The sequence below is a fragment of the Paraburkholderia lebeckiae genome (genome assembly GCF_050436325.1).
GTDB classification, from domain to species: Bacteria; Pseudomonadota; Gammaproteobacteria; order Burkholderiales; family Burkholderiaceae; genus Paraburkholderia; species Paraburkholderia tuberum.
Window position 1 is genome coordinate 2,301,623 of record NZ_JBNDLZ010000003.1, and the last position, 57,671, is coordinate 2,359,293.

Here is a 57,671-nt window from a genome sequence, read left to right on the forward strand (position 1 = left end):
CGCGCCAGCTTGTGCGCCAACGCCTTGCGTGCGACGATCGGGTTGGTACGGGCTTTCTTGCGTTCATAAAAACGCCTGGCCTCAGCGCAATAGCGCTGGGCGAAATTGGCTGCTTCCACGAACGCCCAGCACAGGTACCGGTTGCCGTTACGGATGTTGCCTTCGCTTTTCTTCTTGCCGTTGCTGGTGTGGCAGCTGCCCACGCAGCGGGCATAGGAGGCGAAGTTACCGACGTTTGCGAAACGCTCAATGGAGCCGGTTTCCAGCGGGATGACCGTTGCCAGGATCTGGCCGATGCCGGGCACGCTGGTAAGCAGTGCATACTCGGCGCGCGGCCGAACTTTGTCGGCCAGCCGCTTTTCCAGCACTTCGATCTGGGTGGAAAGCGTCGAGACGACGGCCAGGTTGGCCTGTATGGCGAGCGCGACCTCGGCCGGCAGTCCCATCTGCTCGATGGATTCGGCCGTCAGCCGCAGGACCTGACTACTGGATATGCGCATGCCGTGATGCCGAGCCGTGAGGTTCTCGATCGCAAGCATGTGGCTGGTGCGGCTGCGGACCAGCTGCATGCGCTTGCGGGCGAGATCACGCACGCTGCGCGCTTCGAGCGGCAGGATCGTCCCGGTGGGGAGGATGCCCAGTCTCAGCAGCCGGGCCAGGTAACGGGCATCCGTCTCGTCGCCACTGTGCTTGAGCCCGTCATACTGCCTGATGGCCGTTGTGTGGGCCAGATGGACCGTGAAGCCTGATGCCTGCAGCCCGTCAACCAGCCAGTACCAGTTGAACGTTGACTCGACGACCACGCCCGCGAGCGTTTCTTGCCACGGGGCAAGAAACGCGAGAATCTTCGGGAGCTCGTTGGGAAGGCGCTTTTCTGCCACGATCCGGTCCGTTTCATCGATCACCGTGACCACGCTGTTGTTCGAGTGCAGATCAATGCCGCTATAGTTCATGATGAGCCTCCTTCCGGTTAAAGCGGTTCGCAAACTCACTTTAACCCCGCCGCCCGAGAGGGCGGCGGTGGGAGGCCCGCTAGATGATTTTCAAGTTCCGCCGTCTGCTGCTGCGCTTTGAGCGCATCAGTGACGTTCACTATGCGTTCAAGACGCTTGCCTATACGATGATCAACCTGCGCCACTACTGCTGAACCAGCGCGTGGCTCGCACTTCACTGACGGCGCCATGCGCCATGATCGCTCACGCCTGTTGCGTTCGCATTCCTGATCATAATGTACATTCGATATCGAGATGCCTGTCGCTTTTCACAACGATGTGCCTGGCTTCGCACGATCAGCAACGGCCATCGTAGTTCTACCGTTCGCAATGGACGGAAACCCGCAACCAGTTGTCTCACATGGCTTGTATTCCTGCCCTCGAGCTAGTAATGACCAGATCGTCCGGGCTATCTTGTTTGCCAGTGCGACTGCTGTGATGTTCGTTCCGCGTCGGCCTTGCATCTCAATGTTCCATTTTGAGAGGACATCGCTGTGTCTGCCGGCCTGCTGAACAACAGCTCTCGCGCCATGTACCAGCAGCATGCGTAGGTACCTTTGAATCCACGCTGCGCCAAGACGTCGTTCTTCTTCATCGTCACGTATTTCGGAACAATTCCCGGATTGCGGCGCTCAACCTCATCAAGGGCGTCGCGATGATCCAAGAGCGCGGTCACCTGTTCGACTACGTTCCACGCTAAGAGCACCTCGAACACCTTAGGGATGAGCGGCGTCGTTCCCGCTTGATCACGTCCGCCTTTCAGGCCAACTGCCGGTTTGTCGGGCCAAGGATAGCTGTTCATCGGCGTGCTCGTGAACTGACTTAGCTCATAGATTCGCTCGACAATTCGGCGCTTTTTGAGATGCTGCAGCTTCGACGTAGGTCGTGCCTGTGAACCGGATACATCTCCTTTCATCTTCCCTCGCTGCTTCGGCACACGACGATGTTGAAGATAGGTCGAGCAAACTAGCGGCGTGACCTCGTTCAATCTTCTGAGTCCCAGGCCAGCAACGTATTGGAGAAAATCGTTTGCGCCATTGAAGAACTTCACCAGGGTAGCTGCCTTGGGTCGCTTCCGCCCCGCGCAACCGCGGCGAAGGTACCGATAGACAATGGCCTTGGCTGCGTCCTCAAACGCCGCGGGTACGGTCTTGAAGTCTATCTTGCTTCTAGACCGTGATGTGCGCGTCGTAGCTCCGACTGGTCACCAGACAGGATCGCCGTATAGCTCTCGATTGAGGGCACCCCATTCGTTTGACTGATGAAGACCATCGGGCGATTCCTGCTCGCGGGCGCGAGATATTCCGCCAAGGTACCAGGGTACCAGCGAAAAGTTCCTAACACCGTCTAGTCTCCATAGGCACGAAAACATAGCCATGTCCGCGCACGGTCTGGATATACCGCGGCACGGCTGGATCGGGTTCTAACAGCTTGCGCAAGCGAACCACTGCGGCATCCACGGCCCGCAAGGAGACCGTGTCTTCGCGCGAGTGGGACACAGCAATCAGACGCTCCCGTGACACCGAGATACCGGCATTTGTGGCTAGCTCAGCAAGCATCGCGTATTCAACTGTATTGAGAATACGAACGTTGTTGCCTTGGCGCAGACTTCGCGCCGCAACGTCGAAAACGTACTCGCCAATCGGTATGAAAGCAGTTGAATCGCGTGGCGCTCCGGGACTGAAGGCGGCGCGCCGCAAAACGGCTTTCACTCGTGCGAGAAGCTCTCGCGCCGGGTACGGTGTGCTCAAGCAGTCGTCCGCGCCCATCTCCAGCCCGACCACGCGTTCAATCTCCTCGCAACGCGCCATCACCAAGATGATGGGAATTCGATCGCCCGCTGCGCGTAAGTTACGACAAGCACGAAGTCCCGACATCTTCGGTGACCCCACGTCGAGCACGATCAGGTCGGGGCGCACTCGGTGAATGCGACGAAGCATTTCGTCTGCGGTGGCCATCGGCGTGACAACGAGTCCATGTTTCTCCAGGTAGCTACAAAGCATGTCCCTTTGCACAACCTCGTCCTCCACGACGAAGAGGTGATAGGGACGCACGTTATCTATAAATTCAACGTCTTTCATTGATTCTTTATGCAGTCGTGGCCAACGGTCCTGTGCGCCTCCTGAATGACACGGCAGCTGGCAGAGCCTGCTCGCAGTCTGCTGCCCTCGGAGCGAAACAATGCGCCGGAAGGTGCACGATATACTCCTCTGCGCCGGCCGCAACCCGCAGGCACCCGACCGGCGACGGTCGACATTAAGGCGGAAACCGGACGGGGGCGACGAAAAGGAATCCATGGTGTCGCGGAGATTTCAGCCATCGTAGACGCGCCATAGGTTCAACGCGGTTTGGCAGCGTTAAGCTGGGTAAAAATTTGGGGATCAAGTCGCGCCCCAAAACGGCGAGTACCTCAGTCGTGCCCTGCGTACGCCTTTTCGACCATGACCTCGACCTCACCGAGATGTTGCCTTTGGACGTGGGATGAACCAAGTTAGCGTCTCGTGTGGGAGTGCAGTCGATCGAGCTGCGCGTTGCACGCGGTATTCGCGTCGGCGCATGCGTCGGATTCTGAGATACCACCTGATCGTGCTACCACCGGCCGCGTCGGGCGACGACGCGTACGCATTCGCCTGTGTCGGAAAGCGGATGTCCGCATGAGGCTGATCGAAGCGAATGAGACTCTGCGGCAGCATCCGAAGCTCGTATTGATGATGCGGCGGCGAACACGGGAAGTCGATTGACGTCACCGGCACTCGCTGCCCGGTTAGCCACGACCGCAGCGCATAAGTCGACAGCAGAAAGATTTGATACGTCAGGATCGAGCAGGTTGAGGCGGGATCGCGCTGGCGAAACCGCAGATGCAACTCCGCCCTTTCCCCCGTACGCTGCATCGAAAACTGGACGACGACGGGGGCACCAGCTTCCATCTGCGCTCTGAGTGTGTCCGGCGTTCGCGCTTCATTGCATCGGCGACTCCACCAACGAGTGCGGCGACGCGGGCCAGCTAGCAGTCTTTCGGCTCAGTCACGATGACGTTACCGAATACGCACACGCCAGCCTGGACGCCCTTCCCAGCACGGCTTTCAACGTTGCGATCTCAGCGTAACTGAACTGTTCAGTGTATTTATATTAACGTGGACGTCTCCAATAACGGTACTGTACCGTATCGCAACGAGGACAAGAGGCGGGAGATAGATAACGATGACGATGCGCGACCAACAGCTTCTAGCTCATCCATACGGCAATTGCGTCCCGATCGAGGTATCCCAAAAAAATGAAACAGTCACCGCCCCCCCCCCCCCCCCCCCCCCCCCCCCCGCGCCGTCGCCGGCTTCCGTCGCAGAAGCGCGCGAGCAACGCGGCTCGCGCCCGACTGCTCGACGCCGCGCTGCGGCTCACGGCTGAAAAAAATATGGAAGGAATGGAAGGCGTTGCGAGCAACGAAATCACCGGGGCCGCCGACGTCGGCTTCGGTTCGTGGCGGTTAAAACTCAATCCCCGGCCAAAGCCTTGAGGCTAGCAATCAACTCGCGCTCCTTGTCGTCCAGAGCTTCGCTGTGGAACATCGAAAGATCGTGAAGCGCTCGCGACACGGCTTTGATCGAGTGCGGTGCCGACGGTAAAATCGGCCACGAATGGAGCAGATAGCTGAGTGGCGTGATCGCGCGGCGTTCGCACCAGCGATCAAAGAGCGCGATGCAGAGGTCATCGGCCTCCTTTCGCAAGCAGGAATCGTCGTTCCCGCTGCTGCTGCGAACATCTGCCCCGACAAGCTTGTATGTGCCGGCATAGTTGCGGTGGCGGTGTTGTTCCATTTCCATCCCGCTGATTAGCACGTCGATTCCTGTATCATTTTAGTCCGCCAGAGCTGGGGCATGACACCGCGTACTGATGCCCCGGCCGCCCGGACGTGACGATCGGCGGACTTTTGAGACGGACAAAGGCGGTTTGCCGTTCTGCGCGGCGTGAACATCTCTTCCTTCGACTCGAAGTAGTTGCACAGCGTGGCCTTGGATACGCTAGCCCGTGCCGCAATCTCCGACATCGATGCCTGCCCGAACCCCAATTCGCTGCACACCTCAAGTGCGGCATCGACTTCAGTACCGCCACGGCGCCCTGGCGTTACAAGGCAATTCTGGCCGGGCGCTGATACGACCTGCGGCTGCCAATCGCATCGATACGAAGACAACCAGCTGCACAAAATTGAAATGAGAAGAACGTTCCTGGTACTGTTCGCGCTCCTTTCCAGCACATCGGTGCTTGCGCAAAGCGATCTGCCTCAGCGATTGCCTCGCAGAAGCCAGCGTCCGCCAGACAACCCTCCACGAACCAGTTTTCACAGGGTGGGCCGCAGCTTCCGCAACCTCCACAGCTTCCGCGGCTTCAAACCAGCTCCCGCGCAAGTCCCGACCCGGCTTCCGAAACAACCCGTATGGCTGCGCAACCGACGCAGCCATACCCGAGAGACCCGCGATTGTCGCGCTACTCCGATTCTGTTCGTCGCGGTAGGCGTGCCCCGCCATCCGGGCATGATCCGGAGTAGTCGTCCACTGGCCCGTTCATCGTGACGATTGGCTGCGGAACAGGCTCACATACCCATGTCAGGCCTTGCAAGCGGCGGATTTCGCCGACGGGGTGTGGGCTGGCCCGCCCACCTGGCGACACGGTGACGGTTCGCCTGCTGTCTCACACGGTTCACGACCGCCCAGGCGCCTGTCTATGCTGTGTCAGTCCTGTCCGTCGGTCCATATGCGGCGAGGAAAACATCGACCGCTCTTTGAACAACTTTGGCGATGTTGCGGGAACTGGTATCCGCCGGCGCGCCAACCAGGCACAGCTCCAGCAATTCCGCATCATATAGCCCGTGCAGATGCGCGGTCGCGACCTCTGCGTTACAGATGCGGAGCTCCCCGCCGTCAATCGCCTGCTGCAGGAAGTCAGTCACCACTTGCCAGGCGAGCTTCGGCCCACGGTCGTGAAACAGGGCGCCGACGTTCGACCGGCCGCCTTCCTGATGCGCGAGACGGCGCACCGCCAGTACCTGTGGCTTTAGCGTCGCGGCGAGATAGTGTTTGCCGAATTTCAGCAGTGTCTCGCGAATCGGCAGCGAGGCCTTGAGTACCTCCGTCGCCACCTTGGCTTCCACCGCGGCGGCCAACATGACGTCCGCGAACATCACTTCCTTCGACTCGAAATAGCTGTAGAGCGTAGCTTTTGATCCGCCTGCCCGCGCGGCGATTTCCGACATTGATGCCCGTTCGAACCCCACTTCGCAGAACACCTGGAACGCGGCGTCAACGATCGCCTGCCGTTTTTCTTCTGTCTTCACTCTCATTTTCAATGCCCTCCTTTTTCTGTCTGCAAGCCCGATCAGCGACATGGCCGGCGGCGACGCCCTTGGCCGGCCTTATTTCAATGTTGTCATCCTACCATACCTGAACCGTACAGTTTGTTATTGTTGACATCGCCGACTTGGATAACTAGACTGTTCAGTATTGTAAAAGGGAGCAAGGGAGGAGGGATGATGCAAGAGAGCACCGACGTTGCGATGCAGCACAAACGAGTGAGGCTGGCCGTCGCGTTCGCGGTGAGCGCCTGCGCGCAACTGCCCGACATGCCGCAGAAGCCGGTAGCGAAAGACATCAGCAGATATGAGACGGCGCACAGTCTCAGCGCGGACGGCGGCAAGCAGGGCAGCACGGCGTCTGCATGGCCCACTGATCAGTGGTGGCTCAGCTACAACGATCCGCAACTGAACGCGCTGATTGGGGAAGCGCTCCAGGATGAGCCGACGCTGGCGGCCGCCCAGGCGCGGCTGCATAACGCCGAGGCGTCGGCGCAGGTGGCGGGCGCGGCGCTGCTTCCCGAAGTCAGCGCGGACGGCTCGGTCCAGAAGAAAAAGCAGAGCTACAACAACGGTATTCCCTCAGATTTCGTTCCCCACGGGTGGCGCCCCTACGGCAGCGCCGAGCTCAACTTCAGCTACGAGATCGACTTCTGGGGCAAGAATCGCGCGGCGCTGGCCGCCGCTACGTCTGAGCTCGACGCCGCGCGCGCCGATGCGGCACAGGCCCGCATGGTTCTCTCCGCGTCGATCGCCGCAGCCTATGCCGACCTCGCGCGTCTATTCGCCGAGCGCGACAGTGCGCAGGCGGCATTGCAGGTCCGCACGCAATCCGCGCAGCTGTTCCGGGAGCGTTTCGCGAACGGTCTGGAAACGCAGGCCGGTGTAAAGCAGGCCGAGTCGAAGCAACAAAGCGCGCAGGCCGACCTTCTCGCGCTTGATGAATCGATTGCACTCGAGCGCAACCAGATCGCCGCGCTGATGGGCGCCGGGCCCGACCGCGGCCTGCGCATCGCACCGCCGGCCGTCGATCTGACGCAGCCTGCCGGGATGCCCGCCAACCTTGGACTCGGCCTGCTTGGCCGCCGTCCGGACGTGGTGATTGCACGCCTGCGTGTAGAGGCGGCGGCGAAGCGGATCGACGTCGCGCGAGCCGGGTTCTATCCGGACATCACGCTTGGCGCGTCGGTCGGCTTCCAGTCGCTTGGCCTGAACATGCTGACGAACGCGGCTTCGCTGGCCGGCAACTTCGGTCCGGCGATCACGCTGCCCATCTTCAACGGCGGACGTTTGCGCGGCGAACTGCGCGGCGCGCGGGCGACTTACGACGAGGCGGTCGCGAACTACGACGAAACGCTGACGAAGGCGCTGCACGACGTGGCCGACGTTGCCGCAAGCGAACGCGCGCTGGCGGACCGGCTGCAAGCGACGCAGGCCGCCTACGACGACGCCGCCCAGGCGCACCAGGTCGCGCTCGATCGCTATCGAGCCGGCCTTGCCGGTTATCTCGAAGTGCTGAACGCCGCCGACACGATGACTTCCGCGCAGCGCCAGCTCGCCGATATCCGGTCGCGCACCTTCTCGCTCGATGTCGCGCTCGTGCGCGCACTCGGCGGCGGATATCAGGCCAGCACGCCGGCCGCGACCGATGCAGCCCATCCCAACAAGCAAAGCTGATTTCAAGGACTCCGATCATGTCTGAAACCCAATTCGTCAAAACCAGCGAGTCGCTGATGCCGGACTCGCCCTCTTCCGCTGTTTCCGCTGCGCCCGCCGATACCGGTGCCGCGGCCGGCGCTCCCCCTTCGAACCGCAAGAAGCTGTTCGCGCTGCTCGGCGGCGCCATTCTCGTCGCCGGTCTCGCCTACGCAAGCTACTGGCACTTCATCGCGTCGCACCACGTGTCGACCGATAACGCCTACACCGCAGCCGAAGTCGCGTCGATCACGCCGGCGGTGAGCGGGATCGTCAGGAGCGTTCCGGTCGTGAATACGCAGCAGGTACATAAGGGCGACGTATTGGTGGTCATCGATGACACCGACGCAAAGATTGCGCTCGCGCAGGCTGAGGCCGATGTGGGCCGCGCCGAACGCAAAGTTCGCGGCTATGTCGCCACAGATACCCAGCTGAGCGCGCAGGTCAGTGCGCGCGCAGCCGACCAGACCCGGATGGCCGCGCAGATCGCGTCGGCCCAGGCTGACTTTGACCGCGCGGCGATCGACCTGCAGCGCCGCGAGGTGCTGACCCACACCGGCAGCGTATCCGGTGAAGAGCTGAGCAACGCCCGTGCTGCATTTGCCACCGCCAGGGCAGCGCTCGACGCAGCGCGCGCCGCGGCCTTGCAGGCGAAGGCAAGCCGCGACGCCGCAGTCGGCTCGCTCGAAGCGAACAAGGTGCTGATTGCGGACACGACGGTCGAAACCAATCCGGAAGTCCTGCTTGCACGCGCGAAGCGCGATCAGGCCCGCGTCGATCTCGAGCGCACCGTGCTGCGCGCGCCGGTCGACGGTGTCGTCGCGAGCCGCCAGGTTCAGGTGGGGCAGCGCGTTCAGACCGGCACGGCGTTGATGTCGGTCGTGCCGATCGAATCCGTCTACGTCGACGCCAATTTCAAGGAGACGCAGCTCGGCAAGGTGCGCATCGGTCAACCGGTGGAACTGGAGTCGGACCTGTACGGCAGCAAGGTCGTCTATCACGGCAAGGTCACGGGCCTGGCCGGCGGTTCAGGCTCGGCGTTCGCGATGATTCCCGCGCAGAACGCGACCGGCAACTGGATCAAGGTCGTGCAGCGCCTGCCTGTGCGCGTCAGGATCGATCCGGCCGAGCTTCGCACGCACCCGCTCGGCATCAACCTGTCGATGGAAGCGACGGTCGACACGCGCGGCGGCAACGACGCGCCCGCTCACTAAGGATCCGCCGCCATGTCTTCCAGTCAGGTCAATGACATCGCATTGCCGCCGCTGTCCGGCTCCATGCTGATTCTCGCGGCGGTGATGATCGCCGCCGCCAACTTTGTCGCGGTGCTGGACAGCACCATTGCGAATGTGTCCGTAGCGACCATTTCTGGTGCACTTGGCTCCTCGACCAGCCAGGGCACATACGTCATCACGTCCTATGCGGTGGCCGAAGCGATCACGGTTCCGCTGACCGGCTGGCTTGCGAGTCGCTTCGGAACGGTGCGTGTGTTCATCACGGCGCTCATCATGTTCGGACTGGGTTCGGCACTGTGCGGGATGGCGACGTCGCTCGGCACGCTGGTGCTGTTCCGTGTGTTCCAGGGGCTCGCGGGCGGCCCGCTCATGCCGCTCTCGCAAACCCTGCTGCTGCGCATCTTCCCGAAGGAGAAGACCGCCGCCGCGCTCGGCCTGTGGAGCATGACGACCCTGCTCGCGCCGGTGATGGGCCCTGTACTGGGCGGCGTCATCTGCGACGACTACCACTGGTCCTACATCTTCTTCATCAACGTGCCGGTGTCGTTGATCTGCGCCTACGCCGGATGGATGCTGCTCAAGCGCTATGAATCCGAGAAGATACGGATGCGGATCGACACGGGTGGACTCGTGCTACTGGTCATCTGGGTCTCGGCGCTGCAGATCATGATCGATGAGGGCAAGGACAAGGACTGGTTCAGCTCGATGGAAATTCGCGTACTGGCGGTGACTGCGGTGATCGGCTTCCTCGCCTTCCTCATCTGGGAGCTGACCGAGCGTAACCCCATCGTCGATCTACGGGTGTTCCGCCATCGTGGCTTTGGTGCGAGCGTGGTCACCATGACGCTGGCGTTCGGCGCGTACTTCGGCGCCACCGTGCTCACGCCACTGTGGTTGCAGAACAATATGGGGTACACGGCCACGTGGGCCGGGTATGCCACGGCCACGACGGGCATCTTCGCGGTCGTGTCCGCGCCGCTTGCTGCCAAATTGTCAACGAAGTTCGATGGACGCTGGCTCGTGTTTGCCGGCGTAATGTGGCTCGGCTCGGTGACACTGTTCCGCACCCATGCGAATTCGGATATGGACTTCTGGCAGGTGGCTTTGCCGCTGTTGCTGCAAGGCGTCGGCCTGCCGTTCTTCTTCGTGCCGACGACGAGCCTCGGCCTGAGCAGTGTCGACGAGCCCGAAACAGCTTCGGCGGCGGGGCTGATGAGCTTCTGCCGGACCTTCGGCGGAGCGATTGCCACGTCGGTCGTCAACACGTTGTGGGAGAACAAGACCAAGTACAACCGCGCGGAGCTGTCGGGCCTGGTCGATCAGGCTGGCCACTATGCGTCCTCGCTAGCGGGCTCAGGCTGGAGCGCACATCAGGCGCAGGCTCAGATCAGCACCGTGGTCGAGTCGCAGGCGGTGATGCTCGCCACCAACCAGCTTTTCTTCAGCATCGCATGCTGCTTCGTCGTCGGCGCACTGGCGATCTGGATTGCGCCCAAACCGACGCGTGTGGCGGATACGTCGCAGGCGCATTGAGCGCGGGGGGCGCGCGGGCGCGCCCCGCTGATTGATTGGCGACACTGATGACCCCTCCCCGATACGCCGCAGTCTTTTTTGCGCTGTCACTTGCGGGCCACCCGAATACCACTCTCAACCATGCCCCCGACTCCCTATCAGCGCCAGGCCCTCGTCTGGAGCGCCATCGCCGCTGGCCTCGGTATCCTTCTATGGATCTTGCGACCGGTTCTCACGCCATTCCTGCTCGGTGCGCTCGTCGCGTACATATTGCAGGCGGGCGTCGAGTGGCTGGTGCGCCAGCGTGTACCGCGTACGGTGTCCGTGCTCCTGATGATGCTCCTGTTTGCATCGCTGCTGACGCTACTGCCGCTACTTGCGTTCGCCGTGATCCACAAGGAAGGGCCCGAGCTCGCGAAGAACATTCCCGTCTTCATCGCCGGCCTGAACGCGTGGCTGCAACCGAAGCTGGCACTGCTGGGCGTCAGCTACTCACTCGACCTGCCCGGAGTCCGCCACCTGCTGACGGGCGACACAGTCGGCGACGGCCAGACCGTCATACTCGCCGCCTGGCGGTACGTGCGTACAGGCAGCAACGTCGTGCCGCCCGTGGTGAGTAACGTCGTACTCGTGCCGCTTGTCCTTTTCTATCAGCTTTACGACCGGCACCAGATATTCGCGCGGATGGAAAGCTTTGTGCCGCGGCGCTGGGTCGGCAAGGTCCGGGGACTCGTGACCGAGATGGACCAGATGCTGTCGCAATACTTGCGCGGCCAGTTGCTCGTGATGGGCGTGCTCGCCGTGTTCTACCCGATCGCGTTGACGCTGGCCGGCCTCGACATCGCGCTGCCCATCGGGCTCTTCACCGGCTTGGCGGTGTTCATCCCCTACGTGGGTTGCGCCCTGGGACTCGCCCTTGCCCTTCTTGCCGCACTTCGGCAGTTTGGCGGCTGGTACGGCATCGGCGCAGTCGCAGCGTGTACGGAGTTGGGCAGGTTCTCGAAAGTTCTTTTCTTGTTCCCAGACTCGTGGGTAACCGCATCGGTCTACACCCGCTCGCGGTCATCTTCGCCCTGCTTGCGTTTGGCCAGCTTTTTGGCCTTTTTGGCGTGCTGCTCGCGCTGCCAGTGAGTGCGATCCTTGCAGCGCTGCTGGGCGACCTTCGGCGCCGCTACGTGGCCAGTGCGCTGTATAAGGATTGACCGCGGGTTTGTCCTGAATGCCGGTGCCGCCCGGACAATGCGGGCGGCAGCCGGATGATCAGTGCGTGGTTTGTGCGGCGTGGGTCGGCCCGTATGCGGCCATGAACACGTCGACCGCTCTCTGGACGACCTTCGCGATGTTGCGGGGGCTGGTATCGGCCGGCACGCCAAACAGGCAGAGCTCCATCAACTCCGCTTCATACAGCGTGCGCAGATGCGCTGTCGCGATGGCTGCGTGACAGCTGCGCAACTGCCCGGCGTCAATCAATTGCTGCAGGAAGACAGCCACCGTTTGCCAGCCGAGCTTCGGCCTGCGCTCATAGAACAGGGCACCGACATTCGACCGGCCGCCTTCACGATGCGCGAGACGGCGCACCGCGAGCAGTTGCGGTTTTAGCACCGCAACCAGATAGTGCGTGCCGAAACGCGCCAGCGCATCGCGAACCGGCATGGAGGCCTTAAACAGTACGAACGCCGCTCCGACTGCCTCCTGCGCGGCGGCGGTCATGAGCTCAATGAACATCTCTTCCTTGGATTCGAAGTAGCTGTAGAGCGTGGCTTTCGACCCGCCTGCCCGCGCCGCAATCTCCGACATCGACGCCTGCTCGGACCCCACCTCGCTGAACACCTCAAACGCGGCGTCAACAATCGCCTGCCGCTTTGCCTCCGTTTTCCCCCTCTTCTTCGGGCTCTCCTTTTGTTTATGAGATCGAGCGACGACGCCGCCGGCGGCAACGCACCTGACTGATCTTCCATTTCCAGTTTGGACTCTATCATAACTGAACTGTTTGGTCTATTTTCGTTGACGGCAACAGCATGCTTCTCTATACTGTACTGTATGGTTTGATAATGCAGATTGATCATGGACACCGAATAGTTATGGACCATCTCGAAACGCTGCGGACTTTTTGCACCGTCGCCGAAATGCAGAGCTTCACGCACGCCGCAAATAAGCTCGGCGTCTCGACGTCAATCGTCTCGCGCGCGATCACGGGGCTCGAAACCAGGCTCGGTGTACGTCTTTTTCAGCGCACGACCCGACACCTCGCACTCACTGAAGCCGGGGACGAGTTTCACGCCGGCTGCTCGCGCGTGGTTGCTGAACTGGACCAGCTCGAAGCCGGTACCGGGGAGCGCGCCCGGGAGCCTGCGGGGGTACTGCGGCTCGTCGCCCACACCACCGCGGCGCTGATCGAGCTGCCACCGCTGATCGCCGGGTTCCGTGCCCGGTATCCAGCCGTGCAGCTCGAATTGACGCTGGCGGAACGGCCAGTTGATCTGATCAGGGAAGCCTTCGATCTCGGCATCGTGCTGCCGTACATGCTGACCCGCGCAATTCGTCGAGTTGCAGACAGCGATCCAGCAACTTTCAGCTCGGGTGGACAACTTTCTGGCCACGTCATTGGTTCCCGGGCGCGCGAAATTGCAGGCCCAGCTTGACGTGCTCGGTCCTGCGCCGGCTCCGGGCACCAGTGTCGAGACGCCCGCGGTCGCGGAGCAGCGGGTCGCTATTGCGGCACAGCGGGCGCGGCTCGACGCCGAATTCGGGCAGGTGGAAACCATCAGGGAGAACCTGCCAAACCTGACTACCCAGATTGGCCGGTTGCAGCATGACTATTTGAAAAACCAGCTCGCCTTTCGCTCCGGCAGCATTCTGGGCCGTGCGTTCTGGGCCCCGCTCTTACAGACCGAACCGACCGACCGTGACCGGCTGAAGGCATTCAATTCGCTGCTTACCGGTCAACTGCAGTCGGCGTGGCAACCGGGCGAGCGACTCACGATCGTACTGATGCTGCTGCTCGCGCTCGGAGCAGCGACGGCAGGCGCCCACCTGCTCGAACGGGCACTGCTATGGTTCTGCCTGCACCGCCATCCTGAAGGCCGTTTGCGACGCAGCGCGATCGCGCTGTCGACCACGCTCACCAGCGTGGCGGCCGCTGCATGCGCAGTCCGGCTCATCTGTCTTGCCCTGACTCATCAGCAGCCACTAAACGCCAACCTGCAGGATTTCGCCAGCGAACTGATTACGCTCGCTCTGACCTGCGCCATGATCGCGGGACTGGGCAGGGCGCTGCTGTGCCGTGACCGACCCTCGTGGCGCCTGACGGTCATGGCCGATCCGGTGGCGCGCGCCATTCAGCCATTCCCCAGGATACTTGCCGCGCTGCTCATGCTCTCCGGCACGGTAGAGCAGTTCAACAGAACAGTCGATACCAGTGTGCAGATGACGCTGCTCGGACGCGGGATGGTGTCACTGGTGGTAGCACTGACCATCGGCGCTGCCCTGCTACGGGCGAACCGCGTACGTAATGCGCTGGCCGCCGCAGGAGAAACGCCGGAGGCCCGCTCGACCGTCGCGGGGTTGATCCATGCCGGTGTCGCCATTGCCGTCGTGGGCTCGCTGCTTTCGCTGCTGACCGGCTACGTTACGGTTGCACGATTCCTGACCTATGAGCTCGTCTGGTTTGACCTCGTCCTGTGCAGCTTCTACCTGCTGAGCAGGCTCACCCAGGACGTCTGCGAAAACCTGTTTTCGGCACACCACACCAGCGGCAAAACCATCAAGCAGCTATTCGGGCTGGACGACATTCACCTCGAACAGGCTTCGACGGTGATGTCCGCGGTGGGCCGCAGCCTGCTGCTGGCGATCGCGGTCATCGCGCTGCTGACCGGCGGCTTCGGCACCACGCCCGCCGGCCTGGCTAGCAGCATCCTTGAGATCGTCGGCGGCAACTGGCTGCGCGGGCTGCACATCGTCCCCGGACACATTGTCAACGCAGTTCTCACGCTGGGTGTTGGCCTGTACCTGCTCCGGTCCGTGCGCAAATGGCTAGATCAGGAGTTGCTCCCGAAAACCGGTATGAGCGCCGGCATGCGAGCCACCCTCCTCGCGCTATTCGTCAACACGGGCCGGGTGCTTATCACGCTGCTGACGCTGTCCATACTGGGTGTGCGGTGGACGAGCCTCGCATGGATCGTCAGCGCGCTGTCGGTTGGCATCGGCTTCGGGCTTCAGGAAATCGTCAAGAATTTCATCTCCGGGCTGATCCTGCTGACCGAGCGCCCGGTCAAGGTCGGGGATATCATCAGCATTGCGGGCGTCGAGGGCGACATCCGCCGCATCAACGTTCGCGCAACCGAAATTCAGCTCGCCGACCGGTCCACGGTTATCGTCCCGAATTCCCACCTCATCTCGCAAAACGTGCGCAACGTGACGATGGGAAACCGGACCCAGGGTGTCGCGACTCTCACGCTTACCTTCCCGTTGAACATCGATCCTGAACAGGTGCGCGATCTTCTGCTCGCCGCCTACCGGGCGCACCCGTCGATGCTGGACCATCCGGCCCCAACGGTCGTGTTCAGTGAGCTCTCTGCCGACGGCATCACATTGAACGTCACCGGCTATGTTCGCAGCCCAAGAATAGTCGGCGATACGAGGAGCGACCTGCTGTTCGACATTCTCAAGCGGTTGCGTGCGGCGGCCATTACGTTGGCGACCCCGCAGACTGTAGTTATTCGAGACCTGCGGGAAGCTGACACTTTTGTCCATGACCTCTCTCCTGACCGGAAAGGCGGAGTCAGCACCGGAGGCGCACATGTGAACATATAGGTAGAAAGATCCTCGCGGCTACACGTGGACAAGGAGCCAGTCGGCGCTAGGGCCGAGGGTACAGCCGCGAAGTTGCTGACGCCGTGGTTGCCGCCTCCGAACATCCACAGCTGTTGCAGATCGCTAATTCTGCTAACGGTGCCCATAAGCGCGCTAGTGCCGTCCGTTAATTGTGCTAGCGTGGCTCTTTTATCGGAACGCGAACACCCCGCCCTGAACGACTAACTAGGCGCAGGATGACACTTCTGCTGTCGACATCCACATACTCACTTCATTAGGTATCCGACGTAAATCAGAAAATCCCACACCGGATGGCATTTTTGTTTTCATCAATGGATCTGTACTCCCGAGCATCAAATACATTACCGTAGTTTCGCTTGCTATCGCCTGTAACTCGCGTTTCTGTCGCATCGATCGGCAGCCACATTATGAGGACACGCCGAACGCGCTAGCAGAAGCAACGAACATCCTGATGCTCACCCGTTGCCAGTACGCAACGGGGTGACGAACTGGCAATCTTGCCTCGTCGCCGTACCTGCCCTTTCATCAGTCTCCTGTTACCGAGGTCTGGGGACCGTCGGCCGACCAACGCTGCTCGAGTTCCGCGCGGGTCCGTTCGAGCTCGGCGACGATCAGGGTTTCATCGGGAAGCACCGTCTGGTATTCGGCGGCAAGTATCTTGTTCGGCAGGTTGTCGAGCGCGTATCGCGCCTCGGCCGCACCTTTCTGGGCACACAAGATCAGCCCCGACCGGCGGATTTTCCCCAGGCTTGACCCAGTGTTCGCGCGCGTAGTTCAAATAGAGATGCATCTGGCCGGCATCCGCCTAGCTGAATTTGCCCACCTTCAGGTCGATGATCACCAGACATCGCAGGCGCCGATGGAAGAACACCAGATCGACACGGAACCAGGTGTCGTTGATCCTCAGACGCCGCTGCCGGCCGACCAACGTGAAGTCGTCGCCAAGCTCGAGCAGGAAGTCCGTGAGGCGTTGGATCAGCGCCGCTTCGAGGTCCGAGTCCGAATACTCATCCTTGAGATCAAGAAACTCGGGGACAAACGGATCGCGAATCGCCTCCTCCGCCGTCAGCACCTCACGCGGCTCGGCATCAGCTGCTTTCCTGAGCAGGGCTGCCTTGTTTCGCGACAGTGCGAGCCGTTCATAGAGCTGGCTGCCGATCTGCCGGTCGAGCTGCCGCACGGACCAGCCTTCGCGCAGCCCCTCGGTTTCATAGAACTTGCGTGCGTCGGCCGTTCTCACGGAGGGCAGACGAACGTACGCGGACCACGGTAGCGGAAATGCCCGTGCGATGGCGCCGAAGTTGAGTCCGTTCGCCGCGGCGAGACTGGAAACCGATTGCCCGCAGAAAGCGCAGACAGCGTCCGCACAATCCGGTCAGCGGACCACGCCAGGTAGAACGCCCGCATCTGGGCGAGGTTCCGGCCGCCGAAGCCACGACCGAGCCTCACCGACAGATCCGCCCCCAGCCGTCGGATCAACGCCTCGCCGTAGCTGGCGCGCTCGACCCCGCCCTGCTCGAACTCGACAATGCGCCGCCCGACCGCCCAGTAGCTTGCGGTCATGATCGCATTGACACTACGCGCCGCTGCTATACGCGTCGCCGCAATGACGTCCGCGATATCCTGCTGGAGATCCGCGTACGCGACCGGCTCGACCCCGTCTTGCGTCATGAGCCTTCACCGCATTCCCGAAGGCCTTGGCGGCGGTGACAACGGCGGCTATGGCGGTGAAGCTGTCGCCGCTGCCGGCGGCCACCACGTCGCCGAGTTTCTGCTTGTTCATATAGAGTGCCTGAAATGCGGGATCACACTGGCACCCTACCGCATCGTCCGCGCCACTGGCAATCCGCGTCATGCGTGTGTCGCGGAGACGCAGCCATGCCCGGGTCGGTGAGCGCGAAATCCAAACGGGAGAGGCCCGCTTGAGGAGTCGCCGCATCTAACGACAGCACTTGCGACGATTGATAACTTTCCGCAGGTCGCAACACGCCCTCTGTCGCACGATCATCTACGTCTCAGTAGTGTTGTAAGAAGCGGCGCCTGCAACGTGGACGCTATGAGCGCGGACGACCGATGACCCCGGGGGAATTGATTCGCCCGGTCAGGCGCCGTTCACTGCATCCTTGAACGCCTTGCCGGCCGTGAACTTGACGGTCTTGGCGGCGGCAATCTGGATTTCCGCACCGGTGGCGGGATTCCGCCCCTTCCGCGCGGCACGTTCACCTGTGGAAAACGATCCGAAGCCGATCAGCTGCACCGTGTCGCCCTTCGTGACAGCCGTTGTGATGGTGCTGAGCAGCGCGTCGAGCGTTTCAGCGGCCAGCGCCTTGCTGGTGCCGGCTTTTTGCGGCGAAGGCGTCGACGAGGTCCTGCTTGCTCATGGTGATGTCCTTTAGGTTCGGTTGGAATGCCGCACCCTACCCGATTCTCGCACCGGTGCGCATCCGGCTCCGGAGAGGCGCCAACGGGCTGGCCGTCATTCAGCCAACCTTGCCCAGCGGTGGCATGGCCGTGAAAGGTCACCCTTTGTGGGGTGGCCCGGTATCCCGCGGTGCCAGCGATGGGATCGCTCATCGACGATCACGAACGGCGCACGCCCACCACCCGTCCCCGCAATGCAGCCGTCACACGCTTGCGCGCCGGAATCCGTTGGCCCGGGATGCAATATCGCCAATTGGAGCGACGGGATCTCCTTCCACTCCCTCCCTTCCTGCTGACGGCGCGTCGGCGACCGGCGTCCTCGCCCAACTTCGGGCGTGGCCCGCCGTCACGCTCGCCGTGCCATCACGCGCCGCAGTTCGCGTGCCGAACGCGCTTTAGGCGGCTCCCCACGGCGCCCCCGACGAGAGCTATGAGCGACTCGGTCGAGTTTTGTCCCGCTGACAGTTTTGATAACTGCTATTACCAAGACCGCATTTAATGATTTAGTCTCGGAACTCCCCTGCGCCAGGTCCCCGTTAGGGCCGGTCACCCGGTAACACGCCTGAGCTGCCGCTGAGAGAAGGGAGTCCCTTCCCTCTCCCTTTCCCCATAGCGCCGTAAAGTCGCCGCGCGACGCTGAGCGTTGCGTCCCGCCGCTCAACCCGGTGTCGGCGATCACGGGCACGCCCCCTCACCGCGCTTAATGATCATAAGCCGTTTATTGCAGCGCAAGTTGATGCCACCCGGCCTTTGCGCCGCGGGTGTCCGATCCAACAAGCGATCTCCCGAAAACACTCACCTATCGTCACGGCGGCCACGTGCCGGAGTTCCGGCGAATGAGCTCCGACGCAATCGTCAGTCCTTGCTCCGCATCCAACAGGAAGCGTGGCAAGCCAGTAAGCCGCGTCTCGGCGAACCGCGCCTCGGCGGGACGTCATTGACCGCGCTGCATGGCCGGTTTGTCGCGAAATGAAGGGGTACATAGCCACAACTATCGACCCCCTTCATTTCCGTGTCTCGCACCGGTTGGCCTAGTCCAAGCCTATGCGACGCGGCAGCGGTAACAACCGGGAGTGTCGACACTCAAAGCTGAACGGCTTCATGAAGCGACTTTCTAAAACAAACTGCAATGCAAATGCGGCTATTAAGATAAGTTTTCTTCTATTAATAGCGGCATTTTCGTAACGTAACCTAGGCGATGCGACGCCAGAGAGATGGTGACGCCGCCGATCCGGGATGCGGTGAAGACCTTTCCGCCGTTACCTTCAAGAACTTTATGTGTCACCTCTTGTGGGAATGACGTCGGCCTAGTCGAGCGGTCCCGCATGCTTTGAATTCAAATCGATTGCCTGCGTCCCGTCTCGGGGGCCGATTAAGCATAGTATAAATTTCGCGCAGCGCTATCCGATTTACTGCGATGCGCGGGACGCCACGGCTTTTAGGCTCGCCATTAAATGAGTATCAATCTGTTGGGATTTCTGGACATGGTCCATGACCGCCTGCGTGTTGCCGTTGAGCTTGCCAATTAGCCGTTTGAGCTGCTGCATCGCATCACCAAGAGCCGGGTTAAGCCGCAACGCTTCAACGCGAACGGACACCTCCATATCCACGCTGCAAATTGAATGACTTATTCCCGAGTGAAAATGCGGCCCGAATGTCCGAGAGACGAAACGCGAATGTCGCTTCATGGCCGGGTCCTGCCTGTTTGGGATCCGCAGGACATGACCCGTTCGAATCAGTCCCGCTGCGCAATCACACCTCCGCTACAGGACAATCATCTCGGCGGAGTGGTAACGTCGTGTCGACAGAACCCCGCGTTTGTAAGGTCCCTGTGCCACACTTTGATGTCAACCTATCGTCGACGCAGGTGAATGCGATGGATCAGCTACATACTGCCATGACTGCCCCCATTCTTTGCGCCGACTCGGCGGTGTGGTTTTCCGCCTATGGGTTTGGCTGGGGATACTGCGCTTTCGCGCTGCCGTTTGAAGTCGTTTGTGAAGAGCTTGGCGCTCACAATGAGACTGTCCAACAGGTGCGACTCGCGTTCGAGTTGAACAAACGCCGAATTCTAAGGACCGTGCAACAGTATGAAGCAGCATCTGCAACAGGCGAGCGCATAACGCTCTCGGTCGCAGATCTTCAGCGCCGGACGCCCGAACTCGTTTACTTCGGAGCATAAATGCCGACAGACCGCGCTCGGCCGACCTCTGCCTGACGGCGATCGGCCGCACGCGACCCGCTGCGGCTACTAGATGCCGATGCACTTCCACGGCCGCTTCCAGCGGTCCAACCGTCGCTCGCTCCCTTGCGACGACGGTCAAGTCCATAAACGGTCGCGCATTGCCGACAGAGGCTGCTCGGCAAACGTGGCGCCGATGTCAGCTTTCCCAAGAGACCAAAGGATCACGTCCGATCTTACCGACGTTTGGCGAGCATCTTGGAAGGGACATACATGCAGACTGAACTGCCGATTTGAAAGGACGCGGTCAGCGGGGCGGTGAATTGCTGAAGCCGCATCGGATGCCGTATACACGAGTTCGTACGCGGTTGCCTCAGCATGCCGACAGCATGCCGGCACCGGTGCGCGTGGTCGCAGCACTGGGTATTGAGCCACGAGCAGACGTTTCAAAAGAGCCATGAACCCTCAGCCTTCGGGTTTAACCGCATTTGTGTTCGCTGGCGGCGGCAGTCTCGGCGCGATCGAGGTTGGCATGCTGCGCGAATTGCTCGAACGCGGTGAGTATCCAGGCTGCGTGGTAGGCGCCTCCGCGGGCGCGATCAACGCAGCGTATTTCGCCGGACGGCCGGACGGCGATGGCGTCGCAATGCTCGAAGCGCTATGGTGCAAGATCCGGCGGCAGGACATCATGCCGTTTTCTATGCTTGGCCTGCTCGCGATGATTCTGCGCAGTCGTCCTCACCTCGTTGAGGCGAACGCATTGCGCCAACTGCTGGCGACGCATCTGTCGTATGATCGGATCGAGCAAGCGACCGTGGCGCTTCACATCGTCGCGACCGATATGCTCACAGGCGGCGAAGTCGTTCTTTCGACCGGTCCCGTCGTGAACGCTGTGCAGGCGAGCGCAGCGATACCCGGCGTGTTTCCGCCGGTGCGTATCGACAGTGTGGATCTCGTCGATGGCGGCGTCGCCAACAACACGCCGATCTCGGTAGCGGTCGCGCGTGGTGCGACGCGCATCATCGTACTGCCAGCCGGCTTCGCGTGTGCGCTGCATGCGCCGCCGCGTAGCGCGATCGCGCAAGCCATGCATGCGCTGACGCTCGTCATCGCGCGCCAGCTCGTTCGCGACCTGGAATTCTATTCGACGCGAGCGCAGATCTATGTCGTTCCGCCATTGTGTCCACTCGATGTTTCGCCCTACGACTATACCCAGTGCGCCCAATTGATCGAACGGGCCGCGCAGAAAACGCGTGTATGGCTCAGTGATGGTGGCCTCGAGCGCGCGTTGATTCCCGGTGAGTTGCGCGAGCATGCGCATGCCGCACGTTAGCGGCGCAAGCAAATACTGACGAGCTACATTGTGCCAAGGGCCAATGACCCGACGAGCATGACCGGCTGCCAAAGGTCCGCTATGTGAATCGAGCCGACGTTCGAATGTCCGTCTGAGACAATGGGCGAACGGCTGGAGCTGGCCGGGTTGAGGCAGTGCCGCTGGTAATTCGCTCGCCGGAGACCGGCCATTGAGCAAGGGCGAACGAGCCCTTGATTAATCAAATTGGATGGCGTCCTTGACCGGCGGCTCGTGGCCGACTGTACGCGTTCAGCAACGGAACCTTGATCAGCCATCCGCAGGCTCGCACGATGCCACCGGCCGCTTCGTAGCTTGATAGCTCAGTGAGCGCAACCCGAGTGCACCGGTCAGCCGGATGTCGGGGCTAAAGACCGTTTTTCCGGTTGCGTCCGAGACTGCGCGGCGAAAAGGCTTGCTCAAGCGGATGCCCAGCGACAACATACAAGTCATCGCATCCGATGATCGACGGCTTCAGGCGATGTGCGGACGCGCAATCGGGCAACAAGCTCTTCAGTCGCGCCCAAAAGTCCGGCCTTTTGCTATGCGTACCCTTCGTCAATCCGCACCAGCGCTTCCTCAACCAGCCGTGCGTCATCCTCGGTCTTCGCCATTTCGAGCGCAGTTCGGCCGGAAAACTGCTTGTGCGGCATGACCAGCCACCGGATCGCCTTATCCTGCTCCCGGAAGACGGCTATCGCCTGCGCGACTATTTTCGCGAGACGTGTCGCAAGGAGTAACGTGCCACGGGACTCGTCCTGCTCGCCGAACAGCAGTGGATTCATCTGGTCCACAGTTACCGGCACATCGGGTCGGGAAACGACGCCCTTCAAGGCTTCAATCACATTATCCGTTGCGGATGGCGGATCGACCCGCAGCCATGACCCGAGCGTATCGCGGAGACACTGCTGACAAAGATCAATGCTCAGATGTGCACCGTCGCCAAAAACCGAGCCAAAGCCGCCGCGCCAGTCGAGCGACACTTTTTCATACCACTCCCCCTGGTCATCATCGGGCGACATGCGCTGGCTGCAGCGGTCGCATGTGCAAGCGGCGATCTCCTGCACTATCCTGTCACGGTATTCGCGCATGACCTACTCCCTTTCCCAGCCCGACTTTTTCCATCCCGGAGGCACGAGACCGAGCTGCTTCGCGGTGGCGACCGGCAGGCGCAACAGCACGGTGCCCGGCCCGCGCTCCAGGTTCCCGAGCATCGTGATTTCAGCGGCTACACCGTCAAGTTCCAGATACACGACGTCCTCTGGCTCAAAAATCTCGGCGTAAAGATCCCAGCCGGGCTGACCGCCCTCTTTCGCCTGATACCGGATGTGGTCCTTGCTGCTCATAAATTGCTGTTCCTTTTGCGAGCGTTTAGCCGACGCGCCACGGGTCACGGGCAGTCGCTTCTCCCTCGGCCAGTATCTTCCGGATCGTGTCTTCTCGCTGGACCTGAAGACTGTGGAGGGCTGTAGTCATCGCTGTTCCTGTTTTACGCGTGGCGAGCGCAAAGGGCCTTCAGGCGCGCCCGTAACTGTGCGCTGCTCTCGTCAGGCGGCGATGATTGTCGCCGTCTTTTTCGCCGGTTCGCCCTGGTCAGGCGCGCTCCATGTCGAGATGCTCCCTCGAGCCCGTAGTCTTTGGGGGTCAACCATTTTTTTTGCAGGCGATTTTCTCGCGGCAGCGCCCATGCGCATCGCCAGAACGTTTGCGCCGCCTCAGCGTGCCACGGCACAGCTGCTCACACCTCGATCAGCGCCGGATCAAACGCCGGGTTTTCCCGTTTCAGGTCGGCCGGCGTACCCGCCATCAGACGGTTCGTCGCATAGCCGCGCGGGTTGGTAATCACCCGCGACTGGCCAACGCGATAATCGAACGAGTCATGCACGTGACCGTGAATCCACACGTCGGCCAGCTCGAGCACAGGTCGCAGGTCGCTCACGAATGCAGCGTTGACCGGGTCGTTCGCATAGCGCGGATGCACCGACGGCGGAGCAACGCCGTGATGGGTCACGACGACCGTGCGCCCGTCGAAGGGCTTTGCCAGCTCGGTCCGCAGCCACTTCACCGTCTTTTCGTGCTCCGCCAGCGCGTGCTCCGGCCGAAAACGTGTGCCGTCGCTAGTGCGGATAACACGATGGTCATGCAGCATCCGCCCGGCCAGCGCCATACTCCGGTCGCGCACGCCACTGAGCGCATAGTCTGTCCAGAGGCAACAACCGAGAAACCGCACATCACCCATCACAAACGCGTCGCGCTCAAGGTAATGAATCGCAGTACCGGCCGCGCGCATACGGATGGAGTTGGCAAGCGTGTCGTACTCCGTGCCATACGCTTCATGGTCGCCATGCACGTAGATGACGGGCACCGGCCAGCGCGCAAACGGCTCGACCGCATCGGCCCCCTTCGCAATGTCACCCGCGAGCACCAGCACGTCCGCATTCGTCAGCCTGACGGGGTTATGACCCGGAAAACTCTGGTGCACGATCTCCAGATGCAGGTCCCAGGCGATCTGGATACGCATGCCGTCAGCTCGTACCTGCGACATCAACCGTCGGTTTCCGGCGGCCACCCTTTGACGAACGCGCCGGCGTGGACGGGTAGATGCGCTTTCCGCGCGAGTGTTTCTCCGCGATACCGACAGGCATCGAGAATTCCTCCCCCCCTGCTGTGGTGACCCGCGCAAACGAGACCAGCGGATGGTCCTCGTCATAGGCTGCGGTTGCGCCGATGTGAATTTCGCTCAGCGGCTCCAGACTCCATCATGCCGAGTCCTTGTGCGGTTTCGCGCTCAGCACTGCCGCGCCCCGCACGGTCTGGCCGTCTGCCGTCAGTTGCAGCAGCGTCTTCGCAGCACCCGACGCGAACTCCACCATGGCAACCCGGGGCAGGTCGCGTTTTCCAGCGACAAATTGCAGGATGAGCACCTCCTCACAACCCGCCATCTCGGCAACGGCCGACAGCGTCACTCCGGGCCATGCCGGCACAAGGTTCTGCTCAGAAATCAAGAACATACGATCACTCTTTCAACAACGGGACTGCAAAACCAGCGCGACATGCGATGCGTTGGAACACATCAAATGGCATGCCGTCCGGCCACGACGTGTAGCGCGTTGACCGTGCATGCGCAGGCTGCCAGCGCTGCCATACATGGGCTGGCCACGGCATCGTTACGCGGCTTCAGCGCGCGCACACTAGCCGCGGTTCGACACACCTATGTAGGCATATTTTGCCTACATTGTAGGCGTCTTGTGATGTTACCAGATTAGGCGAACGCGGCGACGATTCCACGTCGATCAACAACCAAAGGTGTTCACCCGGTGGCTTCGCGCGCAGAAGAAGAATTTGCGGTTCAGGTTGGACAGGCGCTGGCCAATGCGCGTCTTGAAGCTGGCAGGACGCAGGAAGAAGTCGCGGAACTTCTCGATCTCGACAAACAGACCATCAGCCGGATTGAAACGGGCAAGTCCTGGCCATCGCCAGCGCGACTTGTTGCACTGTCCTCGCTTTACGGGGTCGAAGTGAACAGCCTCTTCATCTCCCGGTCCAGCAAGTCCAGGCAGGTGGCCGGCGACATTGTGGAAATGCTGGCGTCGCTCAGCCCAACCGATCGCGTCTGGGTCAGGCGCTGGCTCAAGGAGCTATGCAGGCGACTCGCGCGGACACCGGCGCGGGAAGCGCGTCGCAGCAAACCACGCGGCGGTTGAAACCCAGCGCCCGCCCGCCATGGGAGGTTGCGATTCTTCTCAGCGTGCGGGTACCGCTGGGCGGCACCTGTCACGCCCGGGCCGCACATGAAAGTCCTGCTGGCACCTTGCACCGTTTTCCGGTGATAAGGGGGCTTATCGCGGCCAGAGAGTTTTTTATCGCGCGAAACGGGGTCTTCCTGCGTTAGCCGCGTGTGTAATCCGGTCATGGAACCAAACCTCGTTCTCGGCGTCACGCCGCCGGAATCCCGTTGAGGTCTGCTGCACAAGCCACCGCCGGCCATTCTTCCCGATGACGACCTGGTGCGTCGTCCCCGCGCGGCGCAAGCCGGCTCCGGCATCCGGCGGGCAACCCGCCATCGCCGCCTCGCTGTGCCAGGTACCGCTTTCCGATGGCCGCAGACCCGCTTTCCAGCCGGATCGGGTCGCAATCCGGAGTCTGCCACCCGATGCGCACCGCCGTCGTTTGCGATAAATACTCTTATCGCAAGTAGCGCCTGCGCGACCTAAACTGCTCCCATGAAAACCGCGCCTGTCCCGGCCTCCGGACAGGGGAACGGCCCGTCCCACGTAACGCCCGCTGCCCTGCCCGCCGCACTGCCCACTGCCTTGCCTGATCTCGCGTCGCTCGCCGCGCTGCGCGCGTGGTACGAGGGACTCACCGCCCGCGCGGCCGTGACGCGCTATCTTGAGCACGCGCGCGACGATGGGCAGTCCTCGCGCGCGATGATCGCCCGAGTGCGCCGGCAGCTGATCGCGTGTGCGACCGCGCGCCAGCGCGACGATCTCATCCCGCTCTTCCAGTGTCCGGCCGAGGGGCGCACCCGGCACGCGGCCGCCGTTACGTACGCGATCGACCGGCTGCGTCACACGCCCGTCCCGCAGCCGCGGCTGACCGACGGCGTCGATGCGTGGCTGCCGCCGCGGATCGCCCAGGTGCTGTGCGCCGCCGGCCTGCGCACACTCGCCGAGCTGACCCTGCGGGTACCGCGCCGGCGCCTGTGGTGGCGCGGCATTCCCGGCGTCGGCCGTGCCGGCGCCCACCTGGTGGAGGCACTCTTCGCGACGCACCCGGCACTGACCAGCCAGGCGTGGGCACTCGTCGAGCGCGTGCAGCCGTTGCACATCGACGGCATCGTCCCGTGGGAACGCCAGCACCCGGTACCAGAACTGGACGGCTCGCGCGGCCGCTTCCGGGCGCCACGCCGCGCCTGCCTGCTGAACGCCCGCAACGATTACGAGGCGCTGCAGGCGTGGCTGGCGCTGCACGAGGCGCCCCATACGGTGCGCGCGTACCGGCGGGAAGCCGAGCGGCTGATGCTGTGGGCGATCGTCGAGCGGCAGCAGGCGCTCTCGTCTCTCACGACGGATGACGCGATCGCCTACCGCGCGTTCCTGCGTCATCCCGTGCCGAAGACTCGCTGGACCGGCCCGCCGCGGCCGCGCGATTCCGTCGAATGGCGGCCGTTCGCGCGCGGCCTGTCGGCCCGCTCGGCGGCATACGCGCTGTCGGTACTCACCGCCCTGTTTCGCTGGATGGTGGAGCAGCGTTATGTGCTTGGCAATCCGTTCGCGGGCCTGACCGTGCGCGGCGGCCAGCGCACGGGACCGTTCGACACGGCCCGCGCTCTCAGCGACAACGAATGGAAGGCTCTGCGCAGCCTCGCCGACAGACTCGAGTGGTCCTACGGCTGGCAGACGCCCGCCGCGCAACGCCTGCGTTTGTTGCTCGATTTCGGCTACGCGACGGGCCTGCGCGCGCACGAGCTGGTGGCCGCCATGCTCGGCGACATCCGCGCCGATGCGCACGGTGAATGGTGGCTGCACGTGACCGGCAAAGGCGCACAGCCAGGCGTGGTGGCGCTGCCGCCGCTCGCACTCGAGGCGCTGGACGGGTACCTGCTGCAGCGCGGACTTCCCGTCACGCGCCGACGCTGGGATCCGTCGACGCCGCTTGTGGCATCGCTCGGGCCGGAAGGTCACGGAAAGAGTGCCATCAGCTCGACGCGGCTTCGCCAGGTGATGACGACGTTCTTCACGCTCGCGGCGGGACAGCTCGTCGAGGACAACCCTGAACAGGCCACACGAGTGCAGGCGGCCAGCCCTCACTGGCTGCGGCATACGCACGCGTCGCATGCGCTGGCGCGCGGCGTGGAACTCGTCGCCGTACGCGACAACCTGCGGCACGCGTCCATCGCAACGACGTCGACCTATCTGCACCACGACAATCTGCGGCGTGCACGTCAGGTCCGCGCCGCGTTTGGCAAGCGTACATAGCGAGCTTGCGCGCGTGTGCTCGCACCCAGCGCGTCGGCGCATCAATCGCACGCCGTCCCGGACACGAGAACCGATTCACCGTCAACTGCGCCTACGACTGTCACCGGGCCGCCCCGTATGGCGCTATTCGTCCGACCTGACAGGCATAATAATCCGCTGCCATCCCTCCCGTCTGGGAAGTCTGGCGACACGATGAAGACAGAAATAAAAAGCAGGGGCCGCCATGATCGAGAAGATTGACATCAACAATTTCGGGTGCTTTTCCGGTTTCGCCTGGAACACCGAGGTTCGTGATTCTGGTAATAACGTCGCCAAGTTCAGACGAATGAATATCATTTACGGGCGCAACTATTCAGGCAAAACGACCTTGTCAAGGATCGTGCGCGCACTAGAAACCGGGACCATTTCGCCCCGATACGCTCGACCGTCGTTCACGATCACCCTGTCCACCGGCACTGTGACCAATACGGCCGTTCCGCTGCAGGGGCACGACGTACGCGTCTACAACAAGGATTTTGTCGACGAGCATCTGGCCTTCCTGCGCGACGAGCAGGGGCATATTTCTCCGTTCGCGGTCCTCGGACAGGAGAACAAGGAGATCGAGTCTGAAATCGAACGGCTGGAAGCCGAACTCGGTAGCGCCGAGAAACAGACCGGCCTGCGGCACAGCTATCAGGAAAAGAAAAAGGACCACACCGGGAAGCAGAAGCAGGTCACAAAAGCCCAGGAAGAGCTCGACGGCAAACTCTTCGACAAGGCGAACAAAAAACCAACCGGCATCAAGCACAATGCGCTCTACAGGGACGTAAACTACGATGTTCGCAAACTGAAAGCGGATATCAAGGCGATTCAGGACGGTGGCATTTCGCCGCTTGAGGAAAGCGAGCGTAGCGCCAGGATCAGCCTCCTTGGCGAAACCGCTCTTCCCGAAATCAGGAAGCGCCTGTCGTTCACTCCTGCGCTGTCTGTTCTTGCAAGCACCGCGAGCGATCTTCTTGCGAAAAAGATCAAACCCAGCGCGCCCATACAGGACCTCCTGAATGACGCGCTCCTGCAAAGCTGGGTCAGGTCCGGGGTCAGCCTACACGAGGGACGGCGTACCACATGCGGATTCTGCGGCAACCCATTGCCTACTGATTTGTGGGAGAAGCTCGGCAACCACTTCAACAAGGAATCGCTCGACCTTGAGAAAGACATCGACGCCCTGCTGCAAAAAATTGCCAACGAAAAAAGCAGTCTTAGAAACATCATCACGGTGGAACGGAGCGGGCTGTATTCACTCCATCAGGCCGCGTTCGACGGTCTAAAGATCTGCCTCGAAGACGCACTTCGAACGTACGAGTCGAGCCTTGTTATGCTGGAAGTTGAGCTTGGCGCTCGCAGGCGGGACATTTTCTCGGAGCGCGAGCCCGTTGTGATCTCCGACAACACCGACGCGATCCGGGAAATTGTCGCTTCGATCAATGACGTGATCCGGAAGAGCAACGAAACTACAGCCTCGCTTGCCGAGAAACAGAAATCCGCGCGCGACGACCTGCGCCTCAGTGAAGTGGCCCAATTCATCATTGACGTCGGCCTCGCCGGCGAAGAACAGAAAATAAAAGGCCTTGAAAAGCTGGTCACCGACGCAAACGAGGCACTCGACGAAATTCTTGCCGATGGAAATAAACGCACCGACCGGATCAAGGAACTGAAGACACAACTCCGCGACGAAAGGCGGGGTGCCGAAAAAGTGAACCAGTATCTCGGGCATTTTCTGGGTCACGGCGGCCTGCACCTGTCCGCGGTGGAGGAGGCCGACACAGCCACCTACCGTTTCGAGATCCACAGAGGAGAGACTCCGGCGTACAACCTGAGCGAAGGTGAATGCAGTCTCGTTGCATTCTGCTACTTCCTCGCGAGGCTGGAAGACGTCGAGACGAAGGGAAAGAAACTGATCCTCTACATAGACGATCCGATTTCAAGTCTCGATAGTAACCACATCTTCTTTGTCTATAGCCTGATCGAGAGCTACCTGGCACGCCCCATCGAGCAAGCGAACGGAGCGCCGATGCTGGACGCGAACGGCAAGCCCGAGTACCGGTATCAGCAGATGTTCATTTCTACGCATAATCTCGAATTCCTGAAGTACCTGAAAAGGCTGACCAAACCCGGAAAAGATCACGAGCATTTTCTGCTTACCCGAAAGGAACGGTCGAGCACGATCGGCCTGATGCCCGATTACCTGCGAAATTATGTAACCGAGCTCAACTTTCTGTTCGGCGAGATTTATTGCTGCTCGGATCAGGGCAACGCGGCACGCCACTATCACAGCTTCTATAATTTCGGGAATAACCTCCGGAAGTTCCTTGAAGCGTTTCTTTTTTTCAAGTATCCGTTTTTCAACAGCGAACGCAACGATTACGACAAGCGCATCAGGATGTTCTTTTCGGATGGAACAAACTCCGAAGCGTTTGTTCAACGGCTGACCAACGAATTCTCACATCTCGGAGAGTTCATCGATCGCGGCACCCAACCAGTTGACAGCGCAGAGATAGCCACAATCGCGAAGTTTGTCCTGAAAAAGATCAAGGACAACGACAAGGAGCAGTTCGACCACTTCCTTCTCAGCATTGAGAAAACAGACCCGTTCATCTTGCCGTAGGGCACGATCAAGGGAGGTCACGTTCCTCCGGGTCGCTTCGTTACGGGCCACACAGGCCTTCGGGGGTCGAACGCATCAACCATCGTCGTCGATGTCAGCGAGATAAACCCTTGGTCGGGGATGGCAATGGACATTGTCAGGCCGTTGAACGGGTCGCATCGGACAACAGCCCAGCGCGGCCGTCAAGCGCTCGTCCGCCGACGAGTTCCTCCATCGTAAAGCCGTCCAGCTCGCTCAACAAACCAGCGGTCGACGAATATGCCGCGCGCAGAAGCACGCCGACTGTGCCCAAGCCTGAACATCCAGCCGCCATTACTTCTTCCATACAGGAATGTGATATCCGCTCCCGTATCCCTGAGACCCAACTCGGATGCAAGTGTCGACGGTCCCATCTTCTAGTCGACAAGTTCTAACGTCGAGACGACCACCGCGACTGCTGAGCTCATCGACCGTCGCTTGCAAACTGGCTCTCTCGTCTTCGAGGCGGCTAACTGCATGTTCGGTAACTCCGTACCAAAGAGCCATGGTCGCCGCCGTGATGAGCAATGCCGGGACGAGTACGAAGAAAGTTGCCTGTTTCGTCGCACGCCGAAATGCCTCCGCTGCTTCGCCGGCTTGGACATTTGCATCCTTAACCCGTTTCGTCAGCGTCTCTGCTGCAGCGTCGATTGTCGGTTTCAGGTCTCTGCTGACGGCCGCAACGACGCTCCCTGGCAGTTGGCGCCCCTGCTCGGCGAGACTGCGCGAAACGCGGTCCATCGACTGAATGGCTGAACCCGTCAGCCGCTGGTCTCGGATTGCGGCTTCGAGAAGTGTGCCGAGGACGTCGTGGGCATATTTAAGTTTGTCAGAACCCGAGTGTTGGTCCATCTAGTTCTCTTTCTCTAGTTAGCGACTGACCTCGATACTTCATAGTTCGCTCTCGGTTCAGCTCCGTTGCATGTCGCCGGACCCGCTCAAAGTAAGCTTCTCGGACCAACCGATGGTCGAGCAGCAAGTCACGGACATCCGTCAAAAGCACGTAGCGGATGCCTTTGTCCTTGCTGTAACTGACAATTAGCCCGCCCGAGACACCTTGGAGGCCACCATGTGAGTATGCGACCAGCTTCAAATACGTCTCGTACGCAGCATGCGTCTGCGCATCAATTTCCTTCGACACGGCGTCGTGTCCAGCCGACTCCGTGAAGCCCTCTATCGTCCTAGCCACAACTTTTGTGTCCGCAAAATCTAGGTAAGGAACCACGCGAGAAACCAAGCTCGCGGCTTTCTCCGATGTTTCGATATACCAGTGAATCTGACGTGAGATTGTTTGCATGTAGAGGTCTTCAACCAAGGCACGCGATAGCTTCAGGCGCTTTGCTTCCTCCTTCTCCGAATCATTTCGCTCGCGTTTGAACTCAATTAGCAGCGTGACGCCGGCATTTGCGACCATGAGGTCACCGAGCGCGTGGTCCATTGGGGACTGCTGCAGCAAATTCACGCACATCGGCCGGACAGCCCCCGCGCTCAGTTGCCCGATGCACAGCCCAAAGCTATAGAGAAAGTTGCCAATAACAATGTTTTCGTATGGGTCCATCCATCTTCCTTGCCCGAAGGCGCATGCCCACGATTTTCCGATTCTTGCTGGCCATAGCGCTACGTGCCAATACCTGAGAATTTAACGGCAGCGCGCCATTGTCGCAATACTTGTGAAGGTTCGCGTGGGTCGCCGGTCAGCCCCACGTCGATTGCGCGTGGGGCTCTGGCATCAGCGCTGGCCGTTCAGAAAGTCGAACCAGTCGTGCGCAAAAGCGCAGCCGTGATCAGGAATGCCCGAACCGGCCAGCGTCTTGTCGAAGTAAGTCCTGGCTGGCTCAGGGATCTCATCCAACCGCACGTAACGGTAGCCTGCGTCATTTACGTGAACCGTCACCTCAGGTGTGGCGGGTCGCGGTGGCAGGGCTTCGCGGCCCTGATTTAGGGCCGCCGCAACACAGCGCGCAACGAGATCCCATGCGCTGCCCGCCCATCTCGGATAGGCGCGCACCGTGGCCCGCTCGCCAACCTGCCGGAGCACCGCATCATCCAGGGCGACCCGGTAGTCCGCGAGTGCGCCGCCACTCACGCGCGCGATGTCCGCCGTCGCGATGACCCGCTTTCCGTCTTCCCGTCCACCGGGCAGCAATTCAATGGTAATCCGAAGCATCCGCTCATCCTTGTGTTTGTCTCATCCGGTGCCGCAGTCCCACTTCGCAGTAGCTGTTTGAGTACCGACCACCCGGTCCGAACATGTTTCCCGCGTCCCGTGCCTCGGGTTTCTGAGACCGCACTTCTTCCCGTGACAGAAAAACACGGGGGCTGGAAGGCTTCGGCCGGCGCGCCCTCCCCCTACGCTATAGCTGGGAACAGTTCTGCGAACAGTGCGCGCTCATGCAGAACCACCGCCATGCGCGAGACGTTGCGGGCCATAGTAACGGCATCGCACAGCTTCTGTGCGGTCCAGGCAGCGCGATGTGCCGCCTCAACCATTAGCGAAAGTGAAGTTCCAGATGTGAGCCCCGGAAAGCGGGCGGCCAGGATCCGCCGAGCCTTCTTGTCATCCAGAACCACACTCCCCAAACCGTCCACTGCCATTGCAATGGCAGCACTCTCGCCATCGTCTAGGGTATCCGTCGATGGGCCACTCAGCAAGGATAGGTACGTTTCATACGCCTGCCCTGGCATGCGGCAGAGCTTTAGACATCCCGCGTCGAGCAGCGGTTGCAACGGGGCGCTTTCAGCGCGCTGCCCTGGCATGCGTCGCACTTCTGCCGCGGTGCGCTCCTCAACCCAGCATGGCAGATCAAGCGCCTCGAGTAGTTCTTTCGGGATGCCCGTTCCGAGAAGATTGAACAGAACACTCGCATCCAGAACCAAAGGCCCGTCTGGAAATTTACTAGATGGCAAGCTCAAGCTCATCCCCTTCGCCTTCCGGAGCGACGTGCGCCAATACATCTCGCACCGAGCCCAAGTCCAGCTGCAGCTTCCTGGCTATCTGTTGTTCGGATAACAGGCCCTTTTCGAATGCTTCCGCCGCAAGTAGCATAGTTCGCGGGGTAAACCGGCTTACCGCCTCCGGTTCGTCCAGTTCACGCCGCACTTCTTCGAGGTGTTGCGTTCCCAGGCCCTTCTCTTTCAGGAGTTCGAAGGTGCCTTTAGGCAACAGGGCCAATCCTTCCAGGCGACGCGTCATCGCCTCGATAGAGGTATGAAAGTACACCGCCATCGCGAGAAGTTGACGGACCGAAAACTGTTTCGCAGCATCGCGTAGCTCGGCCGCCTTCCTTCTGACCGTCATTGCAGGCATCAACAGAGAGCGCGCGAAAGCATCGCAGAACCTCTCTTCCCGGTCACCCGACTCAATTTCCGTAGTGTGAACAACCACACCGGATCGTCGGAGTAACGCGTGACAAAGCTCGTGAGCAATTGTGAGGCGTCTGCGCGCCGCAGGATGAACCGCATTCACGACGATGAATCCGCCAACCGACTCGTCGTATGCGAAAGCCCCACTGATCCGAGGAGGAAGGCCACGCTCGAAGACGCGCAAGCCCATGTCGAGTTCGACAAGGGAAATGAGGTCAGGTATGGGACCCAATCCAATACCCAGGCGCTGCCGAATCGCGAGTGCGACGTCCTCTGCCTGCTGTTCTACCGACATCGACTTGCTAATGGAGATGACCGGTAGGTCGGGCTGAAGCAGCGGTCGTTCAAGCATGGTTTCCAGCTCGACCGACGCAGCGGCGAGTTTATTCAGAAGCAAATGCGCTGCGGCGCTGTCTGCGTCATCATTTACGTGAGAACGGAACTTCAACTCCATATCCAGGCTTGGAGTGCCGTCAGCAAGCAGCTCACTTTCCGGTACAGAATACAGCTCAGCAAACGACCGCATCTCCTCGGGCGAAATCGCCCGCTTGCCGTTCTCGATGGCAACAACCGTCGTGCGCGCGAATCCAAGTTTTTGTGCCGCTGCTTCCTGCGTCATCTTCGCTAGCGAGCGGGCGCTTTTCAGTCTCGGCCCCAAGACTTCGGGGCGGACCTTCAGTTCGATAGCCATGCTATCCCCTCGCGGTTCGTGAAATCCATGAGCTTTCACCACACGCGGAAAGGAAATCCATCCACTCCGCAGCGTGGCAGTCAACTAGCCTCGTCAGGCTATTCGTCGTGTGTTCAATACTGCCAGGAACAAATCGGGCTAGGTCAATTGCGGCAGTTTGGACCGGTTTACCGCCGGACTCGACAGCGAAATCAGCGAGACGTTGCATGTCCCTCGCCCCGTTCCTCGCAAGATCCGAGAAGAATGCCATTTTGACCTTCCCCTCACCAGGCCGCAGCGCAGCCGCGAGCGTCTGTGCCGTCAAGTCACAGAAGAGGTACTCCGTTGCGTCGTCCAGATTCATAAAGTGTTCGGCGGAGCGCCTAAGAAGACAATTTCCGCATACACCGCAATGAAATAGCTGACCGTCGCGTGAGGTGAGTCGCGCATCACATGAGCAAGAGCGGTGCGCGTTCAACACTGCGCGTACGTCTTCACCGGCATCCGATAGCGCGCGCAAAACACGGCCTTTCGTTTCGAAAAGCGCCGGATGATAGAACTCCACCCGCGCCCCGGTCAATGCTTCGATGAAACGGGAAAGCTTCTTCGTGAAGCCTGGGTAGCAACTCCGGTGCTTCGGCTCATGTCCTGTGGTGACCAATGACCCGCCTATGCTGCCCTGGCCGTTCTCGGGAATCATGACCCTGTTCGCTCCCGACTCAATCGCACCGAAACTGGCGAGAAGATAAAACAGGAATGGCCGCGACCTGAAGCTGGGCTCCGCTCGCCGCGTCGTCTTCACAGCCACCGGGAGCCGAAGGTACTGAACGCCCTCGGACACCTTGCATCTCGATCCATTGCCTTTGACTACGCCTGACGCACGTGCGTCAGCATAGATGCAAACAACTTCGGTATTCGGTTGCGCAAGCTGCCACAGCCGGACTTGTCCGTACGAGTCCAATCCATGGCTGAACGGAACAAACAGAAGCTCGCGATTGCTTAATGAGATATTGTTTAAAGGCGACTGCTCCAGCGTCGGAGGAACACCCGTTCGCTCAGTAAAGGAGAACGACCAGACGTCTCCGGTCAAATAGTTCAGGCAATGGGCAAGTGCATCCTGAACCGACGACTGGAGCCAAACGTTCCGTTTGAAAACGGGCAGTTCGATATGCAAGCGACGCCCCCATCCCTTCGAGTGATGGCGCATCAAGCTTCGGTCGGCATATTTGACCGCACCGATCAACGTCATCAGGTCGTGAGCGAGACCATCCGACTGGCGGAAACAATACGCCGAGAGGCGGTCAGGACGCACAGTGATATCCACCCCGAGGCGGACCAGGTGCGCCTTGGCTGTTTTGTGTGCGGGCCCGTCCGTTACCCGGAAGGTGGCCGAAGGGGCTTGGTCGCGCGAGGCCTGAAGGCTCATAAACCTAGTTTGATATCTAGAGGCAGATCGAGCATTGGACCTTTATCGAGCTTCTTGCACAGACGGGGAGCCGGCTCCGCGGTGAAGTCGATATCCGCCGCAAGTTTGGTCATGGCCCGGCGCAATTGAAAGCTCTGTGATTCGTTGAATTCGTCTGCAACAGATAACGCGCAGTGTTCGATACCGTGCCGCGCGCAGTCGCCAATCACAGCAGAGCGGACGGCTCCCACCAGCTTGTCTATCGGGCCACCATACGCAACCCGGCGAGCGACTTCACAGACATTTCGCTCGACTGGCGTCTTTGCACTTTGCTCGAAGTCGTCCACGACGGCGAGAACACTGTCGATACTGAACAGGTCCCTCCGAGCCACTTCGACTTTTAGAGCCAGCTCCGCGAACCACGTTGGGCGTACGCCATCCTCCCATTCACGACAGGCAGCACGATGGATTTCCAGCACCGCTTCAGCCTTGTCCGGCTTCTCAACGGCACGCACGGCCTTCCGCCAATGCGGCCTCAAGGCAACTGTCGTATGCAGGTCATCACGCATCTGCACTCCCACTGGAGTTCGCACACCTGCAGAGTACGGCATATTCTGACAATGTCAACGAGAAATTTACTTCTTGAATGACATTGTCAGCAGCGCGCGCCTGACTGAACTGGATGCCGCTCAGGCTCCGACTGCCAGCCGACCAGATTCGGGCCGACAGCGCGAGCCATACTGCAGGCAAAGGTCAGTTCGCGTGCAGGCAAGCCTGCATAGCAGGCTGCTCTCGACCCAACAGAATGAATGGAACAACAACGTCGAGAATGATCTTTCGACCTGCCTTCCCATGAAGGACGTCGCGTTTGCTCACCATGAGTGAGCGAATGACCCAGCGGCTCGGATTTGCGTCGACGAATGGACGCAGCGCCGCCTTCGGACAATCAGGCTGGGCCCACTTCGGGTAACGAAAGCCACGGGACATGTCCGGTGGGAGCAGCGCATGGAACTCTCCCTTTTGCCGCTCCTCATTAGTCGCGCGCTCGTTACGACCGGTGTAAGCGCGTGCTTCCAGCAACCCGAGATTGTCGGAACTCTTGTTTGCATCGAGAGCGAACCGGCGCCCGCGAGCCCGGGCACGGTCCAGTACCGGCACGACGACTGGAATAAGAATAGGTGCCGCGCTCGTCAGCAAGGAGGCGCGGATTCAGATTGCGACAAGCGGCGTGACGCGAGGGAGCCTTGGCATTAGGGTGATCAAAAGCTCGCGCACCCGACAAATCTGCTGTCAAACCAAGTATCTCGAGACCGCTCAAAATTGCCGATGAAATTGCGCGGCGCACAACGACTTTTCCCGTTGCTGCAGACTTTGTTGTCTCTGAACTCGGTTATTCCCGTTGCTGCAGACTTTGTTGTGTCCCAATAACGACAAAAAAAAGGCGTCACGTTGCCGCGACGCCTTAAAAAGTTCTAGCCATTCCGAGGGCCGTGCTAGAACCTGAGAGAAGATATTCGAAAGGCGCAAGCGCATTGGACAGGCAATCTATCCTGGATTTTGGGATTTTCCGCCCACGCGCACCATAATGCTGCGGAGACAAGGCGACTTTCGAAATGAGGTTCCATTTTTTATGGTTATGCTGACTAAGTCAAGCAAAAAGTTTTACTCGACCATCGATCGGCAATTTCTTCCGATACAATGACTTTTCTTAAATATATATGAATGGGTGCCCCGGTTTCGAGATGCCCCTGTCCTCTGTGAGCGGCCGTCAACAGTTGTCGCACGAACAATTTGAAATGCTGTTCCAAAAAAACGCATGAACCGATCCACTCCGAACCAACCTGTCGCCACCAAAGTCCCCGCCAGCAAAGATCGAGACGGCCCAGGCGATGAAGTCACCGCGCTCGCGCGCGGCCTGACCGTACTGCGCGCCGTCGCGGCCGCGCACGCACCGCTCAGCAATCGCGAACTCGCCGAGTTGACCGGCATCCCGAAGCCCACCATGTCGCGCATCACCGCGACGCTCGTGGGCACCGGTTTTCTGCTGCGACTACCCGACAGCGAGCGCTTCGTGCTGACCTCGTCGGTGCTCGAACTGAGCAACGGCTTTCTGCGCAACTTCGACATCCGCTCGCGCGCGCGGCCGTTTCTGATCGAACTCGCGGAACGCACTGCGTTGTCAGTGCATCTCGCGGTGCGCGACCGCTACGACATGGTCGTCATCGACGCGATCCGGCCGCGTTCGGCGGTGCTCGTGTCGCGACTCGAAATCGGTTCGCGCATGAGTTTGACGCGCACCGCGGTCGGCCGGGCGTACCTCGCGGCGCTCGCGCCACCCGACCGCGACCGTCTGCTGGTCGGCCTGCAGACGGCCGAAGGTGACGATTGGGGCTATATCGGCAGCCGTCTCGCAAGCGGGATCCAGGACACCCTCGAGCGGGGCTTCGCAATCGCCACCGGCGAGTGGTACAACGGGCTGAACGCGATCGCGCTCGGCTTCGTCGGACCGTCGGGCGAGCGCTACGCAGTCAATTGCGGCGGCTCGGCGGACCAATGTCCGCGCGACTGGCTGATCACTCACGCCGCGCCCGCGCTGCTCGAATGCATCGACAAGATCGTACTGGAGATCGGCGGCACGCCGGGGCGCCGGCTCGACGAATAAGCCGTCGGCGGCAACGGGCGCCAAACGGCGCCCCGCGCGGATCGAACCCGGCGCCAGCCGCCCGCGATCCGCGAGAGTGGCGACGGCGGCCCGCCCTCGCCCGACAATTCGCCGACATCCTGTAACCTTCGTAATCAACCGAAAAATACGCGGCTGGACTGTTACAGACGCCGCAACGTACGATCACGCATCCCGTCGCGGGACCGCGCGCCGCGAGCCGTGAGCGCCGTCGAAACGGCCGCGTCCAGCCGTGATGATTCCGCATTGCGTTAACATCTCTGTCCCGCGCCTCGGGTAGCATCGCGCTGAACATTGCGCGGCGCCCGCCGCCACGACCGCCTGACATGCCGCCCATGTGGGCCGCCGCCCTTCGAATGGCGGCGACCGCATCGGCGGCTCACATCATCAAGCCAGCCACCCGACCGAACCGATGGACGAACAACAAAAGCACCCGGAAACCCAACGCCCTGCCGCATCCCAGCCGTCCGCGAACGGCGCGCAATCTAGCGCGCCCGGCGCGGTGAAACGCCACCGCGGCCGCACCGTCGCGCTGATCGTCGCGGCGCTGGTCGTGCTCGGCGTCGTGCTGTGGCGCTGGCATCCGTGGGGCGGGCCCGGCAGCGGCGCGAGCGCGCCGGGTGCGGCGAGCGGCGCGCGCAGCGGCCGCTTCGGCCGCGGCGGTCCGAACGCGATGGCCAACATGGCGCAGCCGGTGCACGTCGCCGCCGCGACGCAGGGCGAGATGCCGGTCGTGCTGACCGCGCTTGGCACGGTCACGCCGCTCGCCACCGTCACCGTGCTGCCGCAGCTCAGCGGTGTGCTGCAGGACGTCTATTTCAAGGAAGGCCAGATGGTCAAGAAAGGCGACGTACTGGCCCAGATCGACCCGCGTCCGTACGAAATTTCGCTGCGCAACGCCGAGGGCACGCTAGTGCGCGACGAGGCGCTGCTCGCCACTGCACGGCTCGATCTGAAGCGCTATCAGACGCTGCTCGCGCAGGACTCGATAGCAAGTCAGCAGGTCGACACCCAGGCGTCGCTGGTACGGCAATACGAGGGCACCGTGAAGGCCGACCAGGCGAACGTCGACAGCTTCAAGCTCGACCTCGTGTACGCGCGCATCACCGCGCCGGTGTCGGGACGCGTCGGTCTGCGCCAGGTCGACCCGGGCAACTACGTGACCTCGGGCCTCACCAACGGCATCGTCGTGATTACGCAGCTCGATCCGATCAGCGTGGTGTTCACGACCTCCGAAGACAATCTGCAGCAGATCATCCAGCACACGCAGAACGGCGAGTCGCTATCGGCCACCGCGTACGACCGCAGCAACATGCATCCGCTCGAAGTCGGCACGCTAAAGACGATGGACAATCAGATCGACACGACCACCGGCACGATCAAACTGCGCGCGATCTTCGAGAACAAGGACAACGGCCTGTTCCCGAACCAGTTCGTCAACACTCGCCTGCTCGTCGATACGATCAGGAACGCGGTGATCGTGCCGACCTCGGCGGTGCTCAACGGCTCGATGGGTACCTTCGTGTACGTCGTGAAGGCCGACAACACGGTCACCGTGCGCCAGGTCAAGGTCGGCCCGGTCGACGGCGAGCGCACCAGCATCCAGTCGGGCCTCGCGGTCGGCGAGCGCGTCGTGGTCGACGGTTCGGACCGGCTGCGCGAAGGCGCGAAGATCACGATTCCGGCCGAGCGGCCGCGTGGCGCGTCCGGCGCGAGCGCTCCGGCGGGCGCCTCGGCCGCCTCGGGCGCGCACGCGCATCGCGGCCGGCACGCGGCGCAAGCATCGCAATAAAGTAAAGGCACGGCACTTACCGCATGAATCCATCCCGCGCGTTTATTCTGCGTCCTGTCGGCACCGCGCTGCTGATGGCGGCGATCATGCTGGTCGGCCTCGTCGCGCTGCGCTTTCTGCCGCTGTCCGCGCTGCCCGAGGTCGACTATCCGACGATCCAGGTGCAGACCTTCTATCCGGGCGCGAGCCCGGACGTGATGACGTCCTCGGTGACGGCGCCGCTCGAGAGGCAGTTCGGGCAGATGCCGTCGCTGAACCAGATGTCGTCGCAAAGCTCGGCCGGCTCGTCGATCATCACGCTGCAGTTCAGCCTCGACCTGCCGCTCGACATCGCCGAGCAGGAGGTCCAGGCGGCGATCAACGCGGCAGGCAACCTGCTGCCGTCCGACCTGCCCGCGCCGCCGATCTACGCGAAGGTCAACCCCGCCGACGCGCCGATCATCACGCTCGCGATCACGTCGAAGACACTGCCGCTCACGCAGGTGCAGGATCTCGCCGACACGCGTCTCGCACAGAAAATTTCGCAGGTCGCGGGGGTGGGTCTCGTCAGCCTGTCGGGTGGCCAGCGCCCGGCGATCCGCATTCAGGCGAACCCGCGCGCGCTCGCCGCGTACGGCCTGAATCTCGACGACCTGCGCACCACGGTCTCGAACCTGAACGTCAACACGCCGAAGGGCAATTTCGACGGCCCGACGCGCAACTACACGATCAACTCGAACGACCAGTTGACCGACGCCGACGAGTACAAGAGCGCGGTGGTCGCGTACAAGAGCGGCCGTCCCGTGATGCTGACCGACGTCGCGAGCATCGTCTCGGGTCCGGAGAACACCAAGCTCGGCGCGTGGGTCGACAACACGCCCGCGATCGTCCTGAACGTGCAGCGCCAGCCGGGCGCGAACGTGATCCAGGTGGTCGACAGCATCAAGGCGCTGCTGCCGCAGCTGCAGCAGTCGCTGCCCGCCGCGCTCGACGTCCAGGTCGTCACCGACCGCACCACGACGATCCGCGCGTCGGTGCGCGACGTGCAGTTCGAACTGGCGATGTCGGTCGTGCTGGTCGTGCTGGTGATGTACCTGTTCCTCGCCAACATCTACGCGACGATCATTCCGAGCCTGTCGGTGCCGCTGTCGCTGATCGGCACGCTCGCGGTGATGTACCTGTGCGGCTTCTCGCTCGACAACCTGTCGCTGATGGCACTGACCATCGCCACCGGCTTCGTCGTCGACGACGCGATCGTGATGATCGAGAACATCGCGCGCTACGTCGAGCAAGGCGACACGGCGCTCGAAGCCGCGCTGAAGGGCTCGAAGCAGATCGGCTTCACGATCATTTCGCTGACGGTCTCGCTGATCGCGGTGCTGATTCCGCTGCTCTTCATGGGCGACGTGGTCGGGCGCCTGTTCCACGAATTCGCGATCACGCTCGCGGTGACGATCGTCATCTCCGCGGTCGTGTCGCTGACGCTCGTGCCGATGATGTGCGCGAAGCTGTTGCGCCACACGCCGCCGCACGACAGTCACCGTTTCGAGGCGAAGGCGCACCGCTTCATCGACTGGGTGATCGCGCGCTACGCGGTCGCGCTCACGTGGGTGCTGAACCGTCAGCGCTCCACGCTGGTCGTCGCGGTGCTCACGCTGGTGCTGACCGGCCTGCTGTACGTGTACGTGCCGAAGGGCTTCTTCCCGGTGCAGGACACCGGCGTGATCCAGGCGATCACGCAGATGCCGCAGTCGGTGTCGTTCGCGTCGATGGCCGAGCGTCAGCAGGCGCTCGCCGACCAGATCCTGAAGAACCCGGACGTCGAAAGCCTGACCTCGTTCATCGGCGTGGACGGCACCAACATCACGCTGAACAGCGGCCGCATGCTGATCAACCTGAAGCCGCGCGACGACCGCAGCCATACCGCGAGCGACGTGATCCGCCAGTTGCAGAAGGACGTCGCGCACATTCCAGGCGCCTCGCTCTACATGCAGCCGGTGCAGGACCTGACGATCGACTCGACCGTCAGCCCGACGCAGTATCAGTTCATGCTGACCGATCCGAACATCAGCGAATTCACCACGTGGGTGCCGAAGCTGGTCGACCGGCTCAAGCAGTCGCCCGAGCTCGCGGACGTCGCAACCAATCTGCAGGACAACGGCCGCTCGGTATTCATCGAGATCGACCGCGCGACCGCCGCGCGCTTCGGCATCACACCGGCCACCATCGACAACGCGTTGTACGACGCGTTCGGCCAGCGCATCATTTCGACGATCTTCACGCAGTCGAACCAGTACCGCGTGATTCTCGAAGCGCAGCCGACGATGCAGCACTACACCACCTCGCTGAACTCGATCTACCTGCCCTCTTCCACGTCGACGGGCGGCCAGGTGCCGCTATCGTCGATCGCGAAGTTCATCGAGCGGCCCGCGCCGCTGCTGGTCACGCACCTGAGCCAGTTCCCGGCCACCTCGGTGTCGTTCAACCTCGCGCCGGGTTCGTCGCTCGGCGCAGCCGTGCAGGCGATCCAGCGGGCCGAGAAGGACGTCGGTCTGCCCGCGTCGTTCCAGACGCGCTTCCAGGGCGCGGCGCTCGCGTTCCAGGCGTCGCTCGCCAACGAGCTGTTCCTGATCCTCGCCGCGATCGTCACGATGTACATCGTGCTCGGCGTGCTGTACGAGAGCTTCATCCATCCGATCACGATTCTGTCGACGCTGCCGTCGGCCGGCGTCGGCGCGCTGCTCGCGCTGCTGATCACCGGCCACGATCTCGACATCATCGGCATCATCGGCATCGTGCTGCTGATCGGTATCGTGAAGAAGAACGCGATCATGATGATCGACTTCGCGCTCTACGCCGAGCGCGAGGAAGGCAAGCCGCCGCGCGAGGCGATCTACCAGGCGTGTCTGCTGCGCTTCCGGCCGATCCTGATGACCACGCTCGCCGCGCTGCTCGGCGCGCTGCCGCTGATGCTCGGCACCGGCGCGGGCTCGGAGCTGCGCCGGCCGCTCGGTATCGCGATTGCCGGCGGCCTCATCGTGAGCCAGCTGCTGACCCTGTTCACGACGCCGGTGATCTACCTTGCGTTCGATTCGCTCGGCCGCCGGCTGCGCGAGCGCTTTAACCGAGGCGATTCGTCCGGTAGCGCCACGCCGCCGGCCACCGATGCAAGGAACTGAGCGATGAACCTGTCGCGTCCGTTTATCTCCCGTCCGGTCGCCACCACGCTGCTGGCGATCGGCATCGCGCTGTCGGGGGTATTCGCGTTCACGAAGCTGCCGGTCGCGCCGCTGCCGCAGGTCGACTTCCCGACCATCTCGGTGCAGGCGACGCTGCCGGGCGCGAGCCCGGAGACCGTCGCGACGAGCGTCGCGAGTCCGCTCGAGCGGCATCTCGGCTCGATCGCCGACGTCACCGAGATGACGTCGCAGAGCTCGGTCGGCTCGACGCGCATCACGCTGCAGTTCGGCCTGAACCGCAACATCAACGGCGCCGCGCGCGACGTGCAGGCGGCGATCAACGCAGCGCGCGCCGACCTGCCCGCGAGCCTGCGCAGCAACCCGACCTACCACAAGGTCAACCCGGCCGACGCGCCGATCCTGATTCTCGCCCTGACGTCGAGCACGCGGACGGCGGGCCAGCTCTACGATTCGGCTGCGACGGTGCTGCAGCAGTCGTTGTCGCAGGTGCAGGGGGTTGGCGAAGTGGATGTCAGCGGTTCGGCGAATCCGGCCGTGCGCGTCGAGTTGCTGCCGCACGCGCTGTCGCATTACGGCATCGGCCTCGAGGACGTGCGCGCGGCGCTCGCCGCGGCCAACGCGAACAGCCCGAAGGGCTCGATCGAGTTCGGCGAGAACCGCGTACAGCTATACACCAACGACCAGGCGAGCAAGGCGTCGCAATACAAGGACCTCGTCATTGCCTATCGCAACGGCGCGCCGGTCAAACTCTCCGACATGGGCGAAGTCGTCGATTCGGTCGAAGATCTGCGCAATCTCGGTCTCTTCAATGGCAAGCGCTCGGTGCTCGTGATCCTGTACCGGCAGCCGGGCGCGAACATCATCGAGACCGTCGACCGCGTGAAGGCGATGCTGCCGCAACTGCACGCGTCGCTGCCCGCCGACGTCGACATCGCGCCGACCTCGGACCGCTCGACGACGATCCGCGCGTCGTTGAAGGACACCGGGCGCACGCTCGTGATCGCGATCGCGCTCGTCGTGATGGTCGTGTTCCTGTTCCTGCGCAACTGGCGCGCCACGCTGATTCCGAGCGTGGCCGTGCCGATCTCGATCGTCGGCACGTTCGGCGCGATGTACCTGATGGGCTTCTCGATCGACAATCTGTCGCTGATGGCGTTGACCATCGCGACCGGCTTCGTCGTCGACGACGCGATCGTCGTGCTCGAAAACATCTCGCGCCACATCGAAGACGGCGTGCCGCGCATGAAAGCGGCGTTCCTCGGCGCGCGCGAGGTCGGCTTCACGGTGATGTCGATCAGCATCTCGCTCGTCGCCGTGTTCCTGCCGATCCTGCTGATGGGCGGCATCGTCGGGCGGCTGTTCCGTGAGTTCGCGCTGACGCTGTCGCTGGCGATCGCGGTGTCGCTGGTCGTATCGCTGACGCTCACGCCGATGATGTGCTCGCGCCTCCTGCGCGAGCCGCACGAAAAGCATGAGGAAAACCGCTTCGGCCGCTGGCTCGAACGCGGCTTCACGTCGATGCATCGCGGCTACGAGCGCACGCTCGGCTGGGCGCTCGTGCATCCGCTCCTGATCGTCATGGTTCTGCTGCTGACCATCGCGCTGAACGTGGCGCTTTATATCATCGTGCCAAAGGGCTTCTTCCCGCAGCAGGACACGGGGCGCCTGATCGGCGGCATCCAGGCCGACCAGAGCACGTCGTTCCAGGCGATGAAAGGCAAGTTCTCGGAGATGATGGCGATCGTCGGCAAGAACCCCGCGGTCGACAGCGTGGTCGGCTTCACCGGCGGCCGGCAGACCAACTCGGGCTTCATGTTCGTGTCGCTGAAGCCGAAGAGCGAACGCAAGCTGTCCGCCGACCAGGTGATCCAGCAACTGCGCGCGCCGCTCGGCGACGTGGCCGGCGCGCGCACGTTCCTGCAGGCGGTGCAGGACATCCGCGTCGGCGGCCGGCAGTCGAACGCGCAGTATCAGTTCACGCTGCTCGCCGACTCGACGCCCGATCTGTACAAGTGGGGGCCCAAGCTCACCGAGGCGCTGCAGGCACGCAAGGAGCTCGCGGACGTGAACTCCGACCAGCAGCAAGGCGGTCTCGAAGCGATGGTGACGATCGACCGCGCCACGGCATCGCGCCTCGGCATCAAGCCCGCGCAGATCGACAACACGCTGTATGACGCGTTCGGCCAGCGCCAGGTGTCGACGATCTACAACCCGCTGAACCAGTATCACGTCGTGATGGAAGTCGCGCCGCAATACTGGCAGAGCCCGGAGATGCTGAAGCAGATTTTCGTCAGCACGTCGGGCGGCAGCGCGAGCGGCGCGCAGACCACCAACGCGCCGGCCGGCACCGTGACGTCCAGAGCGACCAGCACGTCGACCACGACGAGCGCGGCAACCGGCGGCACGGGCGCCACCACCGCGACGAGCGCGGCCAGCATCGCAGCCGACTCCGCGCGCAATCAGGCCATCAATTCCATCGCGGCGAGCGGCAAGTCGAGCGCGTCGTCGGGCTCGGCGGTGTCGACCGCGAAGGAAACGATGGTGCCGCTGTCGGCGATCGCGAGCTTCGGGCCGGGCACCACGCCGCTATCGGTCAATCACCAGAGCCAGTTCGTCGCCTCGACGATCTCGTTCAACCTGCCGCCGGGCGTGTCGCTGTCCACCGCCACCCAGGCGATCTACGACACGATGGCCGAAATCGGCATGCCCGCCACGATTCACGGCAGCTTCCAGGGCACCGCGCAGGCGTTCCAGCAGTCGATGTCCGACCAGCCGATCCTGATCCTCGCCGCGCTCGCGGCGGTGTATATCGTGCTCGGCATCCTGTATGAGAGCTACATCCACCCGCTGACGATCCTGTCGACGCTGCCGTCCGCGGGCGTCGGCGCGCTGCTCGCGCTGCTGCTGTTCAAGACCGAGTTCAGCATCATCGCGCTGATCGGTGTGATCCTGCTGATCGGCATCGTGAAGAAGAACGCGATCATGATGGTGGACTTCGCGATCGACGCGTCGCGCAAGGGAATGTCGTCGCGCGACGCGATCTACCAGGCCTGTCTGCTGCGCTTCCGGCCGATCATGATGACCACCTTCGCCGCGCTGCTCGGCGCGTTGCCGCTCGCGTTCGGCAGCGGCGAAGGCGCGGAGATGCGCGCGCCGCTCGGTATTTCGATCGTCGGCGGGCTGATCGTCAGCCAGATGCTGACGCTCTATACGACGCCGGTCGTCTATCTGTACATGGATCGCATCCGCGTGCGCTGGGAGGCGAGAAAGGCACGGCGCGCGGGTGGCGCAGCGCCGACGTCGTCATGATGTAGTGAAGGTGGCGCTCACAGCTTCTGCTCGATGGCCAGCGAGAAAATCCGCTGCCATCGGCGCGCCGCCCGCTCGTTCGACATCGGCACGAGCCACTCGCCGTGCCGTGAGTCCTTGACCTTCAGCGCGAGCCGCGCCTGTGCGTCGCGGCCCTGTGCTTCGGCGGCGAGCAGATCGGCGAAGATATACGCGCCCTGCTGGTCGCCGACGCGAATCTCGCAGAGCCGCTTGTCCGCCGCGAGCCGCACCGAGCCCCAACTGCCCTTCAATTCGTGCGTCCAGTCGCCGTCGCGCACGTTCGGCGCGACTTCGCGGCGCCGCTGCCGCCAGTACGCGAGCGCACCGGCGATCAGCAACGCAACCAGCACAGCCACACCCTCCGCCACCGCCAGCCCGAAAGCGGCCTGCAGCGCATAAAAGGCACGCACCGCGCCGTACCCCAGCGCGATCAGCGCAATCAACGCAACGACAATCGGCATCGCAAACTCATCTGGCAAAACGTTTTTAGTCGGCTAGCGCGGGCAAACGCGACACCGCGCACGGCCCCTCACTGCCCCTTATGCGCGGCCGCCCACTCCTTGAGCGCGTTCAGCGTGTTCTCGACATGCTTGTCGGGCGACAGGCTCGTGTACTCGTAGATGATCTTGCCGTCGGGCGAGATCACGTACGACACGCGATTCGCCATGCCGGCCTTCAAGGGCATGGCCGCGTCGTACGCATTGATCACTTTCGCGTCGGCGTCGGCCGCGACCGGGAATTTGCTGCGGCATTCGCTGACCGAAAACTTCGTCAGCGTATCGATGTTGTCGTGCGACACGCCGATCACCGTCGCGCCGTACTTCTTGTATTCGTCGACCGCATCGGCGAACTGGTGCGCCTCGATCGTGCAGCCCTTCGTGAACGCGGCCGGATAGAAGTACAGCACGACCGGGCCCTTCTTCAGTTCGTCGGCGAGCGAATACGTGTAGGTCTTGCCGCCGAGCGAGGCCTCGGCGGTAAACGTCGGAGCCGTATCGCCGGGATTCAGGGTTGCCGAGGCGAGCGGCGAATGCATTGTGAATCCGAACGCCATGATGGCGGCCAGTACCGCCGGTATGTGTTTTGTCTTCATCTGCTCCTCTACGCGTGAGCGCACGCAATTGATCGGGTCCATCGGAGAGAGCTTCGGCCGACGTCACAGGCCGTCGCTGAACTCCCTATTGGACCACGGATGCGCACGCGGCGTGGCTCGTCGCCCGGATCACAAGGCGAATCGAAAGGGTGCGGCGCGCGAGCTCGACGCATCAAACGCCCAATTCCGCCACGTGCGCGCCGAACCACGCCGCCGCCGACAGGTTCAGCTCCGACAGCACGTCGGGCGTCAGCGCGTGTAAGCCCGCCGCCGTCGCGACGGGCGCCGCGTCGCCGCCCTCGCCCGCGACCTCGGCGATCAGCAGCAGCGCGCCCAGTTCGCCCTTGCGCGCGACGATCGCGTCGCGAATCTGCGGCGCGAGGCCGAGTTTCTCGAGCACCGCGTCCGGCGTGCTGTCGAGCACGATATGCACGAGCGAAAAAATCCCGGTCATGAACGCGGCGTCGGCGAATTCGCCGTCGGCCGGACGCAGCCAGGCCGCGGCGAGCTCCATGAAGCGCGAGCGCGTCGCCGCCAGTTGCACGAGCGGATCGGCGCGCCACGGCAGGTCGCCGGTATCCGAGTACAACAGCAGTTGCGCCCAGCGCGCGATCTGCCGCGTGCCGGTCGCGATGATCGCCTCGCGCAGCGACGCGATGTTGCGCCCGAGGCCGAATGCACTCGAATTGACGAGCCGCAGCAGTTGCACGACCACGCCCGGGTTGACCTTCAGCTCCGCCTCGAGCTCGACGATGCCGGCGTCGCGCGATAGCAGCGCGAGCAGCCGCAGCAGGCCCGGACGCAGCGAGCGGTTGCGCGGCGCGGCCAGCACCTGCGGCCGCGCGAAGAAGTAGCCCTGGAACAGATCGAAACCGAGCTCGTGGGCGAGCGCGAAGTCCTCGCGTGTCTCGACCTTCTCGGCGAGCAGCGTCTTGCCCTGGCCGCGCAGCGTCGACGCGAGCTCCGCGACGGCGCGGCGCGGCGTCTGCAGGAAATCGATCTTGACGATGTCGGCGTACGGCAGCATCGCGCTCAGCTCGTCGGACAGATCGTGCACGTCGTCGAGCGCGACCTGGAAGCCGGCGCTGCGCAACTCGCCGAGACGACGGGCGAGCGAGGCGTCGTAGCGCACGGTTTCGAGGATTTCGAGCACGAAGCGCTCGGGCGGCATCAGATGGACGATGTCGCTAAAGAGCAGCGCGCGATCAATATTGACGAAGCCGCGATGCTGGCCGAGCACGGCGGGTACGCCGATTCCGCCGATCGTGCGCGCGACCACCTGCGCGGTGGCCTGCGTGTCGTCGCTGATTTCGGCGTAGTTGTACGTTCCGGCACGGAACAGCAGCTCGTAGGCGTGAAGCGCGCCATCGCGATCGAGAATCGGCTGGCGGCCGACATAGACGTACTGCGGGGCAGCGTCCAGCTGCCCGTGCTCACGAAAGCCGGCCGACACGCCGGCGAGGGCATCACGCACCTCGACGTCCCGCGGGACGGGCCGTGGGGCTCTGGCGGACCTGACGACGGGGCGTTCGGACATGGATCATCAGTGCAAGGTTCGGAAAGTCTATGCAGCGCGACGTCATCAGCGTCGCCAAATAAAGGGGATTCGCCGTATTAACGGCCGCGAAGCGGCGTCACTTTAACCGAATCGTCCCGGCGACGGCGCCGGGCGTCTCCTTACCAGATGTTTTTCTCCACGGGCCGCTAAAGATTTCCCCGCATGCGTCGTTATCTCGTTCTGATGGGGCGGCCTGCTATCTCCTGGCCGCCCGGACCGGCGGACAAGCAGCCCCGCCCGCGGACGAACCCAGGTTGCCAGCGACAAACATGGAAGCGAACACGATCACCGCGCCCCGCCGGGGCTCCTTGCGCACGGTCATCGACCGGCTGCGGGCGTTCGGCCGGCGCGAGGACGACGACCAGCCGCGCAGCGCGAACCGCCCGCCCCCACTGGAACAGGTGGTCGGCGCGGTCGATCTGCTCGCGCACGTCGACGATGCGCTGCGCTTCATCTACGTGTCCGACGCGAGCCTGCGCTTCATCGGCTATCACCGCGAATACCTGAAAACCGCGACGCTGCACGATCTGGTCGCGCCCGCCGACGTGCCGCGCCTCGACGCGCTGCTCAAGCTCGCGGCGGCCTCGGGCAACGTCGAGAAAGCGACGCTCGGGCTCGTCAAGTCGCTGACCTATCCGATCACGGTCGAGCTGCGGGTCGTGCGCAGCAGCCACGACGGCGTCGACGGCTACGCGATCGCCGGCTTCGACGTGTCGTCGTGGCGTGCCACCGAAGAGCGCCTGACCCAGGCGCTGCATCTGGACCGGCTGACCAGCCTGCCGAACCAGTCGGGCTTGCTGCACGCGTTGCTCGACGCGCAACAGAAGGCCGACGCGCACGGCACGCCGGTCGCGCTGTTGCTGCTCGATCTCGACGACTATCAGCGCGTGAATCGCGCACTCGGCTACGACGCCGGCGACGAGATGCTGCGAGACACGTCGCGGCGCCTGTTGAACATGACGAGCCCGAACGAAACGATCGCGCGCGTCGCCAGCGACGAGTTCGCGATCCTCGTGAAGCCTGCCGCGAGCCGTACCGACGCGGCGGCGGCCCGCCGAAGCGCTGGCGCGGCGTCTGTTGACCGCGATCCAGCAGCCGTACGTGTTCAAGGGTCAGCAGGTGCACCTGTCGGCCAGCATCGGCATCGCGCTATACCCGGACGTGCGCCACGCCAACGACACCGGCGGCCACGACACGCACCTGCTGCGCTGGGCCGACCACGCGCTGTTGCAGGCGAAGGCCGCGGGCGGCAACACGCTGGCGTTCTACGTACCCGACGACAACCCGGCCGACGCCGAGCGCCTTAAACTCGAGGCCGACCTCTACGACGGCGTACGCAACGGCGAGTTTTCGCTACACTTCCAGCCGATCACGAGCAGCCGCACGCGGGGCGTGGTCGGTGTCGAGGCGTTGATTCGCTGGACGCATCCGGTGCATGGCCTCGTGCCGCCGTCGATGTTCATTCCGCTCGCGGAATCGATCGGGCTGATCAACTTTCTCGGCAACTGGGTGCTGAAGGTCGCGTGCATGCAACTGATCCAGTGGGACGCGAAGGGCATTTCGCTGCAGTACGTGGCCGTCAACGTGTCGCCGCAGCAGTTTCGCGATCCGCGCTTCAAGGACTCGGTGCGCGAGGCGATCGAGCTGACCGGCATCGATCCGCGCCGCCTCGTCTTCGAGATCACCGAAAGTCTGCTGATGCACGACCCGGCGCACGCGAAAGGCTTGCTCGAAGAGCTGACCGCGATGGGCATCCGCTTCGCCGTCGACGACTTCGGCACCGGCTATTCGAGCCTCGCGTACCTACAGCGCTTTCCGCTCGCGAAGCTGAAGATCGACCGGAGTTTCGTCGAGAATCTGCTAACCTCGCGAAACGATCAGGCAATCGTTAGCGCTGTCGTTGGCCTTGCGCAGACGCTCGACCTCGAACTGGTAGCCGAGGGTGTCGAAACGGAAGCGCAACGCGCGTTGCTCACCGAGATGGGCTGCGATCACATTCAGGGCTGGCTCGTTTGCAAGGCGCTGCCGTCCGAGGAACTCGCGCAGCGCTTCGAATCGCGCGAGCTTCAGTTGCACGGCGCGTAACGGGCGATGCAGACACGACGCCCAGGCAGCGCAACAAGCCGGCTCACGACCGGCATGGCATTCACTGGAACACGTATGGCTTTTGCGGGACTCACATGGTAAAGGCGGCAGTGCTCGACCGGCTCTGGACGCGAATGAGCGAGCGCGGCGATTTCCCTATGCTGTCGCAATCGCTGCGCACCACCATGGCGGCAGTGACCAACGACGACCTCGACTTCACCGGCCTCGTGCAAGTGGTGCTGTCGGACTTCGCGCTCACGCAGAAGGTGCTGCGGCTCGCGAACTCGGCGATGTACATGGCGTTCGGCGGCAACATCACGACCGTGTCGCGCGCGCTGATGGTGCTCGGCATGGATGCGGTCGGCCATCTGGTCGTCGGTCTGAAGATCGTCGATCACTTTCACCAAAGCGCGCCGCGCCGCATCGACGCGAAACTCGAACTGAACCGCACCCTGCTGTCGGGCTGCGTCGCGCGCAAGCTGACCGAGCGCGGCGACCTGCGCGCCGGCGAGGAAGCGGTGGTCTGCACGCTGATGCGGCAGATCGGCAAGCTGCTGGTCGTGTTCTATCTCGACGCCGAATGGGACCAGATTCGCCGCCATATCGACGGCGGCGCACTCGAAACCGATGCGTGCGTGCTCGTGCTCGGCGTGACGTTCGATGAAATCGGCGCCGAAGCCGCGGTGCGCTGGCGCCTGCCTGACACGATCCGCTCGGGCATGGGTGAGTTCGATGCGGAGGATGCGACGCAACCGCGCCAGGTGCAGTGGCTGCGCGCGATCACCAATTACTCGACCGCGGTCGCCGACGTGCTCACCCAGCAGAACATGCCCGAGGGGGAGCGCGAGGCACGCATCGGCGAGCTTGCGCACGAGTACAGCAGCGCGCTGAACACCGACCCCGAGGTGCTGCTGCAGATGAGCGTCGCGCTAGCACGCGAGGATGGCGGCGACAGCGTGATGCGCGAGATCGTCGAGTTACGCGCGAATGCCGATGCGATCGCGCGCGAGGCGCTTACACCCGAGGCGCGCATCGAGATCGGGGTGAAGGATCTGCGCGACCTGCCCGAGGGCAGCCCGCTCGCACCGGCGCTCGCGATGGCCGCCGAGACCGTGCTCGCGGCGCTCGGCTTCTCGCGCACCGTGGTGTACGTCAAGCACAGCAACGGATCGTTCAGGGCGCGTCTCGGCTTCGGGCCGAAGATCGACGCGGCGCTGCCGCGGCTCGCGTTCAACACCGCGTTCGAACCCGACGTTTTTCATCTCGCGATCGCGAACTCGGTGGGCATCTTCATCGAGAATGCGCGCGATCCGAAGATGGTCGCGCGGCTGCCCGAGTGGTTCCGGCGCTCGTTCGACGATGCGCGCGCGTTCGTGCTGCTGCCGATCATCGACGAAACCGATCAGACGGTCGCGCTGCTCTACGGCGACTGGTCGCATACGCAGGAGGCGCGCCGCATCTCGCAGAAGGAGATGAGCGTGCTCAACGAACTGGCACGGGAGTTAGGACGTTTTTTCGGCCAGGGGCAAATGCGCGAAATGGAGACGATGTGAAGACTTGGCGCGATCGTTGATCACGCCGCTTCACGTCGATCCTTTCCGTGTTTGCCCGAAAACGATTTCATCCGGGCACCGTGTGGGGCTTTTACCCCACTCAATCCTCGATCCGCTCGAGCCCTTCCGCGCCGCGATCCGCGACGCCGGCCCATGCGCCGGCCGCGAGACCCATCTGCGCGACCTCTTCCACGGTCAACGGCGCAAGACGCTCGCATAGCGTGGCGACGCGCTCCCATGCGCCGCCTTCGAGCGCTTCGACCGCGCTCAACAGCAGACCCAGCCTGCCCTCGCGATGCAGGATCGCGGCCTGGATCGGCCGCGACAGCGTGAGGATGTTCAGCGTTTTTTCCAGCGAGCCGCCGAACACCGCATCGACGAACGAAAACACACCGGTCAGGAAGGCCGCATCGGCTTCGTCGCGGCCCGCCTCGGGCATGCGCTCGATCGCGAGTTCCATGAAGCGCGCGCGCGTGGCCGCGAGTTGCAGCAGCGGATCGTCCTCCAGCGCGACCTTGCGGCCGTCGGCGTAGAGCAGCAGCTGCGTCCAGCGCGCGATGCGGTCGGTGCCGGTCGCGTTGATCGCGTCGCGCAGCGTCGTCACCTTGTGACCGACCGCGAGGCCGCTCGAATTCGCGAGCTTCATCAGATGCATGACGAGCACCGGGTTCAGCTTCAGCTCGGCTTCGAGCTGCGCGACCGTCGGGTCGCCCGCGAGCAGTTGCAGCAGATTGAGCAGCGCGTGGCGCGGCGCGCTGACGCGGCGCGTCGCCGAGCTTTGCGCGCGCGCGAAGTAATAACCCTGGAAGCGGTCGAAGCCGAGCTCGTGCACCGTTTCGAAGTCGGCCTGCGCATCGACACCTGATGCGAGCAGCAGCTTGCCAGCCGACTTCAGCACGCTCGCGAGCTTCGGCAGCAGCGCGCGCGGTGTGCGCATGACGTCGATCTTGACGACTTCGGCGTACGGCAGCAGCTTCGCGAAAGTCTCGTTGGGCTGCGTGACGTCGTCGAGCGCGAAGCGGTAGCGGCGGCCGTGCAGATACACGACACGCGCGATCAACGCGTCGTCGACTTCGAGCGATGAAGGCAGCTCAAACATGAAGCGCTCGGCGGGCAGTCTCAGGATCGCGTCGTCGAGCAGCAGCTCGCGGCTCACGTCGACGTAGGCCGGATGGCCGGTCAGCGCGCCGCGCACGTCGCCCTGCACGAGCCCGCGCACGATCGCGCGCGCGACGCGTTGCACCGGCGTGGGCGCGCGGCCCGGCAACGCGTCGGTTTCGGGAGGGAGATCGGTATTGGCTTGCGGGGCGATGCGGTCCGCGTCGGCGAGCGGCAGCTCGGGCGCACGCACCTTGATCTCATAGCCGCACAGCATGCCGTCCCGATTCAGAATGGGCTGCCGCGCGTAGCTGGCGGTGAGCGACGCGTCGTCGGTCGTGCCGCTGTGGCTCAGAGTCTCGATTGCGATGGTGGTCATTCCAGTCCCCGCTCGGCGCCTGGCCGCTATGTTCTGTTTTTCGCTGCAGTTTGGCGCGTTTCTGTGACGTTGAAAGCTCCGTCGCGCGCGGCAGTGTGCGTCGCAATTTTATCGCAGCGTCATTGGGCACGAACAGGCTTACGAGGCAATATCTCGAAATATTTGTTGAACGTTTGCGACACGCGTGCAGAAAGCAAAACGGCTCGCAACGAGCGGCCGTTTTGCACACTTCGATGCATCGTTACTTCAGCACGACTTTCACGTCGAAGTATCTGGCGGCGAGGCGGTCGATCGTGCCATCCGCCTTCAGCTCCTTCAACGCGCCGTTCAGCGCATCCTTCAGTGCCTTGTCGTTCTTGCGCACGCCGTAGCCGACACCCGCGCCGAGCAGCTTGTCGTCGCTGACGGCCGGACCGGCGAACTCGAAGCCCGCGCCCTGCGGCTTCTTCAGAAAGCCCTTCGATGCCGCTTCGGCGTCCTGGAACGACGCATCGAGACGGCCCGACGCGAGGTCCGCGTAGATCTGGTCCTGCGTCTGATATGGCACGACGTCGACCCCGGCCGGCGCCCAGCGCGCCTTCGCATAGGTTTCCTGGATCGTGCCCTGCAGCACGCCGACGTGCTTGCCCTTCAGCGATGCGGGCGTCGGCTGCAGAGCACTACCCTTCTTCGCGATCATCTGATTCGGGATCGTGTAGATCGGATCGGTGAAGTCGATCGCCTGGCGACGCTGATCGGTGATCGTCATGTCCGAGTTGATCGCGCTGAACTTGCGCGCTTCGAGCGCCGGGATCAGGCCGTCGAACGAGTTCTCGACCCACACGCATTTGGCCTTCAGCTTCGCGCACACGGCATTGCCGACGTCGATGTCGAAGCCCTGCAGCTCGCCAGCGGGCGATTTCGATTCGAACGGCGCATACGACGCCTCGACGCCGAAGCGCACTTCCTTGATCTCAGCCGCCGACGCGGTGCCCGCCGTCAACACCGCCGTCGCGACCAGCGCGAGCGCGGCCAGGTTGGGCCAATTCTTCTTCATTACGGATGTTCCTTTACGGTGTGGACTGAAACGGAGCCGATTCGGCGCGCACAGGCGGATTACGCCCGCCGCGCTTCGGACTCGCGCGGCCGGCGTGACCAAAGATGCGACAGCCGCGAAGCCGGCGATTGTACATGGAACCTGTCTAGACAAGTCTGGACAGCGTGTCGGCGGTGGTGTCGACGACGAGCAGTCCGGCGCGCAGGCCGGGCTTGACCGTCGGGTTCGGAAACACGATGCGCTCTTGGTCGCGCTGCACCGTGTATTGATAGTCGCCGTCGCGCGCCAGCAAGCTGCCCTTCACGAGCGGCGTGAAGTTCGGCACGTCCGGCGCGAGCAGCAGCTCGAATGCGTCGCTTTGCTTGGTCAGTTGATCGACGACGGTGAACACACGCGGCAAAGCGGCTTGCGCGTCGGCTTGCGTGTTGGCTCGCGAATCCACGCGCGTGCCGGCCAGCAGCGCGCGCACCGCGAGATCCGCGCCCTCGAAGCGCGTCAGGTCGTTCTCGCCGAACGGCCGCACCTTGCCGAGTTCGAGCGTGCACGCATCAGCGCCACACGCTTGCGCGGTGAAGTGCGAATAGGTGTTGCCCTTCGTCGTGTGCAGCAGCACCGCGCTGATACGCGCGTCGCCGAGCCATTCGAACATCGCGCGCGAAAACGGCTTGCCGGTATGCGGCAACAGCGCGAAGCGCTCGAACACCGACGCGCGGATCGCCGTATGCATGTCGATATGCCAGCGCGCGCCGGGCGCGGCGGACGCGTCGGCGAAAAAGCGCGTCGCGGCCTGTTCGAGCGCGGCCGCGCGCGGCGCCTCATGACTGTGCGGCAGTTGCAGATGACGGCCGCTGAACAGCCGGTTCAGATCGTCGTCGCGATAGCGGCCGCCGTCGCGCATCGCCTCGATGTTGCCGAGAATCACGAGCAACCGGCACGCAAGCACGGCGCGGCCCTGCGCGATATCGGCGACGATGCGCGACAGCAGTTCGATCGGCGCGGTTTCGTCGCCATGCACGCCGGCCGACACGAGCACGCTACGGATGTCCGCGTGCCGCTCCGCGGGCTCGATGACGAGCACACCGTCGCCCTGCCACGTCCAGCGCACGCCGTTTGCACACGTGCCTTGCGCTTGATGCGCGGCAGGCCGGGAACCCGCGAGCGTCCACGCGAGAAAATCGTCGAGCATCGCGCTCGGGGCCGCCATCACGTGCTCAGCGCTGGAAGTCATACAGCGAGCCCAGAGCGAGGATTTGCGTCAGCTCATCGAGCGCGGTGCGCGACTCGACCAGCAGCTTCGGATCGGTCAGATCGGCGGGTGCGAGACGATCGCGGTAGTGCTTTTCGATCCACGCATCGAGACGGCCGAACAGCGTGTCGTCGATCCACACACCCGGCGCGACCGCCGCGCGTTCCGTGTCGTCGAGTACGACGCGCAGACGCAGACATGCGGGGCCGCCACCGTTCTTCATGCTCTCGCGCAGATCGAACACGAGCACTTCGTCGATCGGACCGCTGTGCGAAGTCAGCTCATCCAGATACGCGGCCACCCGCGGATTTTCGCGGCACTCCTGCGGCACGACCAGCACCTGCTTGCCATCGGGCCGAGTCAGTAGCTGGCTGTTGAACAGATACGACGTCACCGCATCGGCGACGCTGACCTGGGCGTCGGGCACTTCGATTACGTTGAACCCTGCGTGCAGGCTCGCGAGCTTCGCGCGCAGCTCGTCGTACACCGCCTGCTGCTCGACGAACGCGAGCTGATGGCAGAACAGCGTGTTGCGATTGCCGACCGCGATCACGTCGTTATGGAACACACCCGCGTCGATCACTTCAGGGTTCTGCTGGGCGTACACGGTCGCCGCTTCCTGCAAGCCATGACGATGCGCGACCGCGCGGCTCGCCTCGAACGTCTGGCGCGCCGGATAGCGCTTCGGTTCCGGCCCGCGACGATACTCGCTGCGCCCATACACGAAGAATTCGACACCGCGCGCCTTGTATTGCTCGCAAAAGCGCGTGTGATTCGCCGCGCCCTCGTCGCCGAGCGCGGGCGTACCGGGCAGCGCCTCGTGCACGACGAAGCGGTCGGTGTCGCTGAACATCGCGCGCAGCGTGCGGCGTGTCGACTCATGTTCGATCGCGCGATGCAGCTTGCTGCACAGATTGGCCGGCGTGAAATGCACGCGGCCGTCGTGCGTATCCGCGGACGGGCTCACCGTCGCCGCGTTCGCGGTCCACATCGCCG

The 57,671-nt window shown here is 62.7% G+C and carries 43 protein-coding genes and 5 pseudogenes (2 of these 48 running past the window's edge); 18 read left to right on the plus strand and 30 right to left on the minus strand.

Annotation, left to right across the window (positions count from 1 at the left end; translation table 11 throughout):
- The 4 genes from OKW44_RS28515 to OKW44_RS28530 form a co-directional block, all read right to left on the minus strand.
- On the minus strand, positions 1-953 hold the 5' portion of the coding sequence (locus tag OKW44_RS28515) for an IS110 family RNA-guided transposase (RefSeq protein ID WP_018418471.1). 61 nt of this gene lie to the left of the window's left edge; only the first 953 of its 1,014 coding nucleotides appear in the window; the start codon lies at positions 951-953; the stop codon falls past the left edge of the window.
- A gap of 448 nt (positions 954-1,401) precedes the next feature.
- A complete protein-coding gene (locus tag OKW44_RS28520; protein ID WP_162633901.1) occupies positions 1,402-2,043 on the minus strand; it encodes a hypothetical protein in 642 nt (213 codons plus the stop codon).
- Between the two features lie 286 nt (positions 2,044-2,329).
- Positions 2,330-3,073 carry a response regulator gene (locus OKW44_RS28525; protein ID WP_018418474.1) on the minus strand — a complete coding sequence of 248 codons (744 nt, stop codon included), beginning with the start codon at positions 3,071-3,073 and terminating at the stop codon, positions 2,330-2,332.
- 372 nt (positions 3,074-3,445) lie between these two features.
- Entirely contained in the window at positions 3,446-3,919 is a 474-nt protein-coding gene (locus tag OKW44_RS28530; protein ID WP_084753976.1) for an AraC family transcriptional regulator ligand-binding domain-containing protein, read from the minus strand.
- Between the two features lie 434 nt (positions 3,920-4,353).
- On the opposite strand from OKW44_RS28530, the pseudogene OKW44_RS28535 reads away from it, so the two are divergent.
- Positions 4,354-4,473, plus strand: a pseudogene (locus tag OKW44_RS28535) (TetR/AcrR family transcriptional regulator); the annotation flags it as partial.
- Between the two features lie 10 nt (positions 4,474-4,483).
- Here OKW44_RS28535 and OKW44_RS28540 read toward each other — a convergent pair.
- The 3 genes from OKW44_RS28540 to OKW44_RS28550 all read right to left on the minus strand — a co-directional run bounded on the left by OKW44_RS28540 (position 4,484) and on the right by OKW44_RS28550 (position 6,327).
- Entirely contained in the window at positions 4,484-4,807 is a 324-nt protein-coding gene (locus tag OKW44_RS28540; RefSeq protein ID WP_113061880.1) for a hypothetical protein, read from the minus strand.
- A 14-nt stretch (positions 4,808-4,821) separates the two neighbouring features.
- Complete coding sequence (locus OKW44_RS28545; RefSeq protein WP_084753978.1) at positions 4,822-5,244, minus strand: TetR/AcrR family transcriptional regulator; 423 nt, start codon at positions 5,242-5,244, stop codon at positions 4,822-4,824.
- 465 nt (positions 5,245-5,709) lie between these two features.
- Entirely contained in the window at positions 5,710-6,327 is a 618-nt protein-coding gene (locus OKW44_RS28550; protein ID WP_018418476.1) for a TetR/AcrR family transcriptional regulator, read from the minus strand.
- A gap of 186 nt (positions 6,328-6,513) precedes the next feature.
- Between OKW44_RS28550 and OKW44_RS28555 the strand changes: the two genes are divergently transcribed.
- From OKW44_RS28555 to OKW44_RS28570, 4 genes and pseudogenes are all read left to right on the plus strand, one after another.
- A complete protein-coding gene (locus OKW44_RS28555; RefSeq protein ID WP_018418477.1) occupies positions 6,514-8,013 on the plus strand; it encodes an efflux transporter outer membrane subunit in 1,500 nt (499 codons plus the stop codon).
- Between the two features lie 56 nt (positions 8,014-8,069).
- Positions 8,070-9,245 (plus strand): HlyD family secretion protein, encoded by a 1,176-nt coding sequence (locus OKW44_RS28560; protein ID WP_026225361.1) that lies wholly within the window; start codon positions 8,070-8,072, stop codon positions 9,243-9,245.
- A 12-nt stretch (positions 9,246-9,257) separates the two neighbouring features.
- Positions 9,258-10,799: a DHA2 family efflux MFS transporter permease subunit gene (locus OKW44_RS28565; RefSeq protein ID WP_018417905.1), complete on the plus strand. Its 1,542-nt coding sequence runs from the start codon at positions 9,258-9,260 to the stop codon at positions 10,797-10,799.
- A 120-nt stretch (positions 10,800-10,919) separates the two neighbouring features.
- A pseudogene (locus tag OKW44_RS28570) lies at positions 10,920-11,980 on the plus strand (AI-2E family transporter).
- Positions 11,981-12,038: 58 nt separating this feature from the next.
- Here OKW44_RS28570 and OKW44_RS28575 read toward each other — a convergent pair.
- Positions 12,039-12,629, minus strand: a complete 591-nt coding sequence (locus tag OKW44_RS28575; RefSeq protein WP_026225362.1) for a TetR/AcrR family transcriptional regulator — start codon at positions 12,627-12,629, stop codon at positions 12,039-12,041.
- Positions 12,630-12,859: 230 nt separating this feature from the next.
- Between OKW44_RS28575 and OKW44_RS28580 the strand changes: the two genes are divergently transcribed.
- Together OKW44_RS28580 and OKW44_RS28585 are read left to right on the plus strand one after the other, a co-directional pair.
- A complete protein-coding gene (locus OKW44_RS28580; protein WP_018417908.1) occupies positions 12,860-13,420 on the plus strand; it encodes a LysR family transcriptional regulator in 561 nt (186 codons plus the stop codon).
- Positions 13,359-15,590 carry a DUF3772 domain-containing protein gene (locus OKW44_RS28585; RefSeq protein WP_239498999.1) on the plus strand — a complete coding sequence of 744 codons (2,232 nt, stop codon included), beginning with the start codon at positions 13,359-13,361 and terminating at the stop codon, positions 15,588-15,590. The genes OKW44_RS28580 and OKW44_RS28585 overlap by 62 nt, the downstream gene beginning before the upstream one ends.
- 546 nt (positions 15,591-16,136) lie before the next feature.
- Here OKW44_RS28585 and OKW44_RS28590 read toward each other — a convergent pair.
- The 3 genes and pseudogenes from OKW44_RS28590 to OKW44_RS28600 all read right to left on the minus strand — a co-directional run bounded on the left by OKW44_RS28590 (position 16,137) and on the right by OKW44_RS28600 (position 19,720).
- Positions 16,137-17,282: pseudogene (locus OKW44_RS28590) on the minus strand (PDDEXK nuclease domain-containing protein).
- 430 nt (positions 17,283-17,712) lie between these two features.
- A pseudogene (locus OKW44_RS28595) lies at positions 17,713-17,992 on the minus strand (HU family DNA-binding protein).
- Positions 17,993-19,441: 1,449 nt separating this feature from the next.
- A complete protein-coding gene (locus OKW44_RS28600) occupies positions 19,442-19,720 on the minus strand; it encodes a hypothetical protein (RefSeq protein ID WP_162633902.1) in 279 nt (92 codons plus the stop codon).
- 188 nt (positions 19,721-19,908) lie between these two features.
- On the opposite strand from OKW44_RS28600, the gene OKW44_RS28605 reads away from it, so the two are divergent.
- Together OKW44_RS28605 and OKW44_RS28610 are read left to right on the plus strand one after the other, a co-directional pair.
- Entirely contained in the window at positions 19,909-20,214 is a 306-nt protein-coding gene (locus OKW44_RS28605) for a hypothetical protein (RefSeq protein WP_063713701.1), read from the plus strand.
- 457 nt (positions 20,215-20,671) lie between these two features.
- Entirely contained in the window at positions 20,672-21,547 is an 876-nt protein-coding gene (locus tag OKW44_RS28610; protein WP_026225467.1) for a patatin-like phospholipase family protein, read from the plus strand.
- A 560-nt stretch (positions 21,548-22,107) separates the two neighbouring features.
- Here OKW44_RS28610 and OKW44_RS28615 read toward each other — a convergent pair.
- The 4 genes from OKW44_RS28615 to OKW44_RS28630 form a co-directional block, all read right to left on the minus strand.
- Complete coding sequence (locus tag OKW44_RS28615) at positions 22,108-22,656, minus strand: MbcA/ParS/Xre antitoxin family protein (protein WP_018418483.1); 549 nt, start codon at positions 22,654-22,656, stop codon at positions 22,108-22,110.
- Positions 22,657-22,659: 3 nt separating this feature from the next.
- Positions 22,660-22,911 carry a hypothetical protein gene (locus OKW44_RS28620; RefSeq protein ID WP_018418484.1) on the minus strand — a complete coding sequence of 84 codons (252 nt, stop codon included), beginning with the start codon at positions 22,909-22,911 and terminating at the stop codon, positions 22,660-22,662.
- Between the two features lie 392 nt (positions 22,912-23,303).
- A complete protein-coding gene (locus OKW44_RS28625) occupies positions 23,304-24,134 on the minus strand; it encodes a metallophosphoesterase (protein ID WP_429412024.1) in 831 nt (276 codons plus the stop codon).
- A gap of 190 nt (positions 24,135-24,324) precedes the next feature.
- Entirely contained in the window at positions 24,325-24,576 is a 252-nt protein-coding gene (locus tag OKW44_RS28630; protein WP_018418487.1) for a hypothetical protein, read from the minus strand.
- Positions 24,577-24,882: 306 nt separating this feature from the next.
- Between OKW44_RS28630 and OKW44_RS28635 the strand changes: the two genes are divergently transcribed.
- The 3 genes from OKW44_RS28635 to OKW44_RS28645 all read left to right on the plus strand — a co-directional run bounded on the left by OKW44_RS28635 (position 24,883) and on the right by OKW44_RS28645 (position 30,190).
- Positions 24,883-25,269, plus strand: coding sequence for a helix-turn-helix transcriptional regulator (locus tag OKW44_RS28635; RefSeq protein WP_018418488.1), 387 nt, complete (start codon positions 24,883-24,885; stop codon positions 25,267-25,269).
- Between the two features lie 519 nt (positions 25,270-25,788).
- Positions 25,789-27,546, plus strand: coding sequence for a site-specific integrase (locus OKW44_RS28640; protein ID WP_084753980.1), 1,758 nt, complete (start codon positions 25,789-25,791; stop codon positions 27,544-27,546).
- A gap of 223 nt (positions 27,547-27,769) precedes the next feature.
- A complete protein-coding gene (locus OKW44_RS28645; protein WP_018418490.1) occupies positions 27,770-30,190 on the plus strand; it encodes an AAA family ATPase in 2,421 nt (806 codons plus the stop codon).
- Between the two features lie 312 nt (positions 30,191-30,502).
- Here the strand turns inward: OKW44_RS28645 and OKW44_RS28650 are convergent, their stop codons facing one another.
- The 8 genes from OKW44_RS28650 to OKW44_RS28685 form a co-directional block, all read right to left on the minus strand.
- A complete protein-coding gene (locus OKW44_RS28650) occupies positions 30,503-31,060 on the minus strand; it encodes a PilN family protein (protein WP_018418492.1) in 558 nt (185 codons plus the stop codon).
- The gene (locus OKW44_RS28655) at positions 31,038-31,766 is read right to left on the minus strand and encodes a hypothetical protein (protein ID WP_018418493.1); all 729 of its coding nucleotides are present in this window, start codon (positions 31,764-31,766) and stop codon (positions 31,038-31,040) included. The genes OKW44_RS28650 and OKW44_RS28655 overlap by 23 nt, the downstream gene beginning before the upstream one ends.
- 171 nt (positions 31,767-31,937) lie before the next feature.
- Positions 31,938-32,375, minus strand: a complete 438-nt coding sequence (locus tag OKW44_RS28660; protein ID WP_018418494.1) for a hypothetical protein — start codon at positions 32,373-32,375, stop codon at positions 31,938-31,940.
- A 182-nt stretch (positions 32,376-32,557) separates the two neighbouring features.
- Positions 32,558-33,127 carry a PIN domain-containing protein gene (locus OKW44_RS28665; RefSeq protein WP_018418495.1) on the minus strand — a complete coding sequence of 190 codons (570 nt, stop codon included), beginning with the start codon at positions 33,125-33,127 and terminating at the stop codon, positions 32,558-32,560.
- Complete coding sequence (locus tag OKW44_RS28670) at positions 33,105-34,262, minus strand: ImmA/IrrE family metallo-endopeptidase (RefSeq protein ID WP_018418496.1); 1,158 nt, start codon at positions 34,260-34,262, stop codon at positions 33,105-33,107. The genes OKW44_RS28665 and OKW44_RS28670 overlap by 23 nt, the downstream gene beginning before the upstream one ends.
- A 1-nt stretch (position 34,263) precedes the next feature.
- Positions 34,264-35,667, minus strand: a complete 1,404-nt coding sequence (locus OKW44_RS28675) for an adenine nucleotide alpha hydrolase family protein (RefSeq protein WP_018418497.1) — start codon at positions 35,665-35,667, stop codon at positions 34,264-34,266.
- Positions 35,664-36,215, minus strand: coding sequence for a hypothetical protein (locus tag OKW44_RS28680; RefSeq protein WP_018418498.1), 552 nt, complete (start codon positions 36,213-36,215; stop codon positions 35,664-35,666). The genes OKW44_RS28675 and OKW44_RS28680 overlap by 4 nt, the downstream gene beginning before the upstream one ends.
- A gap of 184 nt (positions 36,216-36,399) precedes the next feature.
- Positions 36,400-36,843: a hypothetical protein gene (locus tag OKW44_RS28685; protein ID WP_162633903.1), complete on the minus strand. Its 444-nt coding sequence runs from the start codon at positions 36,841-36,843 to the stop codon at positions 36,400-36,402.
- A gap of 619 nt (positions 36,844-37,462) precedes the next feature.
- Between OKW44_RS28685 and OKW44_RS28690 the strand changes: the two genes are divergently transcribed.
- The 4 genes from OKW44_RS28690 to OKW44_RS28705 all read left to right on the plus strand — a co-directional run bounded on the left by OKW44_RS28690 (position 37,463) and on the right by OKW44_RS28705 (position 46,606).
- Positions 37,463-38,308 carry an IclR family transcriptional regulator gene (locus OKW44_RS28690; protein WP_018418500.1) on the plus strand — a complete coding sequence of 282 codons (846 nt, stop codon included), beginning with the start codon at positions 37,463-37,465 and terminating at the stop codon, positions 38,306-38,308.
- Between the two features lie 430 nt (positions 38,309-38,738).
- Positions 38,739-40,118: an MdtA/MuxA family multidrug efflux RND transporter periplasmic adaptor subunit gene (locus tag OKW44_RS28695; RefSeq protein WP_026225469.1), complete on the plus strand. Its 1,380-nt coding sequence runs from the start codon at positions 38,739-38,741 to the stop codon at positions 40,116-40,118.
- A gap of 23 nt (positions 40,119-40,141) precedes the next feature.
- Positions 40,142-43,276 carry an MdtB/MuxB family multidrug efflux RND transporter permease subunit gene (locus OKW44_RS28700; protein WP_018418502.1) on the plus strand — a complete coding sequence of 1,045 codons (3,135 nt, stop codon included), beginning with the start codon at positions 40,142-40,144 and terminating at the stop codon, positions 43,274-43,276.
- A gap of 3 nt (positions 43,277-43,279) precedes the next feature.
- Positions 43,280-46,606 carry an efflux RND transporter permease subunit gene (locus tag OKW44_RS28705; RefSeq protein ID WP_018418503.1) on the plus strand — a complete coding sequence of 1,109 codons (3,327 nt, stop codon included), beginning with the start codon at positions 43,280-43,282 and terminating at the stop codon, positions 46,604-46,606.
- A gap of 17 nt (positions 46,607-46,623) precedes the next feature.
- On the opposite strand, the gene OKW44_RS28710 is transcribed toward OKW44_RS28705, so the two are convergent.
- The 3 genes from OKW44_RS28710 to OKW44_RS28720 all read right to left on the minus strand — a co-directional run bounded on the left by OKW44_RS28710 (position 46,624) and on the right by OKW44_RS28720 (position 49,257).
- Positions 46,624-47,088, minus strand: coding sequence for a hypothetical protein (locus OKW44_RS28710; protein WP_018418504.1), 465 nt, complete (start codon positions 47,086-47,088; stop codon positions 46,624-46,626).
- Positions 47,089-47,156: 68 nt separating this feature from the next.
- A complete protein-coding gene (locus OKW44_RS28715) occupies positions 47,157-47,720 on the minus strand; it encodes a peroxiredoxin (RefSeq protein WP_026225470.1) in 564 nt (187 codons plus the stop codon).
- 172 nt (positions 47,721-47,892) lie between these two features.
- A complete protein-coding gene (locus tag OKW44_RS28720) occupies positions 47,893-49,257 on the minus strand; it encodes an EAL and HDOD domain-containing protein (RefSeq protein WP_063713702.1) in 1,365 nt (454 codons plus the stop codon).
- 290 nt (positions 49,258-49,547) lie between these two features.
- Between OKW44_RS28720 and OKW44_RS28725 the strand changes: the two are divergent.
- Positions 49,548-51,363 (plus strand): annotated as a pseudogene (locus tag OKW44_RS28725) (putative bifunctional diguanylate cyclase/phosphodiesterase).
- 95 nt (positions 51,364-51,458) lie between these two features.
- Positions 51,459-52,916 (plus strand): HDOD domain-containing protein, encoded by a 1,458-nt coding sequence (locus OKW44_RS28730; RefSeq protein ID WP_018418508.1) that lies wholly within the window; start codon positions 51,459-51,461, stop codon positions 52,914-52,916.
- Between the two features lie 100 nt (positions 52,917-53,016).
- Here OKW44_RS28730 and OKW44_RS28735 read toward each other — a convergent pair whose 3' ends face one another.
- The 4 genes from OKW44_RS28735 to astB all read right to left on the minus strand — a co-directional run.
- Positions 53,017-54,393, minus strand: a complete 1,377-nt coding sequence (locus tag OKW44_RS28735; RefSeq protein ID WP_018418509.1) for an EAL and HDOD domain-containing protein — start codon at positions 54,391-54,393, stop codon at positions 53,017-53,019.
- Between the two features lie 241 nt (positions 54,394-54,634).
- Positions 54,635-55,429, minus strand: coding sequence for an ABC transporter substrate-binding protein (locus OKW44_RS28740; RefSeq protein WP_018418510.1), 795 nt, complete (start codon positions 55,427-55,429; stop codon positions 54,635-54,637).
- Between the two features lie 145 nt (positions 55,430-55,574).
- Positions 55,575-56,657: a succinylglutamate desuccinylase gene (gene astE / locus OKW44_RS28745; protein WP_026225471.1), complete on the minus strand. Its 1,083-nt coding sequence runs from the start codon at positions 56,655-56,657 to the stop codon at positions 55,575-55,577.
- Positions 56,641-57,671, minus strand: partial view of an N-succinylarginine dihydrolase gene (gene astB / locus OKW44_RS28750; protein ID WP_026225472.1) — the 3' portion only. The gene runs 310 nt beyond the window's last position; 1,031 of the gene's 1,341 nt are visible here — the last part of the coding sequence; its start codon lies beyond the right edge, outside the window; the stop codon is at positions 56,641-56,643. Before astB ends, astE begins: the two co-directional genes overlap by 17 nt.

Excerpts from the sequence above, each read along its gene's own strand:
- OKW44_RS28740 (WP_018418510.1), bottom strand. The coding sequence starts at position 55,429 with ATGAAGAAGAATTGGCCCAACCTGGCCGCGCTCGCGCTGGTCGCGACG.
- OKW44_RS28735 (WP_018418509.1), bottom strand. The coding sequence starts at position 54,393 with ATGACCACCATCGCAATCGAGACTCTGAGCCACAGCGGCACGACCGAC.
- OKW44_RS28560 (WP_026225361.1), top strand. The coding sequence starts at position 8,070 with ATGCCGGACTCGCCCTCTTCCGCTGTTTCCGCTGCGCCCGCCGATACC.
- OKW44_RS28720 (WP_063713702.1), bottom strand. The coding sequence starts at position 49,257 with ATGTCCGAACGCCCCGTCGTCAGGTCCGCCAGAGCCCCACGGCCCGTC.
- OKW44_RS28565 (WP_018417905.1), top strand. The coding sequence starts at position 9,258 with ATGTCTTCCAGTCAGGTCAATGACATCGCATTGCCGCCGCTGTCCGGC.
- OKW44_RS28555 (WP_018418477.1), top strand. The coding sequence starts at position 6,514 with ATGATGCAAGAGAGCACCGACGTTGCGATGCAGCACAAACGAGTGAGG.
- OKW44_RS28670 (WP_018418496.1), bottom strand. The coding sequence starts at position 34,262 with ATGGCTATCGAACTGAAGGTCCGCCCCGAAGTCTTGGGGCCGAGACTG.
- OKW44_RS28705 (WP_018418503.1), top strand. The coding sequence starts at position 43,280 with ATGAACCTGTCGCGTCCGTTTATCTCCCGTCCGGTCGCCACCACGCTG.
- OKW44_RS28605 (WP_063713701.1), top strand. The coding sequence starts at position 19,909 with ATGGATCAGCTACATACTGCCATGACTGCCCCCATTCTTTGCGCCGAC.
- OKW44_RS28700 (WP_018418502.1), top strand. The coding sequence starts at position 40,142 with ATGAATCCATCCCGCGCGTTTATTCTGCGTCCTGTCGGCACCGCGCTG.
- OKW44_RS28650 (WP_018418492.1), bottom strand. The coding sequence starts at position 31,060 with ATGGACCAACACTCGGGTTCTGACAAACTTAAATATGCCCACGACGTC.
- OKW44_RS28675 (WP_018418497.1), bottom strand. The coding sequence starts at position 35,667 with ATGAGCCTTCAGGCCTCGCGCGACCAAGCCCCTTCGGCCACCTTCCGG.
- OKW44_RS28715 (WP_026225470.1), bottom strand. The coding sequence starts at position 47,720 with ATGAAGACAAAACACATACCGGCGGTACTGGCCGCCATCATGGCGTTC.
- OKW44_RS28665 (WP_018418495.1), bottom strand. The coding sequence starts at position 33,127 with ATGAGCTTGAGCTTGCCATCTAGTAAATTTCCAGACGGGCCTTTGGTT.
- OKW44_RS28655 (WP_018418493.1), bottom strand. The coding sequence starts at position 31,766 with ATGGACCCATACGAAAACATTGTTATTGGCAACTTTCTCTATAGCTTT.
- OKW44_RS28730 (WP_018418508.1), top strand. The coding sequence starts at position 51,459 with ATGGTAAAGGCGGCAGTGCTCGACCGGCTCTGGACGCGAATGAGCGAG.
- OKW44_RS28615 (WP_018418483.1), bottom strand. The coding sequence starts at position 22,656 with ATGCGCGAATACCGTGACAGGATAGTGCAGGAGATCGCCGCTTGCACA.
- OKW44_RS28610 (WP_026225467.1), top strand. The coding sequence starts at position 20,672 with ATGAACCCTCAGCCTTCGGGTTTAACCGCATTTGTGTTCGCTGGCGGC.
- OKW44_RS28640 (WP_084753980.1), top strand. The coding sequence starts at position 25,789 with ATGAAAACCGCGCCTGTCCCGGCCTCCGGACAGGGGAACGGCCCGTCC.
- OKW44_RS28630 (WP_018418487.1), bottom strand. The coding sequence starts at position 24,576 with ATGTTCTTGATTTCTGAGCAGAACCTTGTGCCGGCATGGCCCGGAGTG.
- OKW44_RS28695 (WP_026225469.1), top strand. The coding sequence starts at position 38,739 with ATGGACGAACAACAAAAGCACCCGGAAACCCAACGCCCTGCCGCATCC.
- OKW44_RS28580 (WP_018417908.1), top strand. The coding sequence starts at position 12,860 with ATGGACCATCTCGAAACGCTGCGGACTTTTTGCACCGTCGCCGAAATG.
- OKW44_RS28540 (WP_113061880.1), bottom strand. The coding sequence starts at position 4,807 with ATGGAACAACACCGCCACCGCAACTATGCCGGCACATACAAGCTTGTC.
- OKW44_RS28550 (WP_018418476.1), bottom strand. The coding sequence starts at position 6,327 with ATGAGAGTGAAGACAGAAGAAAAACGGCAGGCGATCGTTGACGCCGCG.
- OKW44_RS28530 (WP_084753976.1), bottom strand. The coding sequence starts at position 3,919 with ATGGAAGCTGGTGCCCCCGTCGTCGTCCAGTTTTCGATGCAGCGTACG.
- OKW44_RS28645 (WP_018418490.1), top strand. The coding sequence starts at position 27,770 with ATGATCGAGAAGATTGACATCAACAATTTCGGGTGCTTTTCCGGTTTC.
- OKW44_RS28710 (WP_018418504.1), bottom strand. The coding sequence starts at position 47,088 with ATGCCGATTGTCGTTGCGTTGATTGCGCTGATCGCGCTGGGGTACGGC.
- OKW44_RS28680 (WP_018418498.1), bottom strand. The coding sequence starts at position 36,215 with ATGCGTGATGACCTGCATACGACAGTTGCCTTGAGGCCGCATTGGCGG.
- astE (WP_026225471.1), bottom strand. The coding sequence starts at position 56,657 with ATGACTTCCAGCGCTGAGCACGTGATGGCGGCCCCGAGCGCGATGCTC.
- OKW44_RS28620 (WP_018418484.1), bottom strand. The coding sequence starts at position 22,911 with ATGAGCAGCAAGGACCACATCCGGTATCAGGCGAAAGAGGGCGGTCAG.
- OKW44_RS28690 (WP_018418500.1), top strand. The coding sequence starts at position 37,463 with ATGAACCGATCCACTCCGAACCAACCTGTCGCCACCAAAGTCCCCGCC.
- OKW44_RS28660 (WP_018418494.1), bottom strand. The coding sequence starts at position 32,375 with ATGCTTCGGATTACCATTGAATTGCTGCCCGGTGGACGGGAAGACGGA.
- OKW44_RS28525 (WP_018418474.1), bottom strand. The coding sequence starts at position 3,073 with ATGAAAGACGTTGAATTTATAGATAACGTGCGTCCCTATCACCTCTTC.
- OKW44_RS28600 (WP_162633902.1), bottom strand. The coding sequence starts at position 19,720 with ATGAAGCGACATTCGCGTTTCGTCTCTCGGACATTCGGGCCGCATTTT.